This is a genomic window from Frankia nepalensis, from assembly GCF_016786325.1.
Taxonomy (GTDB): Bacteria; Actinomycetota; Actinomycetes; order Frankiales; family Frankiaceae; genus Pseudofrankia; species Pseudofrankia nepalensis.
Genome location: NZ_JADWYU010000146.1, coordinates 1 through 44601 on the forward strand (window position 1 = coordinate 1; position 44601 = coordinate 44601).

At 73.4% G+C, this 44601-nt stretch carries 38 protein-coding genes and 1 pseudogene; 19 read left to right on the forward strand and 20 right to left on the reverse strand.

The window, feature by feature from the left end; genetic code table 11:
* Nucleotides 1-227 precede the first annotated feature (227 nt).
* Complete coding sequence (locus tag I6A81_RS22690; RefSeq protein ID WP_203007672.1) at nucleotides 228-641, reverse strand: winged helix-turn-helix transcriptional regulator; 414 nt, start codon at nucleotides 639-641, stop codon at nucleotides 228-230.
* 249 nt (nucleotides 642-890) lie between these two features.
* Between I6A81_RS22690 and I6A81_RS22695 the strand changes: the two genes are divergently transcribed.
* Nucleotides 891-1832, forward strand: a complete 942-nt coding sequence (locus tag I6A81_RS22695; protein ID WP_203007673.1) for an NADP-dependent oxidoreductase — start codon at nucleotides 891-893, stop codon at nucleotides 1830-1832.
* A gap of 112 nt (nucleotides 1833-1944) precedes the next feature.
* On the opposite strand, the gene I6A81_RS22700 is transcribed toward I6A81_RS22695, so the two are convergent.
* The 5 genes from I6A81_RS22700 to I6A81_RS22720 are packed head-to-tail and all read right to left on the reverse strand — an operon-like array spanning nucleotide 1945 to nucleotide 7785.
* Nucleotides 1945-2862 (reverse strand): ABC transporter permease, encoded by a 918-nt coding sequence (locus tag I6A81_RS22700; protein ID WP_203007674.1) that lies wholly within the window; start codon nucleotides 2860-2862, stop codon nucleotides 1945-1947.
* Between the two features lie 30 nt (nucleotides 2863-2892).
* A complete protein-coding gene (locus I6A81_RS22705) occupies nucleotides 2893-3939 on the reverse strand; it encodes an ABC transporter permease (RefSeq protein WP_203007675.1) in 1047 nt (348 codons plus the stop codon).
* 41 nt (nucleotides 3940-3980) lie between these two features.
* Nucleotides 3981-5291 carry an acyl-CoA dehydrogenase family protein gene (locus tag I6A81_RS22710; RefSeq protein ID WP_238431045.1) on the reverse strand — a complete coding sequence of 437 codons (1311 nt, stop codon included), beginning with the start codon at nucleotides 5289-5291 and terminating at the stop codon, nucleotides 3981-3983.
* Nucleotides 5288-6757 carry an ATP-binding cassette domain-containing protein gene (locus I6A81_RS22715; RefSeq protein ID WP_203010293.1) on the reverse strand — a complete coding sequence of 490 codons (1470 nt, stop codon included), beginning with the start codon at nucleotides 6755-6757 and terminating at the stop codon, nucleotides 5288-5290. Before I6A81_RS22715 ends, I6A81_RS22710 begins: the two co-directional genes overlap by 4 nt.
* On the reverse strand, nucleotides 6754-7785 hold the full coding sequence (locus tag I6A81_RS22720) for a BMP family lipoprotein (RefSeq protein WP_203007471.1): 1032 nt from the start codon (nucleotides 7783-7785) through the stop codon (nucleotides 6754-6756). The genes I6A81_RS22715 and I6A81_RS22720 overlap by 4 nt, the downstream gene beginning before the upstream one ends.
* An 87-nt stretch (nucleotides 7786-7872) precedes the next feature.
* On the opposite strand from I6A81_RS22720, the gene I6A81_RS22725 reads away from it, so the two are divergent.
* Genes I6A81_RS22725 through I6A81_RS22735 form a run of 3 tightly spaced genes read left to right on the forward strand, consistent with a single transcriptional unit; the run spans nucleotide 7873 to nucleotide 11371 of the window.
* Nucleotides 7873-9039, forward strand: coding sequence for an LLM class flavin-dependent oxidoreductase (locus I6A81_RS22725; RefSeq protein WP_203007472.1), 1167 nt, complete (start codon nucleotides 7873-7875; stop codon nucleotides 9037-9039).
* A complete protein-coding gene (locus I6A81_RS22730) occupies nucleotides 9036-10142 on the forward strand; it encodes an LLM class flavin-dependent oxidoreductase (protein ID WP_203007473.1) in 1107 nt (368 codons plus the stop codon). Before I6A81_RS22725 ends, I6A81_RS22730 begins: the two co-directional genes overlap by 4 nt.
* Complete coding sequence (locus I6A81_RS22735; RefSeq protein WP_203007474.1) at nucleotides 10139-11371, forward strand: SfnB family sulfur acquisition oxidoreductase; 1233 nt, start codon at nucleotides 10139-10141, stop codon at nucleotides 11369-11371. The genes I6A81_RS22730 and I6A81_RS22735 overlap by 4 nt, the downstream gene beginning before the upstream one ends.
* 13 nt (nucleotides 11372-11384) lie before the next feature.
* Here I6A81_RS22735 and I6A81_RS22740 read toward each other — a convergent pair whose 3' ends face one another.
* Nucleotides 11385-12128 (reverse strand): TetR/AcrR family transcriptional regulator, encoded by a 744-nt coding sequence (locus I6A81_RS22740; RefSeq protein WP_203007475.1) that lies wholly within the window; start codon nucleotides 12126-12128, stop codon nucleotides 11385-11387.
* 190 nt (nucleotides 12129-12318) lie between these two features.
* Here I6A81_RS22740 and I6A81_RS22745 point away from each other — a divergent pair, with 190 nt between their 5' ends.
* Together I6A81_RS22745 and I6A81_RS22750 are read left to right on the forward strand one after the other, a co-directional pair.
* The gene (locus I6A81_RS22745) at nucleotides 12319-13836 is read left to right on the forward strand and encodes a DHA2 family efflux MFS transporter permease subunit (RefSeq protein ID WP_307874838.1); all 1518 of its coding nucleotides are present in this window, start codon (nucleotides 12319-12321) and stop codon (nucleotides 13834-13836) included.
* A gap of 177 nt (nucleotides 13837-14013) precedes the next feature.
* Nucleotides 14014-14556 carry a TetR/AcrR family transcriptional regulator gene (locus I6A81_RS22750; protein WP_307874839.1) on the forward strand — a complete coding sequence of 181 codons (543 nt, stop codon included), beginning with the start codon at nucleotides 14014-14016 and terminating at the stop codon, nucleotides 14554-14556.
* A 35-nt stretch (nucleotides 14557-14591) separates the two neighbouring features.
* Here I6A81_RS22750 and I6A81_RS22755 read toward each other — a convergent pair whose 3' ends face one another.
* From I6A81_RS22755 to I6A81_RS22785, 7 genes and pseudogenes are all read right to left on the reverse strand, one after another.
* On the reverse strand, nucleotides 14592-15023 hold the full coding sequence (locus I6A81_RS22755) for a RidA family protein (RefSeq protein WP_307874840.1): 432 nt from the start codon (nucleotides 15021-15023) through the stop codon (nucleotides 14592-14594).
* Nucleotides 15017-16225, reverse strand: a complete 1209-nt coding sequence (locus I6A81_RS22760; protein ID WP_203001765.1) for an alpha-hydroxy acid oxidase — start codon at nucleotides 16223-16225, stop codon at nucleotides 15017-15019. The genes I6A81_RS22755 and I6A81_RS22760 overlap by 7 nt, the downstream gene beginning before the upstream one ends.
* A 115-nt stretch (nucleotides 16226-16340) precedes the next feature.
* Nucleotides 16341-17132 (reverse strand): ABC transporter ATP-binding protein, encoded by a 792-nt coding sequence (locus I6A81_RS22765; protein WP_203001766.1) that lies wholly within the window; start codon nucleotides 17130-17132, stop codon nucleotides 16341-16343.
* A complete protein-coding gene (locus tag I6A81_RS22770) occupies nucleotides 17132-18076 on the reverse strand; it encodes an ABC transporter permease subunit (RefSeq protein WP_203001767.1) in 945 nt (314 codons plus the stop codon). The genes I6A81_RS22765 and I6A81_RS22770 overlap by 1 nt, the downstream gene beginning before the upstream one ends.
* Nucleotides 18077-18078: 2 nt before the next feature.
* Nucleotides 18079-19080: an ABC transporter substrate-binding protein gene (locus tag I6A81_RS22775; protein ID WP_203001768.1), complete on the reverse strand. Its 1002-nt coding sequence runs from the start codon at nucleotides 19078-19080 to the stop codon at nucleotides 18079-18081.
* 205 nt (nucleotides 19081-19285) lie between these two features.
* Nucleotides 19286-20626, reverse strand: a complete 1341-nt coding sequence (lysA, locus tag I6A81_RS22780; RefSeq protein ID WP_203001769.1) for a diaminopimelate decarboxylase — start codon at nucleotides 20624-20626, stop codon at nucleotides 19286-19288.
* A gap of 296 nt (nucleotides 20627-20922) precedes the next feature.
* Nucleotides 20923-21552: pseudogene (locus I6A81_RS22785) on the reverse strand (TetR/AcrR family transcriptional regulator); the annotation flags it as partial.
* A gap of 249 nt (nucleotides 21553-21801) precedes the next feature.
* Here I6A81_RS22785 and groL point away from each other — a divergent pair.
* Nucleotides 21802-23421, forward strand: coding sequence for a chaperonin GroEL (gene groL, locus I6A81_RS22790; RefSeq protein ID WP_203001770.1), 1620 nt, complete (start codon nucleotides 21802-21804; stop codon nucleotides 23419-23421).
* A 168-nt stretch (nucleotides 23422-23589) separates the two neighbouring features.
* On the opposite strand, the gene I6A81_RS22795 is transcribed toward groL, so the two are convergent.
* Entirely contained in the window at nucleotides 23590-24408 is an 819-nt protein-coding gene (locus tag I6A81_RS22795) for a mycofactocin-coupled SDR family oxidoreductase (protein WP_203001771.1), read from the reverse strand.
* Between the two features lie 80 nt (nucleotides 24409-24488).
* Nucleotides 24489-25682: a cytochrome P450 gene (locus I6A81_RS22800; protein ID WP_203001772.1), complete on the reverse strand. Its 1194-nt coding sequence runs from the start codon at nucleotides 25680-25682 to the stop codon at nucleotides 24489-24491.
* 366 nt (nucleotides 25683-26048) lie between these two features.
* Between I6A81_RS22800 and I6A81_RS22805 the strand changes: the two genes are divergently transcribed.
* Nucleotides 26049-26648, forward strand: coding sequence for a TetR/AcrR family transcriptional regulator (locus I6A81_RS22805; protein ID WP_203001773.1), 600 nt, complete (start codon nucleotides 26049-26051; stop codon nucleotides 26646-26648).
* Between the two features lie 113 nt (nucleotides 26649-26761).
* Here the strand turns inward: I6A81_RS22805 and I6A81_RS22810 are convergent, their stop codons facing one another.
* A complete protein-coding gene (locus I6A81_RS22810) occupies nucleotides 26762-27604 on the reverse strand; it encodes an SDR family oxidoreductase (RefSeq protein WP_203001803.1) in 843 nt (280 codons plus the stop codon).
* Nucleotides 27605-27825: 221 nt separating this feature from the next.
* On the opposite strand from I6A81_RS22810, the gene I6A81_RS22815 reads away from it, so the two are divergent.
* From I6A81_RS22815 to I6A81_RS22850, 8 genes are all read left to right on the forward strand, one after another.
* On the forward strand, nucleotides 27826-28791 hold the full coding sequence (locus I6A81_RS22815; protein ID WP_307874841.1) for an SDR family NAD(P)-dependent oxidoreductase: 966 nt from the start codon (nucleotides 27826-27828) through the stop codon (nucleotides 28789-28791).
* Nucleotides 28792-29010: 219 nt separating this feature from the next.
* On the forward strand, nucleotides 29011-30930 hold the full coding sequence (locus I6A81_RS22820) for an ABC transporter ATP-binding protein (RefSeq protein WP_203001774.1): 1920 nt from the start codon (nucleotides 29011-29013) through the stop codon (nucleotides 30928-30930).
* Nucleotides 30931-31149: 219 nt separating this feature from the next.
* Complete coding sequence (locus I6A81_RS22825; RefSeq protein ID WP_203001775.1) at nucleotides 31150-31614, forward strand: SRPBCC family protein; 465 nt, start codon at nucleotides 31150-31152, stop codon at nucleotides 31612-31614.
* Between the two features lie 278 nt (nucleotides 31615-31892).
* The gene (dnaK, locus tag I6A81_RS22830) at nucleotides 31893-33836 is read left to right on the forward strand and encodes a molecular chaperone DnaK (RefSeq protein WP_203001776.1); all 1944 of its coding nucleotides are present in this window, start codon (nucleotides 31893-31895) and stop codon (nucleotides 33834-33836) included.
* Nucleotides 33829-34464 (forward strand): nucleotide exchange factor GrpE, encoded by a 636-nt coding sequence (locus tag I6A81_RS22835; RefSeq protein ID WP_307874842.1) that lies wholly within the window; start codon nucleotides 33829-33831, stop codon nucleotides 34462-34464. The genes dnaK and I6A81_RS22835 overlap by 8 nt, the downstream gene beginning before the upstream one ends.
* 1 nt (nucleotide 34465) lies before the next feature.
* Nucleotides 34466-35419, forward strand: a complete 954-nt coding sequence (locus tag I6A81_RS22840) for a DnaJ C-terminal domain-containing protein (RefSeq protein ID WP_203001777.1) — start codon at nucleotides 34466-34468, stop codon at nucleotides 35417-35419.
* Complete coding sequence (locus I6A81_RS22845; protein ID WP_203001778.1) at nucleotides 35416-35739, forward strand: chaperone modulator CbpM; 324 nt, start codon at nucleotides 35416-35418, stop codon at nucleotides 35737-35739. The genes I6A81_RS22840 and I6A81_RS22845 overlap by 4 nt, the downstream gene beginning before the upstream one ends.
* Before the next feature lie 48 nt (nucleotides 35740-35787).
* Nucleotides 35788-36915 (forward strand): erythromycin esterase family protein, encoded by a 1128-nt coding sequence (locus tag I6A81_RS22850; RefSeq protein ID WP_203001779.1) that lies wholly within the window; start codon nucleotides 35788-35790, stop codon nucleotides 36913-36915.
* Between the two features lie 102 nt (nucleotides 36916-37017).
* Here the strand turns inward: I6A81_RS22850 and I6A81_RS22855 are convergent, their stop codons facing one another.
* Nucleotides 37018-37998: an aldo/keto reductase gene (locus I6A81_RS22855; protein ID WP_203001780.1), complete on the reverse strand. Its 981-nt coding sequence runs from the start codon at nucleotides 37996-37998 to the stop codon at nucleotides 37018-37020.
* A 257-nt stretch (nucleotides 37999-38255) separates the two neighbouring features.
* Here I6A81_RS22855 and I6A81_RS22860 point away from each other — a divergent pair, with 257 nt between their 5' ends.
* Nucleotides 38256-39161, forward strand: coding sequence for a helix-turn-helix domain-containing protein (locus tag I6A81_RS22860; protein WP_203001781.1), 906 nt, complete (start codon nucleotides 38256-38258; stop codon nucleotides 39159-39161).
* 398 nt (nucleotides 39162-39559) lie between these two features.
* Here the strand turns inward: I6A81_RS22860 and I6A81_RS22865 are convergent, their stop codons facing one another.
* Nucleotides 39560-40183, reverse strand: a complete 624-nt coding sequence (locus I6A81_RS22865) for a TetR/AcrR family transcriptional regulator (protein WP_203001782.1) — start codon at nucleotides 40181-40183, stop codon at nucleotides 39560-39562.
* A 132-nt stretch (nucleotides 40184-40315) separates the two neighbouring features.
* Between I6A81_RS22865 and I6A81_RS22870 the strand changes: the two genes are divergently transcribed.
* Together I6A81_RS22870 and I6A81_RS22875 are read left to right on the forward strand one after the other, a co-directional pair.
* Nucleotides 40316-42040, forward strand: coding sequence for an ABC transporter ATP-binding protein (locus tag I6A81_RS22870; RefSeq protein WP_203001783.1), 1725 nt, complete (start codon nucleotides 40316-40318; stop codon nucleotides 42038-42040).
* Complete coding sequence (locus tag I6A81_RS22875) at nucleotides 42040-43884, forward strand: ABC transporter ATP-binding protein (protein WP_203001784.1); 1845 nt, start codon at nucleotides 42040-42042, stop codon at nucleotides 43882-43884. The genes I6A81_RS22870 and I6A81_RS22875 overlap by 1 nt, the downstream gene beginning before the upstream one ends.
* A gap of 46 nt (nucleotides 43885-43930) precedes the next feature.
* On the opposite strand, the gene I6A81_RS22880 is transcribed toward I6A81_RS22875, so the two are convergent.
* Nucleotides 43931-44601: hypothetical protein (locus I6A81_RS22880; RefSeq protein ID WP_203010294.1), on the reverse strand; the 671-nt coding region annotated here is incomplete at its 5' end.

The window sequence follows — 44601 nt, forward strand, 5'->3', positions numbered from 1 at the left end:
GACGGCACCGGCTACGACGTCGTCCCCAACCCGGCCGGCACCGACGACGCCACCCGCAACCGCTGGTGCGGCCACCGGCTCGACCCGTAGGCCGCCGGCCGGGCCCGTCAGCGGACCGATGTCCCGCGGCGGCCGGCCGATCGGCCGATCCTCACGACGTGGCCGTCGCCTTCGAGAAGGCGACGGCCACGCCCGGCGTCCGGCCGCCAGATCGGCGCCGGATTCCCCTACCCGGTCGGTTCCGCCGCGTCGAAGTGGAGCCGGGATTTCGTGACGTAGTCGCGGTGCTCGTCGGCCCACTGGATGAGGGCGCGCACCGGGGCGCAGAGGGTCTCGCCGACCGCGGTGAGCGTGTAGTCGACCCGGGGCGGCGAGCTGGGCGTCACGGTGCGATGCACCAGGCCGTCACGCTCCAGGCTCCGCAGGGTCACCGTGAGCATCCGCTGCGAGATGCCGTCGATCGCCCGGTGCAGTTCGGAGTAACGCCTCGGCCCGGCGGCGAGCAGGTTCATGACGAGGACGCTCCACTTGTCGCCGACCCGGTCGAGGATGTCGCGCAGCTGGCACATGGGGTGCTCGTCGCCGACCGGCCCACGCACCTGGATGTGCGGTACGCAGCTCAAAGTGCCGTCTTCCGTCATGCCCGGATCTTCGAACAGACTGCCGGCACGCACAAGAAGTAACCAGCGCACAGAAAGTGTGGCCTCCCGCGGAGGCCCACCCGGGCGTGCCTGCGGGCGTGATCAGGATGATCAACGGCCCGCGCCGAGCCGGCCGGGGTGCTCGTCGCGGTCACCCCACCGGACCCGCGACGCCGTGCGGCCACATGGCCGGCCGTGCCGGCCACCTCGATGGCGCTGGTCAACACCGACCCGGTCAGGAGACCCACCATGCGTGCTGTGGCCTTTCCGCGCTTCGGCGCGGCGCCCGAGATCGTCGACCTGCCGGTTCCCGAGCCGGGCCCGGGCGAGGTGCTCGTCCGGGTGCGGGCCTCGTCGATCAACGGCTTCGACCTCGGCGTTCTCGGCGGCTTTCTCAAGGGCGTGTACGAGTACGAGTTCCCGGTGGTGCTCGGCAAGGACTTCGCCGGAGTGGTGGCCGCCGTCGGCGCCGGGGTGAGCGCCGTGGACGTGGGCGACGAGGTGTTCGGCGTGGTGATGCGGCCGACCCTCGGACAGGGCGGGCTCGCCGAGTACGTGGTCGTGGGCGAGCAGTACGGCCTGGCCCCGGTCCCCGAGGGCCTCGACAGCGTCCGGGCGGCCGCGCTCGCCCTGGCCGGCACCGCGGCGCTGGGCGCGATCGACGCGGTCGACCCGGGACCCGGGGACGTCATTCTTGTCTCGGGCGCGACCGGTGGCGTGGGCGCGTACGCGGTGCAGCTGGCCGCGGCGCGAGGAGCCAAGGTCATCGCCACGGCCAGGCCGGGACCCGAGGCCGCCTTCGTCGCCGCCCTGGGCGCGTCCTGGACCGTCGACTACGCCGATCTCGTGGCCGGGACGCGCGCGCTCGCGCCGCGGGGCGTGCGGGCCGCCCTGCACCTGGCCGGCGACGGTGCCAGCGTGGCGAGCCTGGTCGCTCCGGGTGGACGGTTCGCCTCCACGCTGCACTTCACGCCGGAGGATCACGCCGAGCGGGATCTCAAGGCGACCGTCGTGCTCGCGGATCCCGCCGCGCCCGCTCTCACGGGCCTCGCCGCGCAGGTCGTCGACGGACGGCTGCGGGTACCGGTCGCCAGGACCTACCCGCTCGCCGAGGCCATCAGCGCCATCACCGACTTCACGGCCGGGGCCGTCGGCAAGCTCGTCGTCGCGGTGGAGGAGTCTCCTGCCTGAACCGAGCGGCCGCTGCCGGTGGAGACCTGATGAGCCCGCCCAAGCTGTCGGGCGGGCTCATCAGGTCAGCGGCGGCTGGCACGTCGGGCCGGGGCCGGCCCGGCGGGCTCGTTCAGGCGTCGTCCGGCAGCGCCCGGCCGAGCGCTCGCGGGGCACGGCCGCCGCGCGCGACGACGATGAGCGCGGCGAGCGTCACCAGATAGGGGAGCGCGGTCAGCACCTCGACCGGCACGATCTCCGTGTCGCCGGACTGGATCGCGACCGAGTCGAACAGCGCGAACACGCCGGCGCCGGCGAGCGCCCCCCAGGGCGACCAGCGGCCGATGATGACCGCGGCCAGCGCGACGTAGCCGCGTCCCGCGGTGACGTTGACGTCGAACGAGCCGAGATAGCCGACGGTGATGACCGCGCCGCCCAGGGCCGCGAGCGCGCCGCCGAGCGCGAGCGCCGCCGTCCGCGTCGCGCGGACGCGGACGCCGCGCAGCGCCGCGCGGGCCGGGTCGTCGCCCGCGGCGCGCAGGGCGAGCCCCGCGCCGGTGCGCCGCAGCGTCCAGGCCAGCCCGACGGCCAGCGCGACCATCGCGTAGCTGAAGACCGACTGCTCGAAGAGCGCCGGTCCCACGAGGGGGATCTCCCGCAGGATCGGCACGTGGACGGTCGGCGCGAGCGGGATCTCGGGCGCGGCGGTGCCGGTGGGCCGCCACAGTTCGTACAGGTAGGTCGCCGCGCCGGTGGCGATCAGGGTGACGGACAGCCCGACGACCAGCTGGTTGGCGCGGCCCCAGAGGGTCGCCAGCGCCGTGACCAGGCCGAGGAACCCGCCGACCGCGACGGCGAGCGCGATGCCGGCGCCCCACCCCGCCTGGGAGGCTCCGTAGGCGCCGGCGAGCGCCCCGGCCAGCATCGTGCCCTCGATGCCGAGGTTGATCGTGCCGGATCGCTCGACGACCGCCTCCCCGAGCGCCGCCAGCGCGACCGGGGTCGCCAGCCGTACCGCGCCGGCCAGGATCAGCTCCACCTCCGTCACCACGCCACCTCCGTCACCGCGCCGCCTCCATCGCTATGCCGCCTTCCCGCGCCGACGGCGGGCCTCGAAGCCGATCGCCACGAAGAACAGCGACAGGCCCTGGAGCACCGTCGCCAGGGAGGCCGGTACGCCGGTGTCGATCTGCAGGCCGTCCGCGCCCGCGCCCAGCGCGCCGAAGACGAGCGCCGCGACGAGGATCCCCGCCGGCCGGAGCCCGCCGAGCAGCGCGACGAGCACGCCGTTGAACCCGAGGCCGCCGCTGACGCTCGGATAGAGGGTGCCGTCCACGCCGGCGACCTTGAGCCACCCGGCGAGCCCGGCGGCGGCGCCCGCGACCACCATCGCGCCGACGATCGCCCGGCCGTGGCGTACCCCGGCCCGCGCGGCGAGCGCCGGGTTGGCGCCGAGCACCTCGTAGGCCAGCCCGCGCGGGGTGCGCATCCACCACGCCAGCGCGGCGGCGGCCAGCGGCGCGGCCACGACACCCCAGTGCAGCCGGGTGCCCGTCAGCAGGTTGGGCAGCATCGCGGCGGCGGGCAGCGGGTCACTCTGCAGCGTCGCGTCACCCGTCGACGTGCCCAGCCAGGTCCGCAGCGAGTAGTTCACCAGCGCGAGCGCGACGTAGGTCAGCAGCAGCGTGGAGAGGATCTCGTTGACCTGGGCGCGCACGCGCAGCAGCGCCGGCAGGATCGCCCAGGCGCCGCCCGCGAGCGCGCCGGCCAGCGCGGCGGCCGGCAGGAGGACGACGGCGGGGGCGCCGTCACCGAGCCCGACCGCCGTCGCGGTGGCGGCCAGCGCGCCGACCGCGAGCTGGCCCTCCGCTCCGATGGTGAAGACGCCGGCCCGCAGCGCCGGTGCCACCCCGAGCGCGATGAGCGCGAGCGGAAGCGCGCGCACGAGCGTCTCGCCGAAGCCGTACCGGGAGCCGAACGCGCCGGTGACGAGCGCCTCGTAGCCGTCGACCGGGTTGCTGCCGGCCACGCTCAGCAGCACACCGCCGAGCAGGACGGCGGCCAGGAGCGCGGCGGCGACCGCGCCGGCCGAGCGCGGGGAACGCGCGCGCGTCGGCGCGGAAGCCACCGGCGCGGGTGTCACCGGCGCGGGCGTCACGGGCGCGGGTGTCACTGGTACAGCCCCGGTTCGGGCTCCCAGCCCTCGAGCACGTGGCGCCCGATCTCGACGTGCTTCCAGGCGACCGGGTCGTGCAGCGAGAGCGTGCGCGCGTTGCGCCAGAAGCGGTCGAAGCCGAGCTCGCGCCGGGCGGATCGCGTGCCCATCAGCGCGAAGATCTCCGAGGTCGCGCGCACCGCGGCGCGGCTGGCCGTGGCCTTGGCGGCGTAGATGGGCACCGCCAGCTGGGTGCGGTCGATCTGGCCCGCCTCGAACGCGTCGAGCAGGTCGCCCGTGGCGACGACGGCGGTGTAGGCGGCGACGAGGTCGGCGGTCAGCTCGCCGGCCAGCGCCCGCACGGTGGGGTCGCCCGACGCCCGCTCCGTCTCGGCCGACGGCCACGGCCGGCTGCGGTCGCGGACGAACGGCGCCGCCGCGCGCAGCGCGGCGATGCCGAGGCCGACCAGCTCGGCGGCGAAGCCGGCCTGGAAGCGCGGTCCCGAGTGGGGCATGAGCCCCGTGGCCAGCAGGCCGCCGAGCGCGGGCTCGACCTCCACGGCGGTGAAGGTGATGGTCCCGGACTCGGTGGCGCGCTGGCCGAGCGCGTCCCAGTCGTAGGCGATGCGCACCCCCGGCGCGTCCGGCGGCACCAGGAAGGTCTTGATGCCCGCCAGCGGGTCGGTCGCCCCGGCGACCGGGTCGAACGCGGCCACGGCGATCAGGTCCGAGCCGGCGGCGCCGGTCGTGTAGATCTTGGTCCCGTCGAGCACGTAGGACCCGTCGTCGCGGCGGTGCGCGAGTGTCGTCATCGGGCTGTCGACGCGCCGGCCGTTCTCCGCGGCGGCCAGCCCGATGACCTTGCGCTCGGTCGCGAGCAGCTCGCCCAGCCGGGTCCGCAGCCCCGGGTCCGCGGTGACGTGCAGCTCGCGCACGGAGTCCTCGTGGACGCGGAAGATCTGCGCGACCGAGCTGTCGGCGACGGCCATGCGCACCTGTGCCTCGAGCGTCAGCCGGTGCGAGGCGGCGATGCCGCCGAGGTCGCGCGGCAGCGAGGCGGACGTGATGCCCGTCGGCCGCAGCGCGGCGATGGACGACGTCGGGTACCGACCGCGCGCGTCGTGCTCGGCGGCGGCCGGCTCCACCTGCTCGTCGAGCACGACCTGCAGCCGGTCCAGGACGTCGTGCTCCTCGGCGCTCAGCCGGGGCGACGGGAACGCGCGGTCGAGCAGGCCGCGCGCCGCGGCCGCGGCCGGGGTGGCGACGGGCGTGGCAGAGGGCGTGGCAGAGGGCGGGGTGGGGGCGGGCGAGGGGGAGGCGGTCATGGGTCGGACTCCGCGAGGGGATGGCCGGCCATCGCGCGCCCGAGGCGGGCGGCGTCCGGCCGGTCGTCGGTGGTGAACGTGTCGGTGATCCGCCCGGCGCTGAGGACCAGCACGCGGTCGGCGATGGTCAGGACCTCGTCGAGGTCCGTCGACAGGACTATGACCGCGGCGCCGTCGGCGGCCGCGGCGCGCAGGTCGTCGCGGATCGCGGTCGCGGCGCGCAGGTCGAGCCCCTGCGTGGGACCGTGCGCGACGACCACGCTCGGCCCGGCGGCGAGCTCGCGCCCGACGAGCAGCTTCTGCTGGTTGCCGCCGGAGAGCGCCCCCGCGGGCAGGGCCGGGTCGCGCGGCCGCACGTCGAAGCGCTCGAACAGCGCCCGCGCCCGGGTCCGCTCGGCGCGCCGGTCGCGGAGGCCGGTCCAGCGGCGGCGCAGCGACCGGTCGCGCAGCGTCGCGAGCAGGATCGCGTTGTCGGTGCCCGGCAGCGCCGGGACGAGGCCGTCGGCCCGGCGCTCGGGGACGTAGGCGACGCCGGCGGCCACGGCGGCCCACGGGTCGCCGCCGATCGGCACGCCGTCGACGGCGACCGTCCCCCGCTCGGGCGCGCGCAGGCCCGCGAGGACCTGGGCGAGGAAGTGCTGGCCGCTGCCGGCGACGCCCGCGACGCCGACGATCTCGCCGGCCCGCGCGGCGAGGCGGATGCCGGCGAGCGGGCCGGCGTCCACGCCGTCGACGACGAGCCGTTCCCGCCCCGGCTCGGGACGGGTGACCGTGGCGGCGGACGGGACCTCGCCCACCATGTGGACGGCGAGCGTGTCGGCGTCCAGCTCGTCGACGCGGCCGTGGTGCACGCGGCGCCCGCCGCGCAGGACCGTCACCCGGTCGGCGGCGCCGAGCGCCTCGCCCACCCGGTGGGTGACGAGGACGACCGCGCCGCCGCCGGCCGCGATCCCGCGCAGCGCGCCGACGAGCCGCTCCACCTCGGCGGGCCCGAGGCTGGAGGTCGGCTCGTCGACGATCAGCACGCGCGCGCCGAGGGCGAGCGCGAGGCCGAGCTCGCCGAGCTGCTGCTCGGGCAGGCTCAGCCGGTCGGTCGGGACGTCGGCGGGCGGCGCGACGCCGAGGCGCGCCGCGGCGTCGGCGAGCCGCGCCCGCGCCTCGCCCGCCGAGAAGCGGCCGAGCCCTCGGCCGAGCGCGACGTGCTCCACCAGCGAGAGCGCCCCGACCAGGGACAGGGTCTGCGGCACCAGGGCGACCGACGCGGCGCGGCGCACCTCGCCGGCGTCGGGCGCCGTGGCGCCGGCGAGGATCCGGGCCAGCGTCGACTTGCCGGCGCCGTTCTCGCCGACGACGGCGTGCACCTCGCTGGCGAGCACGGCGAAGTCGACGCCGTCGAGCGCCACGGTCGACCCGTAGCGCCTGACCACGGCGTCGGCCGCGAGCAGGACCTCGCCGGCGGCGGTCACGAGAAGTCGGGGAGCTTCAGCTCGCCCGACGCGAGCTGCGCGGAGAGCTCGTCGACCTTCGCCTGCAGGTCGGCGGGGACGCCGGGGGCGGCCGCCGCGTTCACCGGGTCGATGCCGATCTCCTTGTTGGCCAGGGTGCCGACCTCGAACCGCTTGCCGAACGTCCCGGCGGCCAGCCGGTCGAGGTAGCCGGTGTAGACCGGGGTGAAGTTGAGGTTCGCCGAGGTGATGTTGACCTCCTTGGCGGCGGCGCTGCCCGCGACGGCGGTGCCGACCGTCGGGACGCCGGCCTGCTGGGCCGCCGGCGCGACGCCGTTGCCCTCGGCCGTGTTGGCGAAGACGAGCTGCGCGCCGCCCGCGACCAGGCCGCGCACGGCCTCCTGCTCCTTCTGCGCCGAGTAGAACTCGCCGGTGAAGACCGACTCGGTCGTCGCGGACGGGTTGGTCGCCTTCAGCCCTTCGAGGAAGCCCTTCAGCGCGGTCTGCACGAACGGGATGTCGGGCCCGCTGACGATCCCGACCTTGGTGACGTCCTTGACGGAGCCGGCGACGACGCCGCCCACGTAGCCGAACTGGCCGAAGTCGTAGGTCCAGCCCTCGACGTTGGGCAGCAGCTTCTGCTCCAGCGTGTTGTCCCCGGTGGTGGCGAAGTGGACGTCGGGGAACTGGGCGGCGACCTTGAGCACCGACGCCGACAGGTCGATGCCGTGGCCGATGATCAGGTCGAAGTCGCGGCTGGCGAACTGGCGCAGGACCGGCTCGGCGGCGTTGGGGTCGCTGAGCTGCTGGCGGACCTGCAGCGTGATCCGGCCCTCGGACTCCAGCTTCTGCAGGGCCTGGGCGGCCCACTGGTTGAAGCCGCCGTCGTTGGTGAGGCCGCTGGTGAGCAACGCGACATTCAGCGGCGCGGCGTCGCCGGAGGCGGCGGGCGCGGATCCGTCCTCGTCGCTCGATCCGCACGCCGCCATGGCGATCATGGCTACGGGCAGGAGGATTGCGGCCAGCAGGCCGCGCAGGGATCTGGGCACCGGGGTTCGTCCTCTGGTCGTGGGTACGGCGTTCGGGTCGAGCGGGGAGAAACCTACCTTAACCAGCGGTTTTGTAGAGTTTCCCGCGTGACTTCGCCCGGAACCCGATCCTCTACCGCGTCCGGTACCGCGTCCGGCGTCGAGGTGCTCTGGTACCTCACCGCTCCGGACGGCCGTGCGCCGTGGTCACCCGGCGGCGTGCGCGACGTGGACTACGCCTATCTCAGGCAGCTCGCGGGCGCGATCGACGGCCTGGGCTTCGACGGCGCCCTGCTGGCCACCGGCCCGCACGACGTCCACGTCCTGGCCGCGGCCCTCGCCTCGCACACCGAGCGCATGCGCTTCCTGCTCGCCGTCCACCCGCCGCTGCTGTCGCCGATGCTGGCCGCCAAGATGGCCGTCACGCTCGACCAGTTCACCCGCGGGCGCGTCCTGCTCAACATCGTCAACGGCGACGCCGCGACGCTCGCCTCGATGGGTTCGGCGCTTGCCCACGACGACCGCTACCGCTACACGGCCGAGTGGATTCCCGCGTGGCGCGCCGCGGTGGCCGGCGACGTCGTCGACGTCGAGGGCGACTTCATCACCGTCCGCAACGGGAAGCTGGCGCTGCCGTCCGTGCAGAAACCGACGCCGCCGCTGTGGTTCGGCGGCGCGTCGCCGGCCGCCGTCGAGGTCGCGGCGCGCCACATCGACACCTACCTCGTCTACGGCGACACGCCGGGCAACACGGCCGAGCGGATCGGCCGGGTGGCGGGCCGCGCCGCCGAGCTCGGGCGGACGCTGCGCTACGGGATCCGGCTCTACGTGATCGTCCGCGACACCGACGACGAGGCGTGGGCCGAGGCCGGCCGGATCCTGCGGACCATGGACCCGGGGGTCGTCGCCTCGATCCAGCGGGCGTTCGCGGGCACCGACTCGCAGGTCCAGCAGCACCAGCTGGCGCTGCACGGCGGCCGGATCCCGGACGATCCGCGCGCGCTCGAGTTCGACGAGGCGCTCTGGTCGGGCTTCGGCCTCGTGCGCCCCGGCGCCGCGACGGCGATCGTCGGGTCGCCCGAGACCGTCCTGCGCCGGCTGCGTGACTTTCAGGCCGTGGGCATCTCCACGTTCATCCTGTCCGGGGTCCCGCTGCTGGAGGAGGCCTACCGGTTCGCCGAGCTGGTCCTGCCGGCGCTCTCGGAGACCGAGGGCGCGCCGAGCGGCGACGCCGCGCTCGGCTACGGCACGCTCGTGGGGGAGGGACGGCGATGAGCGGCGCGACGCACCCGCCGCGCTTCGGCGTCTGGGCGCTGATCGGCGGCACCTGGGCATCCCTGCACCACCCCGACGACCCGGTCGACGCCAGCTGGCGGCGCAACCGGAGCCAGATCCTCGAGGCCGAGGCGCTCGGCTACGACACGACGCTGGTCGCCCAGCACACGATCAACCCGTGGGGCGACGAGCTGGATGGCCTCGAGGCGTGGACCGCGTCGGCCGCGCTGGCCGAGGCGACGGAACGCATCGAGATCATCACGGCGATCAAGCCGTTCCTCTACCACCCGGTGGTGCTGGCCAAGCAGGCGCTGCAGATCGAGGAGATCAGCCAGGGCCGGTTCGCCATCAACCTGGTCAACGCCTGGTACAAACCCGAGATCGAGCAGGCCGGGCTGCCGTTCCTGGAGCACGACGAGCGCTACGCCTACGGCCGGGAGTGGCTGACGGTCGCGCGCTCGCTCCTCGAGGGCCGCCGGACGACCTTCCACGGGCGCCACTTCGACGTCGACGGGTACCTGCTGCGCCCGGAGGACCGCTTCCGGGAGCGCCCGCGCATCTACCTGGGTGGCGAGTCCGAGCCGGCGCGCGCGCTGGGCGCCGACCTCGCGGACCTGTTCTTCATCAACGGCCAGCCGATCGAGCGGGTGCGCGCCATCATCGCCGACGTCGCGCGGCGCGGGCGCGGGGGGCAGCCACCGCTGCGCTTCGGGCTGTCCGCGTTCGTGATCGCGCGCGAGACCGAGGCGCAGGCTCGGGAGGCGCTCGCGTTCGCCTGGGAGATCTCGGCCCACGACGAGCCGAAGGTGGCGGAGATGCTCAAGCACATCGACACCAAGGCGGTGATGTTCCAGACGCACGCCCAGTTCCCCGCGATCGGCACCAACGGCGGGACCGCGGCCGGCCTCGTCGGCACCTACGACCAGGTCGCCGAGCGGATCCGTGACTTCCACGCCGAGGGGATCGAGACCTTCATGCTGCAGTTCCAGCCGTTCGAGCCGGAGATGCGGCGGTTCGCCGAACAGGTCATCCCGCGGGTCCGCCGCCTGGTCCCACCCACCGGCGGCACGCGGGCGGCGGCTCAGGAAGGTGTGGCCTCATGAGCCAGACCGCGAACGGCCGCGCCGGCGGCGCGGTCGGCGTGGCGCGCGTCATCGCCTCCGAGGCGGAGGCGCTCCAGGTCGCCGACGCGCTCGCCGCGACGCTGCGCGACGGCGCGGCCGAGCGCGACCGCGCGGCGCGGGTGCCGGTCGACGAGCTCGCGGCGCTGGGCCGCAGCGGGCTGCTCGGGCTGACGGTGCCGGCGCGCTTCGGCGGCGCCGACGTGTCGACGGTGACCCTCGTCGAGGTGTTCCGGCGGCTCGCGGCGGCCGACCCGTCGGTGGCGCAGGTGCCGCAGAACCACTACGTGTTCGTCTCGGTCCTGCGCCATGACGGCACCGAGGAGCAGCAGCGACGGCTGCTGGGCGAGGTGCTGGCGGGCGCGCGGTTCGGCAACGCCCTGTCGGAGCGTGGCACCAGGCACGTCATGGATATGCGGACCCGGCTGCTGCCGGCGGCCGACGGGACGCTGCGCCTCAACGGCACCAAGTACTACTGCACGGGCGCGCTGACGGCGCGCTGGATCCCCGTCTTCGCGCTCGACGAGCGGGACCGGCTCGTGGTGGCGTACGTCCCGCGCGACGCGGCCGGCGTGGAGGTGCTGCAGGACTGGACCGCCTTCGGGCAGCGGGCGACGATGAGCGGCACGACGCGGCTGGTGGACGTGGCCGTCGCGCCGGAGAACGTCGTGGCGCACTGGCACACCTATGAGCGGCCGCAGGTGGCCGGCGCGTTCGGCCAGATCCTGCACGCGGCCATCGACGTCGGCATCGCGGGCGCCGCGCTCGCCGACGGGGCGCGGTTCGTGCGCGACAAGGCCCGGCCGTGGTTCGAGGCCGCGGAGGAACGCGCCGCCGACGAGCCGCACGTGCTCCTGCGCTTCGGTCAGCTCGGCGCCAGGGTGCACGCCGCGGAGGCGCTCCTGCGGCGCGCCGCCGAGGCACTCGACGCGGCGGGGGCCGAGGGGCCGCCGCCGAGCGCCGAGGCCGCGGGCGCGGCTTCCCTGGCGGTCGCGGAGGCGAAGGCATTCGGTGGTGACGTCGCGGTCGAGGTCGCCAGCGAGATCTTCGGCCTGATGGGCGCCTCGGCGGCCGACGCCGCGCACGACCTGGACCGCCACTGGCGCAACGCCCGCACGCACACCCTGCACGACCCCGCGCGCTGGAAGTACGTGCACAACGGCAACCACATCATCAACGGCGTGCTGCCGCCGAACCACGGCCTGATCTAGCCGGACACCGGCTTCAGGCGTCCGTGGGCGACGGCGCGCCGAAGGCGTGCAGGAAGGTGTCGACGGCCGCCCGCGCCACGGCCCGTTTCTCGTCGTCGGGGACCGCCCGGGTGCCGAACCGGGCTCTGGCCTCCAGTGAGCCGGTCAGCAGGGCGGCGAGCTGTTCGGCCGCCGCGGCCGGGTCGGTCAGCCGTAGGCGGCCGGCCAGGGCGAGCCGGGCCAGCCGGTCGGCCAGCGCCTCGGTCACCGGGCTCGCCGCCCGTCCCTGGATGATGTCGAGCAGGTCGGGGAACTGGTTGATCTCCGCGTACAGGAGCCGGCGCAACGCCCAGCCCCGCTCGTCGCAGAAACAGCCGATGAGGCGGTAGCCGACGTCCTCCAGCAGGACGCGGACATCGCCGTCGAGGTCGCGCAGCCCGTCGACGGCGGCGAGGTTCTTCGCCAGCGCCTTGTCGGACTCGGCGGCGATCGCGGCCCGCAGCAGGGCCTGCTTGTCGCCGAAGTGGTTGTAGATCGTGTGCTTCGCGACCCGGGCCTCGGCCGCGATCATGTCCAGGGTCGCCTGGGCGTATCCCTCGCGGGCGAACACCATGAACGCCGTGCCGAGGATGGCCTCTCGTCTGTCGGCGCGCCGGCGGGTTCCCGCCCGGCCGGGCGCCGTGGCCGCGGACGAGTCGAGTGTGGCCCCGGGTCCGGCCGGTCCGGCCGGTCCGGCCGGTCCGACCGCGCCGGCCGTCTCGGCCAGGACGGAGGTCATCCGTGTTCCGCCAGGTGTCACCGGGCGGGTCAGTCGTTCACCGCTCGCCGGCCCGCTCATGGCCTCACGGTATCGCCATCCCCTCCTCCAGCCTCGGGACAGCGATCAGACGAGGGCGATGTGGGAACGCTTACGGGCGCTATAGTGCACTGGTCAGTGCAGAACTGTGCACCAACCTGGAGGTGGCCTGGTGGCTGGATCCTTGGACGCGGATCGGCTTGATCCCTCCCTTCGGCGACTGATCGCCGTGGTCCTGCTCGGCGGGATCATGGGAATCCTCGACGGGTCGGTGGTCGCCGTCGGGGTCGACACCCTCGCCACCCAGCTGGACGCCTCGCTCGGCACGATCGGATGGGTCTCCACCGGCTACCTGCTGGCGCTCACCATCGCCATTCCGGTCACCACCTGGGCCGTCGACCGGTTCGGCGCGCGACGGCTGTGGCTGGCCGCGCTGCTCGCCTTCCTCGCCGCGTCCGTCGCCTCCGGGCTCGCCTGGAACGCCGCCAGCCTGATCGCCTTCCGGGTGCTCCAGGGGCTCGCCGCGGGGGTCCTCGACCCGCTGGTGCTCGTCCTGCTGGCCCGCGCCGCCGGTCCGCGCCGGGCGGGCCGGGTCATGGGCCTGATGGGGATGGTGCTGTCGGCCGGTCCCGTGCTCGGCCTGATCATCGGCGGGCTCATCCTGGAGCACGCCTCCTGGCGCTGGATGTTCCTGATCAACCTGCCCATCGGGGTGGTCGCGCTGCTCGGCGCGGTACGGGTGGTACCCCGGGACGCGGCGCGCGTCGAGGAGACCCCCACCCGCCTCGACGTCGTCGGGGTCGCCCTGCTCGGCCCGGGGTTCGCCGCGATCGTGCTGGCCCTCACCCAGGCGGCCGAGCGCGGGGCGGTCCTGGCTGGGCAGGTGCTCGTCCCCCTGGTCATCGCCGTGGCACTGCTCGCCGGCTACGGGCTGCACGCCTCGCGACTCACGACCCGGCGGCGCACCCGGCCCCTGATCGACCCACGGCTGTTCACGAACTCCGGGTTCTCCGCGAGCGTGGCCATCATGACCCTGGTCGGCCTCGCGACGTTCGCGACGATCTTCGTGTTGCCGCTGTACTACCAGCAGCAGCAGGGCCGGGGCACGCTCGCGGCGGGGCTGCTGGTAGCCCCGTTCGCCCTGGCCGCGGTCATCGCCATGCCGCTGTCCGGCCGGCTCTCGGACCGGTTCGGTGCCCGCGTCCTCGTCCGCGGCGGCGCCGTCGTCGCCGCGCTCGCCGAACTCGGGTTCACCCGGATCGGCCCGCAGACGAGCGAGGTATGGCCAGCGCTCGCCGCGTTCGTCCTCGGTGCCGGGCTCAGCTTCGTGGGCGCGCCCACGATGGGGTCGCTGTACCGAACGCTGCCGGCGGCGGCCGTGCCCCAGGGCAGCTCGGTCCTGTACATCCTCAACCAGCTCGGCGCGGCGATCGGCGTCGCCGTCGTCACCCTCATCCTCGCGACCGTCGGGAACGGCGGCTCCGACCCGATGGCGGGCTTCCACGGGGTGTACTGGTTCGCCATGGGCACCCTCGTGGTCATCCTGGCCGCCAGCGTCCTGCTTCCCGGGGGCGAGGCGGGTCCGACCGTCGCGCCCCCGGCCGCGGGGGAGGACTCGTCCGCCGGGGCGGCGGTGCCCACCCAGCAGATCACCGAGCCCGTGGCGGTGACGAAGCGGGCCGAAATGTAAACGTTTGATGACGGCGTGTTACAATGTCGGGATACCTTCGCCTTCCTCCGGCGGGGCCCGAGCGATGGAAGGGTGGTTCCCACGCCCACGGCGAGCGGCTCGGTCCGCGACGAGGAACCACGCAGCCGTCGGATCCGGCGGGATTTCCTGGCCAGTCGGCGGGATCTGTTGGACGCCGTGGAACGACTGCTCGCGAAGCAGGGCGGCCGGTTCAGCCTGATCGAGCTGGCGGCCGAGGCCGGGGTGTCCACGGCCACCGCCTACCGGCATTTCCCGGATGTCCCCGCCGCCCTGGACGCCTACTACACGCAGCTCGTCGAGCGCCTGGTCACCCACATGGAGGCGGTGCCGGCCGGGCCGGACGCGCTGCGCCGGTTCGCCGCGGTGTGCGAACTGTGGGTCCGCGAGGCCGTGGGCTGGGGCCCGGCCGTCGTGCACGTCCGGTCCTCCCGCGGCTTCCTGCAGCGGCTGCGCGCGGACGACCCGATGATCGGGCGGCTGTTCGGCGCGCTCGCGCCGATGCTGGCCGCGCTGGCCGACGCCGGCTTCATCCCGGCCACCTCCGCCGAGTACGGGGTGCTCCTGTGGGTCACCGTGTTCGACGAGCGGGTGGTCGTCGACCTGCACGACAGCCTCGGCTGGCCGGCCGCGCGGATCGCGTCCGAGCTGACCGGCAGCGTCCTGCGCGCGCTGGGCCGGCCCGCCGGGGCCGCCGGCTAGCCGGGACCCCACCCGACTCGCGGCGGCGTCGGCGCTCAGCCGAGCACGGCGGTCGCCTCGATCTCGACGAGCAGGCCCGGCCGGACCAGTGCGCAGACCACGGTCGTGCGGGCCGGTGGGTCGGTGGGGAAGGCCTCCCGGAACACCACGTCCAGCTCAGGCGCGGCGGCGGCGTCGGTCAGGTAGCACACGCAGCGCGCGACGTCGGTCAGCCGCCCGCCCGCGGCGCCCAGGACCTCGGCGATCTGGCGGAAGACGTCGCGGGCCTGGCTGTCCACCGTGCCGCCGCGCGGCCGGCCGGTCGCCGGGTCGAGGGCGACGCAGCCGGAGAGCACGAGCAGGCGGCCGACCCGGACAGCGGCGCTGATCGGGGCGAGGCCGGCCAGCCCGGCCGGCAGCGGCATGGCCTCTCGGGCGGGAACGGGTCGGTCGACGGCCCCGCCCTCGGCCGCCGCGCCGCCTACCACCCGGGCACCGCCCGCCCCGCCGCCGGCCTGATCATCTCGCCGGTCAGCTCGTCGACGCCCGCCGCGCCGAGCAGCTTGACCGTCGTCGAGATCTCCTCGCGGAACAGCTCCAGCAGTCGGCTGACGCCCTCCTCGCCGCCGGCGGCCAGTGCCATGGCCGCCGCCCGGCCGAGCACGACCACGTCCGCGCCGAGCGCCAGCGCCTTGACGACGTCCCCGCCCCGGCGGATCCCGGAGTCCAGCGCGACCGGCACCTGCCCGCCGAGCGCCGCGACGATCTGCGGTAGCTGGTCGAGCGCCGCGGGCACCGCGTCGAGCTGGCGCCCGCCGTGGTTGCTGACCAGCACGGCGGCGGCGCCCGCCCGCGCCGCCGCCACGGCGTCGGCGCCGGTCAGGACGCCCTTGGCCAGCCAGGGCAGCGGCGAGTCCGCCATCCGCTCGGCCAGCTCGTCCCAGGTCCAGATCGGCTCCCGGCGGACGAACAGCTGCCCGAGGGTGCCGGCCAGGTCGGCCGGGCCGGCGTGCGGGTAGTTGCCGCTGACCACGTCGACGTCGACGTCGAACCGGTTGCGCATGTTGCGCTCCCGCCAGCCGGCGGTCGGGCAGTCCAGGGTGAGGCAGACGGCGGAGAACCCGATGTCGGCGGCCCGCCGCAGCATCGCGGCGAAGTTCGCCGGGTTGCCCATCGGGTGCAGCTGGGCGATCCGGGCGGCGCCGGGGGCAGCCGTCGCGACCTCCTCCCAGGAGTACGAGCCCGCCTCCGGGACGATCGAGGCCACGCCGGCCTTGGCGTTCGCCCGGGCGACCGCGAGCTGGCCGTCCCGGTGCAGCAGCCGGTCGGCGCCGAACGGGCTGGTGAGCACGGGCATGGACAGCTCGATGCCGAGGAAGGTCCTGGTGAGGTCCGGCTCGCCCGCCCCGGTCATCAGCCGGGGCAGCACCGACCAGCGCTCGAAGGACGACAGGTTCGCCCGCAGCGTCTGCTCGCCGCCGGAGCCGCCGTCGAGGAAGTCCCAGACCGGCGGGGGCAGCGCGCGGCGGGCAGCCTCGAAGATCTCCCCGACCGTGGCGAACCGGTCGGAGGAGGTGAAGGAGACGAACGGGTCGGCGCCCTTGTCGGCCGGGGCGGCCGCGGCCGGCGCGGCCGGCGGGGCGCCGGGTCGCGTGGCCCCGTCCGGGGCCGAGACGTCAGCGGCTGTCACGGGTCACTCCACTCCTTTCTGTGATCAGTCAGCGGGCCCGTTCCGGCGCGGCCCTGGCGCGGTCGGGCGCCCGGGCCTCCCCGGCACCCGGGGCCACGGCGCCGGCGAGTCGGGATCAGCCGGCGAGCAGTTGCCGGTCCGACGGGGCGTCTCCGAGCCCGGCGATGATGTCGACCAGCCCGGCCGGCGTCAGCGCCGCCTTCTCCGGCCCGGCGACGTCGTAGACGACCCGGCCGCGGGCCATCACCAGCAGCCGGTCGCCGACCTCGATCGCGTGCCGCATGCTGTGCGTGATCATCAGCGACGCGCAGCCCAGCCGCTCGTGCGTCCGCAGGGTGAGGTCGAGCACCCGGTCGCGGGTTCGGGGGTCCAGCGCCGCCAGGTGCTCGTCGAGCAGCAGCAGCCTGGGCCGGCGCAGGCCGGCCATCAGCATCGTCACGCTCTGGCGCTGGCCAGCGGACAGCAGCGCGACCGGGTCGGCGAGGCGGTGCTCGAGGCCCAGCCCGAGCATGGCGAGGTCGGCGCGCATCCCCGCCTGCCGGCCGCGGGTGACCGCGGGCAGCAGCCGGCGCCGCCGGCCGCGCGCCCCGGCCAGCGCGAGGTTGTCGGCCAGGGAGAGGCCGGGCGCGGTGCCGGCGAGCGGGTCGTCGAAGACCCTCGCCACCGCCGCCGCGCGGGCGTGGTCGGGCAGCCGGGTCACGTCCCGGCCGTCGAGCAGCACCCGGCCCCGGCTCGGCCGGTGCGTTCCGGCGACCACGCCCACCAGGCTGCTCTTGCCCGCGCCGTTGCTGCCGACGACGGTGACGAACTGGCCGGCCGGGATCTCCAGGTCGACGTGGTCGAGCGCGACGACCTCGGTCGGGGTGCCGGCGTTGTGCACCAGGCGGACGCCGTCCAGCCGCAGCATCAGCCCACCTCCTTCACCGTCGCCGCCGCGCCGCGGGGGCGACGGGCTGGGCTGCCCCGGCGCAGCGACCGGCCGAGCTCGGGCAGGTAGCGGTTGAGCGCGACCGCGGCGACCAGGGTGAGGGCGGTGATGCCGGCCAGGTCGGTCGCCTGCAGCCCGGCGCGCAGCGCGCCGACCAGGACCAGCCGGTACACCAGCGTGCCGGCGAGCACGGCGACGATCACCCGGCCGACCCGTGACGCCCCGCCCGGCCGGGTGATGAGCTCGCCCAGCATCACCGCGCCCACGCCGGCCAGCAGCGTGCCGGTTCCGGTCCCGGAGTCCGCGAAGCCCTGCGACTGCACGATCAACGCGCCCGACAGGCCGGCACTGGCGTTGGCCAGCGCCAGGCACAGCGCGAGCGAGCGGCGGTCGTCGACCCCCTGAGCCCGGGCCATCCGGGCGTTGACCCCGGTGGCCCGCAGCGCGAGGCCGATCTCGGTCAGCAGCAGGTAGCCGACGGCGGCCAGGAACACACCGGCGAACGCGGCCAGAATCGCGACGGTCAGCCAGTCCCGGACGTCTGGAGCGAGGCCGGCCAGCCCGCTGAACAGGGTGCCGCCGTCGCCCAGGCTGATCGACGGCCGCCCCAGGAGCCGCAGGTTCAGCGTCGTCATCCCGATGCTCATGACGAGGCCGGCCAGGATGACCGGAATGCGGAACATCAGGTGCAGCCCGGTGGTCACCAGCCCGGCCGCGGCGGCCCCGGCGACGGCGACGAGCATCGCCAGCGGCACGCCCGCGCCGTGGTTGAGCAGCACCGCGGCGAGCGCGCCACCAAGGGTGAGGCTGCCGTCGACGGTGAGGTCGAAGTCCTGCCGGATGCGGATCACCAGGTAGATGCCCATGACGACCGGCACCAGCGGGAGGCCGGCGATCAGGGTGTCCGTGAGGAGATATCGCATGGCTACCCCGTCGCCGCGGCCGGCAGGGTCACCCCGAGCGCGCTCAACGTGTCGCGGTTGACGCCCCATTCGAGCGCGCCCGGCCGGCCGAACGGAGTGTCGGCCGGGATCGCGCCCTCGATGATCTTCGCGGCGACGCCGGCGGACGCGACGCCGAGGTCGGCGTAGCTCGGGCCGAGGGTGGCCAGCACCCCGGTCGTCGCCGCGTCGCCCGAGGTCAGGTACAACGGGATCTTGTTCGACAGGGCGACCGCGCCGACCGCCGCCACTCCCGACGCGACGGCCGCGTCGGGGCCGACGAGGATCGTGTCGGTCCGGCCGACCAGGGAGCGGGCGGCGCTCTGGACGTCGCCGGCGCCGGCGACCGTCGCCTCGGCCAGCGACATCCCGGGGCGCCCCTCGACCGCCGCCCTGAGCTGGGCCACCCACACCTGGCTGTTCTCGTTCGACGGGTCGTAGATCGTCCCGATCCGCCGGGGCGCCGGGGTGACCTCGGCCAGCTCGTCGAGCAACTGGGCCGGATCGATGAAGTCGATCGTGCCGGTGACGTTGCGTCCCGGGTGGTCGAGGCTGTCGGCCACCTTGCCGCCCACCGGGTCGCCCATCGCCAGCGCGATGATCGGATGGGTCTTGTCCTGCTGGGCCATGGCGATGACGGCCGGGGTCCCGATGACCGCGATCAGCGAGGCGTCGGAGCGGGCCAGGTCGCGGGCGATGCTCTGGATCAGCGACGGGTCGCCGTTCGCGTTGCGGACGCTGAAGCTGACCGTCCGCCCGGCCAGCTTCGCCGTGAGCTCCTCCTTGAACGCCGTCTCCAGGGTGGTGACGACGTCGGCCTGCGCGACCTCGAAGATGCTGACCTTGACCGGGTCCGAGCCCGTGGCCGACGGGCCCGCCGATCCGGACGAGCCCGCGCAACCCGCGGCGGCGAGCACGCCCACCAGGCCGATGACGCCAAGGAGCGCCCCTGCCGCCCGGCGGCGCCGTGTTGCCCTGATCTTCATCTCACCTCCAGATCTGAGAAGTTCTTCTCAAGTCAGGATTGGAGCGGTATGTTTCCCGAGAATGAAGATCTAGAGCGGTTTGAGTTACTAAATGCTCACATGGTGCATCGATAGATCAGATCATTTATCTGAGGGCGACTTTGGGTTGTCGCATGGGAACTTTAGGTGTCGGAAAGCCTGGCGCCTGGTCGGTTGGCCGGCGCCGTCAGAGGCCGGTGTCGCGGGCGAGGAGGTCCTCGTCGGTCTCCCGCCGGACCAGGAGCCGGGCCTCGCCGTCGGCGACGGCGACCAGCGGAGGGCGGCCCACCAGGTTGTAGGTGGAGGCGAGGCTGTGGTGGTAGGCGCCGGTGCAGGCGACCGCGAGCAGGTCGCCGGCCTGGACGTCGCCGGGTAGCGGCACGTCGCGCGCGAGGACGTCGCCGGCCTCGCAGTGCCGGCCGACGACGGTGACCGGCCGGGCGGCGGCGAGGCGCGGCCGGCCGATGAGGTCGATGGTGTAGCGGGCGCCGTAGAGCGCCGGGCGGGGGTTGTCGCTCATGCCACCGTCGACGGCCACGAAGGTGCGCACCCCGGGGACGTGCTTGACGGTGACGACCCGGTAGAGGGTGAGGCCGGCCCGGGCGACCAGGGCACGGCCGGGCTCGATGGTCAGCCGGGGCACCGGAAGCCGGTGCCGCTCGCACTCGTAGGCCAGCGCGCCCGACAGGCGGTGGGCGAAGCCGGCGAGGTCGAAGCCGTCGTCGCCCGGCAGGTAGCGAACCGCGTGCCCGCCGCCGACGTTGAGCTGGGACAGCGTGACCCCGTGCCGGTCGCGGACCGCGGCGAGCAGGCCGATCATGCGGCGGGTCGCCTCCTCGAGCAGCCCGACCCGGGTGATCTGCGAACCGACGTGGCAGTGCAGGCCGACGAGCCGCAGGCCAGGCTGGGCCAGGATCTGGCCCACCGCGTCCGCCGCGGCACCGCTCGCCAGCGAGAAGCCGAACTTCTGGTCCTCCACGCCGGTGTTGATCGCCTGGTGGGTGTGGCCGTCGACGCCCGGGGTCACCCGCAGCAGCACCCGCTGGTCGTGGGCCAGCAGGCCGAGCCGTCTGATCTCGTCGGCCGAGTCGACCACGATCCGGCCGACCGGGTAGTCGAGCGCCGCCTTGAGGTCCTCCGTCGTCTTGGCGTTGCCGTGCAGGACGAGACGGTCGGCGGGGAAGTCGACGGACCGGGCCACGGCGAGCTCGCCGGCGGAGCAGACGTCCAGCGACAGCCCCTCCTGCGCCACCCAGGCGGCGACCGCCCTCGTCAGCAGGGCCTTGCCGGCGTAGCACACCTCGACGCCGGGCAGCGCCGCCCGGTACTCCCGGCATTTTCGCCGGAACCCCTCCTCGTCGAGCACGTAGGCCGGCGTGCCGAACCTCGCGGCCACGGTCGTCATCGGCACACCCGCGACGCGCATCTCGCCATCGGTGCCCAGCACCGCGCTGTCCGGCCACACGCCGGAGGCCAGCTTCGACCGCAGCGAGGTCCGTAGGCTCGGGATGAGCTCACCCAGCGTCATCGTCCGCTCCGGGATCCGGGGCGCTGGCCCGTCGCCGGCGCCGTCGGCTCCAGTTCATGCCCGGGGCGGCGCCGCCGGGAAGGGACGCTGACGCCGCCGTGACGGCGCCGGGGCGAATTTCTACGGTTCGTTTAGACCGTGGAAGGCGCGGTTCGTCCGTCGGCGCTGGCGCGGCCGTCGGCCGGGCCGCGGCCCGGGTCGCTGGCGGGGTCACGGCCCGGGTCGCTGGCGGGGTCACGGCCCGGGTCGCTGGCGGGGCGTCGGACCGCCGCGCCGGGGCCCGTTCCCCCGGCGCGGTCGGCGGCCCGCAGGGCCGGCGCCACGTGGGCGAGCGCCTCGCGCAGGATGTCGGCCAGCGGCCGGTCACCGGTGACGACGACGAAGCCCTCAGCGGCCGCCCCCGCGTCACCGCTGTCGCGCACCCAGTGCGCCAGCGCGACGCGGGCGGCGGCGGAGACCGCCGCGGCGAGCACGGCGGGCGCGAGGGGGCCGTCGTCGCGGAGCCGGTCCGCGATCGCCGACGCGAGCGGCTGGCGGATCGTGGCCACCGCGTCGAGGAATTCCGCGCGCAGTCGCGGCGTCGACGCGATCAGCGTGAGCGCGTCGTTCGCGGGCTCGGTCGCGTACTGCTCGACGACCGCCTCGACGACCGCCTCGTCGAGTGGTTCGGACGCCGGCCGGGCGCGCAGCGCCGCCGCGACCCGCAGCGCCCGCTCGGCGGTGATCGCCGCGACGATCGCCTGCTCCCGGCTGGAGAAGTAGTTGTTGTAGGTCCGGGGGGACACCCCCGCGGCCTCGGCGATGTCGTCGACCCGCACGTTCTCCGGGCCGTGCTCCAGCGCCAGCCGCAGCGCCGCCGCGCTGAGGGCGGCTCGGGTGGCGACCTTCTTGCGCTCGCGCAGCCCGCCACTCTCGTCCACCGCCATGCCCGCGAGCGTATCAGCAAGATGCGGACACGCATTTTTGCGCGAAGGCATTTTTGCGTGCGCGCATCTTTGGGTACGCTGTGCTGGCACTCGGCGCCCTGGAGTGCGAACGAGGTGGCCGGGACCGGCGGGATCTGCCGATCCAGCCGTCGCGGGCGCCGGCGCCGGCCACCTCGCCACAGCCCAGGCCCGACAGCCCAGGGCTCGACAGTCCTGACTCGACCCAGTCCAGGGAGAGGACCAACCGACATGGCCAAACTGATCGCCTTCGACGAGGACGCGCGCCGCGGGCTCGAGCGCGGCATGAACACCCTGGCTGACGCGGTGAAGGTGACGCTCGGCCCGAGGGGCCGCAACGTCGTGCTGGAGAAGAAGTGGGGCGCTCCGACCATCACCAACGACGGGGTCTCGATCGCCAGGGAGATCGAGCTTTCGGACCCGTGGGAGAAGATCGGGGCCGAGCTCGTCAAGGAGGTGGCGAAGAAGACCGACGACGTCGCGGGTGACGGCACCACCACCGCCACCGTGCTGGCGCAGGCGCTGGTCCGCCACGGCCTGCGCAACGTGGCCGCGGGCGCCGACCCGCTGGCTCTGAAGCGGGGCATCGAGAAGGCCGTCGATGCCGTCGTCGAGCAGTTGCGCACGATGGCCCAGGAGATCGAGACCAGGGAGCAGATCGCCGCGACCGCGTCGATCTCCGCCGCGGACACCACCATCGGCGAGCTGATCGCCGAGGCGATGGACAAGGTCGGCCGGGAGGGCGTGATAACGGTCGAGGAGTCCAACACCATGGGCCTCGAGCTGGAGTTCACCGAGGGCATGCGCTTTGACAAGGGCTACGTGGCGCCGCACTTCATCACCGACCCGGACCGGATGGAGACGGTGCTCGACGAGCCGTACCTGCTGTTCACCACCTCGAAGATCGCGTCAGTCCAGGAGCTGCTCCCGCTGCTGGAGAAGGTGATCCAGGCGGGCAGGCCGCTCGCGGTCATCGCCGAGGACGTCGAGGGCGAGGCGCTGGCCACGCTGATCGTGAACAAGCTGAAGGGCACGTTCAAGTCGGTCGCGGTCAAGGCGCCCGGCTTCGGGGAGCGCCGCCGGGCGATGCTGCAGGACATGGCGGTCCTCACCGGCGGCCAGGTGATCAGCGAGGACGTCGGGCTCAGGCTGGACAGCGCGGACCTCCCGCTGCTGGGCAGGGCCCGCAAGGTCGTGGTGACCAAGGACGAGACGACGATCGTCGAGGGCGCCGGGGACGCCGAGCAGATCCGCGGCCGGGTCAACCAGCTCCGCCTGGAGATCGAGAAGTCGGATTCGGACTACGACCGGGAGAAGCTCCAGGAGCGGCTCGCCAAGCTCGCCGGTGGAGTGGCCGTGATCAGGGCGGGCGCGGCCACCGAGGTCGAGCTGAAGGAGCGCAAGCACCGCATCGAGGACGCGGTCCGCAACGCCAAGGCCGCGGTCGAGGAGGGCATCGTCGCCGGCGGCGGCGTAGCCCTGCTGCAGGCCGCCGCCGCGGCGTTGGCCGGGCTGCGCCTGTCGGGCGACGAGGCGACGGGAGCGAACATCGTCAAGGTGGCCGCCGAGGCGCCGCTCAAGCAGATCGCGGTCAACGCCGGCCACGAGGGCGGTGTCGTGGCGGCGAAGGTCAGGACGCTCGAGCCGGGCATGGGCCTCGACGCCGCCACCGGCGAGTACCGCGACCTGGTGGCCGCCGGCATCATCGACCCGGCCAAGGTGACCCGCTCGGCGCTGCAGAACGCCGCGTCGATCGCCGCCCTGTTCCTGACGACCGAGGCCGTCGTGGCCGACAAGCCGGAGCGGGAGCAGGCCGCGGCGGGCCCGGACGCGGGTGGCATGGATTTCTGACCCTGTTCCCCGGGAGTGGTCTGTCCCGCCGTTCGGACAGACCACTCCCGAGGCCGCGCTGGGGTCGGGCCCGCGCGCGAAACCACCGGCGTCTGTGCGCCGGGCGGGCGGCGCGCTTCTCGACCACCCGCCCGCGGCCAGGCGCAGTGGGCGCCGGCCGGCGGCGCGTTACCGCTTGTTCAGCTGGCCCGCGTCGACGGGCACGACGGTGCCGGTCACGTAGCGCGCCTCGTCCGAGACCAGCCACGCGATGGCGTTGGAGATGTCCACCGGCTCCACCAGGTCGACCGGCATCGCGTTGGACAGCGCGTGCGCGAGCGCCGGCGACCTTTCCATGATGGCGGCCAGGTTCCCGTCGCCGGCCATCGGCGTGCGCACGGCGGTGGGGGCGACGCTGTTCACCCGGATGCTGAACGGCGCCAGGAAGTTGGCCCACGAGCGCATCAGCCCGATGACGCCGTGCTTGGCGGCGGTGTAGCCCAGGAAGCCCGCCACCGGGATGCCCACGCCGATCAGGCCGCCCGTGGAGCTGGTCAGGACGATCGACCCGCCCTGGTTGCGCTCGATCATCGGCTGGATCGCGACGCGGCCGGTGTTCCAGACGCCGGTGAGGTTGACGCCGATGACGTCCTCCCACTCCTGCTCCTCCGAGGCGCTGCCGCCACCCGCCCCGATGCCGGCGTTCGCCAGCACGATGTCGACGGCTCCCAGCTCGGCCACGCCCTCGTCGTAGGCCTGCCGCAGCGCGGAGACGTCGCGGACGTCGGCCTGCCGGGCGACGATGCGCCGGCCGGTCGCCTCGACCTCCTTCACGGTCTGCGCGAGCTCGTCGGCCGTGCCCATCGGGTACTGCACCGACGGGATCTGGGCGCAGATGTCCACCGCGATGATGTCCGCGCCCTCCTGCGCCAGCCGGACCGCGTGGCTGCGGCCCTGGCCGCGCGCGGCGCCGGTGATGAACGCGACCTTGCCGTCCAGCTTTCCCATCTACCTGTCCTTAGCTTGGAATACGGGGGACGTGGGCCAGGCATGTCACGAGGACATGCGGGCGCCTGGGTTGAGGTGCCCTAGCCGACGGTGATCGGCAGGGTTTCCCAGCCGCGCATCGTCGACGTGGAGGACAGCGCGGCGTTGTCCCGGTCGACATTCCACCGGGGGAAACGGTTCAGGAACTCCTCCAGCGCGACCTTGGCCTCGAGCCGGGCCAATGCGGCGCCCAGGCAGTAATGAGGGCCGAAGCCGAAGGTCCGGAGGTAGCTGATCTTGCGGTGGACGTCGAACCGGTCGGGCTCCGACCAGCAGCGTTCGTCCCGGTTGGCCGACGCGACGAGGAGCATCATCACGCTGCCGGCGGGCACCGCGGCGCCGTGCAGCTCGACGTCGGTCGTGACGTACCGGGCCAGCGCGTGGCCGGTCGGCTCGAACCGCAGCGTCTCCTCGATCGCGTTCGGGATCAGCCGTGGGTTCTCGACCAGCTCGGCGCGCTGGTCGGGGTACTCGGCGAGCAGCGTGGCGAGCCAGCCGATCAGCCGCGCCGTGGTCTCGTTGCCCGCGCCGGCGAGGACGGTGACGTAGGTCAGGATCTCCTCGCGGGTCAGCGTGCGGGTGACGCCGTGCATGTCGGTGAACTCGGCCCGCAGCAGCTCCGTCATCAGGTCGTCGGACGGGTGGCCGGCGCGCCAGTCGATGTAGTCGGCGAACAGGTCCGTGTCCATGAGCGCCTTCTTGGACACCTTCATCTGCTGCCCCGGCTCGGTGCGCAGTTTCGCGTCGGCGCGCTCGCGGACCGCGAGCTGGTCCGATTCCGGGATGCCGAGCAGCATCCCGATCACCCGCATCGGGACCTCGTTCGCGAACTCCGTCATGAGGTCGAAGCCGCCGGCGCCGGCGAGCCGGTCGAGAGAGCGTGTGCAGTAGTCCCGGATCTGCGGCTCGAGCGAAGCGACCCGCCGCGGCGTGAACACGCGCGCGAGCAGCTTCCGATGGATGTCGTGGGCCGGCGGGTCCTCCATCAGCAGGGTGCCCGGCGGGATCTCGATGTTGGCCTTGATGACCTCCAGGATCGGGCCCCGGGCCGACGAGAACGTCCGCCAGTCGATTAGCCCACGGTCGATGTCCTCGTAGCGGCTGAGGGCGTAGAAGTCGTGCCTGTCGTTGTAGTAGAGCGGTGTTTCCGTGCGTAACCGCTGGTAGACGGTGTAGGGGTCCCTGGCGATCTCGCGGTCGAAGGGATCCCAGTAGACCGGGTCGTTGCGACTCACCTGGCGAGCCTCCTTCGAGGGCTGGCGCGCCGTGGCCGGCGGCGCCCGCCCGGACTCACGGAAGTTTTAGCGGTCGTTCTAACTTGGTGGGCGACCGCTGTCAACAGAACGGCGCGCGGCGTGGGCGCCCACCGGCGGCTTGCGCGGAGGGTAAATGCGGCGTGACTATCCGGAGTCGCGGTCCGGGGTGTCGGACGGCCTTCCCATGGCGCGTCGAGTGTCGCGCTCGATGCTGCTGCGCGAAAGACGTTCGGGGCCGGCACCCAGGCCGCGCCAGGCGTCCCGCCGGCCTCGGATGGAAGCGTCCGCCATGATGGGGGACCGGCCGTGTCCGTGGCCGGAGCGCCGCGTCGGGAAGGAAGGCGAATGGCCGAGCCTCGTCGGCGCCGAGCGGCGACCGCGGAGAAGCTCACTCGCCTCCTCGACGCGACCGAGGAGATCATCCTGCGCCAGGGCTACGCGGCGGTGAGCTCCCGGGCCGTCGCGGCGAGGGTCGCCATCAACGCCCCGCTCGTGCACTACTACTTCCCGACGATCGACGACCTGTTCGTGGCCGTGCTGAAACGGCGCGCGGAGCAGACCCTGGAGCGGATGGCGGCGGCGCTGGCGTCCGCCCAGCCGTTGCGCGGGTGGTGGGAGCTCGTCTCGGACCCACGCGGGACGGCGCTGACCGTGGAGCTGATAGCGGCGGCGAACCACCGGCCGGCGCTGCGGGGAGAGGTCGGCAAGGTGGCCTACGAGGTCAGGCGGATGCAGGTCGAGACACTGTCCTCGATCCTCGGCGAGTACGGGCTCGACGCGGACGAGTTCCCGCCCGTGCTCATCGCCGCCACGATGCAGGGTCTCGCGTTCGCGGTGGTGGCGGACAGCGTGGCCGGCTATGACACCGCTCCCGAGGAGGCCGCGGCCGCTATGTCACGCCTGGTGGCTCGCCTCGAGGAACGGCGAGCAAGCCGCCGCGCCTGACCCGAGACCGGACGCCCGGCGGCTAATCGGAGGGCTGCGAGCAGGGGCGGCTGCCTGGCGCTGCCCTGGCCAGGGCGGCGCGGACGGACTCCCCGATGATCCCGGCCGCGGCGTCAGGTGCTTCGGGCCATCGCGATCATTCCCTTGAGCCCGAGCCCGGCCCTCGTGCCGCCGTCACACAGGATGTCAGTGCCGGTGAGATAGCCCGGCCGGCCGCTGACGCAGAACGCGAGCAGTTCGGCGATCTCCTCGGGCGCGCCGAAGCGCTTGAGGGCCGCGTAGTCGAGCAGCTTGCCCGCGCCGCTCTGCTCCTCGAGCCGGCCCATCGCTGTGTCGAACGAGCCCGGGGAGACCGAGAGGATGCGCGCGCCCTTGGCGCCGAACGACGCCGCCTGCCGCTGGGAGTACCAGATGACGAAGTTCTTGCTGATGGAATAGGCCGAACCCGGGCGCATCGACGCGGGGCCACGGCTGGCGGCGGCGGTCAGCTTCCTAGTGAACGTCGCGTGGTCTGTCAGGGCCAGTCGGTAGGCGCGCTTCGGGACGATGAAGCCGGGGACCATGTGCCCGGCGATCGAGGCGACGTTGACGAGGGCGAAGCCGGCATCCGCGATGGCTAGCGCGGCCTCGGTGACGTGCACGGTGCCGAGCGCGTTGATCCGCACGATGGTTTCGGCCGAGCCCATCTGCGGGCTGACGCCGGCCGTGTGCACCACGGCCGCGACCTCTCCCGCCTCGCCCGCGCGGGCGAACAGGGCGTCGACCGACTGCCGGTCGGTGATGTCGCAGCGCACGCCGTCGGCGTCGACGTCCAGCGTCTTGAGCTCCGTGACGGCCTCGTCCAGCCGTTCCTGGTTCACATCGCTGATGATCACTCGATGGTCGCGGCCCAGGATCTTGGCGGTCGCGAGCCCCATTCCACCCGCGCCTCCTGTGATGACAGCGGTCTTCACCATCGTTGTCATCTGCCTCCTTTGGCGTGGTTATCGCAGGCTACGACATTCGTCCGGTGTCGGCGGCCAACGGCCGAGAGGGCGGAGTTCTGGGCTGTTTCCCAGGACAGGAGACGACCCGTTCCCAGGACAGGTGACGACGCGGGCCGGTCAGGTTCCTGGCGAGACGGTGGAACCGGGGCGCGGGCGGTGGTGGCCGCCGCGGCTGGGTGGAGACTGCGAGCGTGAGCGGCGTCCGTGGGCTGAGCCCGGCCGGCTCGCCGGCCGGCGTCGGTGAGCCGGCCGGCATGGCGGGCGAGGCCGTGGGCCGTGGGCCGGGCGTCGGCGCCAGGCCGCTGGGCGGGCGGACGGTCGTGGTCACCGGCGCGAGCGCGGGCATCGGCGCCGCGGCGGCGCGGCGCCTCGCCGAGTTGGGCGCCGGGGTCGTGGTGGTCGGGCGCTGCCGGGAGCGGACCGCGGCGGTCGCCGGCGCCATTGGCGCCGTGCCGGTGTTCGCCGACTTCGCCCGGCTCGACGACGTTCGGCGGGCGGCCGACGAGATCTTGGGGCTATGCCCGCGGATCGACGTGCTGGCGAACAACGCCGGGGCGATGTTTCCAGATCGGCGGATGACCGTTGACGGGCACGAGATGACGTTCCAGGTCAACCATCTCGCCGGGTTTCTCCTCACCGGGCTATTGCTGCCTCGGCTGACCACGACGCCAAATTCCCGGGTGATCATGACCAGTAGTGTGATCAACGTGCTCGGATGTCTCGATCTCGACGACCTGGACCGGTTTCGCCGTCCCTACCGGCAGTTCTCGGCCTATGCCGACAGCAAGCTGGCAAACGTCCTGTTCGTGCGCGAACTCACCCGCCGGGCCGCGGCGGCCGGCGGCCCGGCCGCCGGTGGGCCGACGGCGACCGCCTTCCACCCCGGCTTCATCGCCAGCAACATCGGCCGGGACACCCGGCACATAACCAGGCTCAAAGGCCGCTGGTGGAGCCAGTACGTCACGCACACCCCTGGCTATGGCGCGCAGCCGCTGGTCGCGCTCGCCGTCCGCGTCGATCCACGCGCCGTCGACGGGGCCTACCTGCACCGCTTCCGGCGGCACGAGCACCTGCTGGTCTCCCGCGCGGCGCGCGACCCGGAGCTCGCCCGCCGGCTCTGGGACCGCTGCTCCGCCCTCGTCGGCCTGTCCGCCTGACCGCCGCGCCTGGCCCAGCCAGACGGGCGGGGACGGCCCGTACCGACACCGGCGCCTTGACCTCAAGGGAACTTGAGCTTTTAGCGTCGGCTCCATCGGCGGAGGACCGCCACCGCGCCCGCCGGATCGGCACCGGAGGATCACCAGAACTGTCTGACCCCGGTGTTTGTATCCGCTCATGGGGCGTGGACGGACGCGGAAGATGGGTGGTTGGGGCCGATGAGCATGGAGATGGTCGCGTGGTCGTCCCTGTATGGGGCGATGCACACGCAGGATGACCGGCGGTCGTTCTCCTGGGGGACGGTCCGGCGGATCGCGGCGTTCGCCCGGCCGCACCGCCGCCAGCTTGCCTGGTTCCTGCTGCTCAGCGTGGTGGTCGCCGCGCTGGCGGTCGCCACCCCGCTGCTGGCGGGCCGGGTCGTGACCGCGATCGTGGAGGGCTCCGAGACCCACGTCGTGGTCTGGCTGGCCGCGGTCATCGCGGCCATCGCCGTGGCCGAGGCGGCGCTCGGCCTGGTCAGCCGGTGGCTGTCGGCCAGCATCGGCGAGGGCCTGATCCTCGACCTGCGTACCGCCGTGTTCGACCACGTCCAGCGGATGCCGGTCGCCTTCTTCACCCGTACCCACACGGGCGCGCTGGTCAGCCGGCTGAACAACGACGTGATCGGCGCCCAGCGGGCCTTTTCCGACACGCTCTCCGGCATCGTCGGGAACCTCGTCGCGCTGCTGCTCACCGGGATCGTGATGTTCCGGCTGTCCTGGCAGATCACCCTGCTCGCGCTGGTGCTGCTGCCGATCTTCGTGCTGCCGGCGCGGCGGATGGGCGCCCGGCTGGCCCGGCTGGAGCGGGAGGCGGCGAACCACAACGCCGTGATGAGCACCCGGATGACCGAGCGGTTCTCGGCTCCCGGCGCGACCCTGGTGAAGCTGTTCGGCCGGCCCGGCGACGAGTCCGCCGAGTTCGCCCAGCGGGCGCGGCGGGTGCGCGACATCGGCCTGCGCACGGCGATGACGCAGATGGTGTTCGTCACCGCGCTCACGCTCGTCTCGACGCTCGCGCTGGCCCTCGTCTACGGACTCGGCGGCTTCATGGCGCTGCGCGGTGAGCTGGAGCCGGGCACCGTCGTCGCCCTTGCGCTGTTGCTGACCAGGCTTTACGCCCCGCTGACCGCGCTGGCGAGCGCGCGCGTGGAGGTCATGAGCGCGCTGGTGAGCTTCGAGCGGGTGTTCGAGGTGCTCGACCTGACGCCGCTGGTCGCCGAGCGCCCGCACGCCCGGCCGGTGCCCGACGGGCCGGTGCGCGTCGAGCTGGACCAGGTGAGCTTCACCTACCCGGCGGCCGACGCCGTCTCGCTCGCCTCCCTGGAGGAGGTCGCCGTGCTCGACGGCCGAGGCGGCGAGCAGGTGCTGCGAGGAGTGTCGCTGCGCGCGGAGCCCGGGCAGATGGTGGCGCTGGTCGGCTCCTCCGGCGCGGGCAAGTCGACGATCGCCCAGCTCGTCCCGCGGCTGTACGACGTCGACGAGGGCGCGGTGCGGCTTTCCGGGGTGGACGTGCGCGACCTGTCGTTCGAGTCGCTGCGGCGGACCATCGGGATGGTGACCCAGGACGGGCACCTGTTCCACGACACCGTCCGGGCGAACCTGCTGCTGGCGAACCCGGCGGCGGGCGAGGAGGAGCTCTGGGACGCGCTGCGCGGCGCCCGGCTCGCGGGTCTCGTCGCCGACCTGCCGGACGGGCTGGACACGGTGGTGGGCGAGCGGGGATACCGGCTGTCGGGTGGCGAGCGTCAACGGCTCACGATCGCCCGGCTGCTGCTGGCCCAGCCCCGGGTCGTCATCCTCGACGAGGCCACGGCGCACCTGGACTCCACCTCGGAGGCGGCGGTACAGGAGGCGTTGCGGGAGGCGCTCGCCGGCCGGACGGCGATCGTGATCGCCCACCGGCTCTCCACCATCCGTGACGCCGATCTCATTGCTGTAGTCGAGGGCGGCCGGATCATTGAGCAGGGCACCCATACCGAACTGCTCGTCGCCGAAGGCCGGTATGCCGAGCTCTACCGGACCCAGTTCGCCCAGGAGCGCTCGGCCACGGTGCCCGCGCAGGCCTCGGCCGGCGCGGTCCACGAATCGGTGGCCTGATCCCCTCAGCCGGCCGACCACGGAGATCATCGGAGCTGTGGCGGCACCCCGAGACACCCTTTGACCTGGGCCGGCTCGTCGCGATCGGGCATTCGTCAGACGGGTCGTGAGCTCTGGCGTACCGCCGGGGCACGCGACGGTCCGATGTTCCGATGTGTTGTCGGGGGAGGGACGGGGATGGTCGATGTGCCCCTGCACGATGACCGGCGAGGAGTGACAATGACGACCACAGTCGCCGAATCGATCGACGTCGAGGTGCCGATCCGCACCGCGTACAACCAGTGGACCCAGTTCGAGTCCTTCCCGAACTTCATGAGCGGCGTCGAGTCCGTGCAACAGATTGACGCCACCCACACCCACTGGCGGATCAGCGTCGGTGGGACGGAGCGCGAGTTCGACGCGGCCATCACCGAACAGCGGCCCGACGAGCGTGTCGCGTGGAAGAGCACTGGGGGGACGCAGCACGCCGGCGTGGTGACCTTCCACCGGCTCGCCGACGACAAGACCCGGGTGACCGTGCAGCTCGACTGGCAGCCGGACACGGTGGTCGAGAAGGTCGGGGCGGTCGTCGGTGTCGACGACCGCCGGGTGAAGGGCGACCTGAAGAGGTTCAAGTCGTTCATCGAGGAGCGCGGCACGGAAAATCCGACCGGCTCGTGGCGCGGCGAGGTCCCGCGCCCGTGACCGCGGCCGCTTCCTAGATCAGCTGCCTGGGACGCCGGCCCGGACACGGGCCGGCGTCCCGCTGTTTCCAGGACGGCCGGCCGCTGCCGGGCCAGCCGGACGCGTGGTTCCGATTCCGCCCGCCAACCGTGCCCGGCTCAGATGCGCCGGGCACGGTTGGAGCCTCCGGGGCGGGGCAGCCTGTGCGACGGCGGCGCATTCCGGAGATGAACCGCGGCGAACTTCGAGAAACGCCCGGTCACCGCCACCACCCTCAGGACGCCGTCGGGAGGGTCATTGTGGGCAAGGCAGCTGGAATCGATCTGGGCACGACGAACTCCGTCATCGCGGTGGTCGAGGGCGGCCAGCCGACGGTTGTCGCGAACGCGGAGGGATTCCGCACGACACCCTCCGTCGTGGCGTTCACCGACAGCGGGGAGCGGCTGGTCGGAGAACTGGCCCGCCGGCAGGCGATCCTGAACCCGAAGGGGACGATCACCTCGGTCAAGCGTTTCATCGGCCGCCGGTACGGCGAGGTGGCCAGTGAACGCGGGACGGTCACCTACGACCTGGCGCAGGGCCCGGACGGCGCGGCGCGCATCCTCGCCCGGGGGCGGCAGTACGCCCCCGAGGAGATCTCGGCGATGGTGCTGCGCAAGCTGGCCGACGACGCCGGGCGCTTCCTCGGCGAGAAGATCACCGAAGCGGTGATCACGGTGCCGGCGTACTTCAACGACGCCCAGCGGCAGGCGACCAAGGACGCCGGCCGGGTCGCCGGCCTCGAGGTGCTGCGCATCATCAACGAGCCGACGGCGGCGGCGCTCGCCTACGGCATGGACAAGCGGTCCCACGAGACGGTGCTGGTGTTCGACCTGGGCGGGGGAACGTTCGACGTGTCGATCCTGGACGTCGGCGACGGTGTCGTCGAGGTGCGCGCGACCGCCGGTGACACCCACCTCGGGGGCAACGACTGGGACCGGCGGCTCGTCGACTTCCTCGCCGACGAGTTCCGCGACCAGAACGGCATCGACCTGCGCGACGACCCGCAGGCGCTGCAGCGGCTCTTCGAGGCGGCGGAGCGGGCCAAGGTCGAGCTCTCGTCGGTCACGCAGACCCAGGTCAACCTGCCGTTCGTCACCGCGGACGCGAACGGCCCGAAGCACCTGAACACGACGGTGACGCGCTCGCAGTTCGAGAAGATCACCGAGAACCTGCTCGAGCGCTGCATGCCGCCGCTGCGCCGCGCGATGGCCGACGCGAAGATCTCCGAGAACGACGTCGACGAGGTCATCCTCGTCGGTGGCGCGACCAGGATGCCCGCCGTGCAGGCGCTGGTGCGCCGCCTCACCGGCGGGCGCGACCCGAACATGACGGTGAACCCGGACGAGGTCGTCGCCGTGGGCGCCGCCATCCAGGCGGCGGTCATCCGGGGCGAGGTGTCCGACGTGCTGCTGCTCGACGTCACGCCGCTGTCCCTGGGCGTCGAGACGCTCGGCGGCGTCAGCACGAAGGTCATCGACCGCAACACGACCATCCCGGCCCGGCGCACCGAGACGTTCTCCACCGCCGAGGACAACCAGTCGGCGGTGGACATCGTGGTGCTGCAGGGTGAGCGCGAGATGGCGGCGGACAACCGGGCGCTCGGCCGGTTCCGGCTGGAGGGCATCCGGCCCGCGCCCCGCGGGCAGGCACAGGTCGACGTCACCTACGACATCGACGCCAACGGCATCCTGAACGTGACCGCCCGGGACAAGGACACAGGCGCCGAGCAGCGCGTCACCATCTCGGACAACACCAACCTGCCGGCCGACGAGATCGAGCGCATGGTGGCCGAAGCCGAGAGCAACCGCGCCGAGGACACGCGCCTACGGGAGGACGCCGACGCCCGCAACCAGCTCGACACCATCGCCTACCAGGTCGAACGGCGCATCGGGGAGCTCGGCGACCGGGTGCCGGCGCACGAGCGGGCGCGCGCCGAACAGCTCGTCACCGACGCCCGGCAGGCGCTGCGGGAGCAGGGTGACGCGGCCCGGGTCCGCCCGGTCACCAACGAGCTGCAGCAGGTGCTCTACGGCCTCGCGGCCGGGCAGCGCGAGACCGCCGGCACCAGGACAGGCGCGGCGGGCGCCGCCGGTGGCGCGGCGGGCGGCGGGCAGGCGCCGCGCGGGGGCGGGGGCGGGGACGACGAGGTGATCGACGCCGAGTTCACCACCGGCGACGACACCCCCGGGGACCGTGACTGAGCGGCGCGCGGACGCCGGGCGGCCGGGCCCGGCGTCCGACTCGATGCCCGCCGACCCGATGCCCGCCGACCCCACGCCCGCCGACCCCCGCTGCCCCGACGAGGCCGTCGGCTCCGCCGGCGCCAGCGGGGTCGACGACCGGGTCGCGCAGCTGTCGACGGAGCTCGAGAGCTGCCAGCAGCGGCACCTGCGGACGCTCGCGGACTTCGACAACTACCGCCGCAGGACCGCGCGGGAGCTCGGGGCGGCGCGCGGCGCGGAACGCGACCGGGTGGTCCTCGCCTGGCTGCCGGTGCTCGACCACCTCGAGCTGGCCCTGGCCCACGCCGGAGCCGACCCAGGCGCGCTCGTGGACGGCCTGCACGGCGTGCGCCGCCTCGCGCTGGACGCCGTGGCGGCCTGCGGCGTGCGCCGCCTCGACGAGGAGACCGGCATGTACGACCCGGCCAGGCACGAGGTCGGCGCGGTGGTCAACGGCTCCTCCTCGGACCGGCCGGCTCCGGCGGGGGCCGTCGTCGAGGTGCTGCGCCCGGGCTACGAGGCGGACGGACGGGTGCTGCGGCCGGCGTCGGTCGCGGTGAGCACGGGCGGCTCGCCGGCCGCCGGTCCCAGGCCGGGGGCGCCCTGAGATGACTTCGGGCGCGCACCGGGCGAGCCGGGACTTCTACGACATCCTCGGCGTGGCGCGCGATGCCGACGCGGCCGAGATCCAGCGGGCCTACCGGACGCTCGCCCGGCGTTACCACCCGGACATCAACTCCGACCCCGGCGCGGAGGAGCGGTTCAAGGAGCTGTCGGAGGCCTACGACGTGCTGTCCGACCCGGACAGCCGGGCGCGCTACGACCGCTTCGGCCATGACTTCCGCCGGGTGTCCGAGGAGGCCGCGCGCCGGCCGCCGCCCGGCGCGGGGACGGGCGGGGCCCGCCCGCGCGCCGGGGCGGCTGGCTTCGGAGCAGGCGGCTTCGAGGAGTTCGACATCGGGGATCTCTTCGGCGCCGGCAGCGGGTTCTTCCGCCGCTACGGCGGGGCCGGGCCACTGGGCGGCGCGGACCAGGAAGCCGAGATCGAGGTGTCGCTCGCGGAGGCATACCGCGGCGGCCGGCGCCGCGTCAGCCTGGCGGGACCGGGGGGAAGCCGAGACCTCGACGTCACGGTCCCGGCTGGGGTGACCGGCGGCCAGCGGCTGCGGCTGGCCGGCCAGGGCGGCCGGGGCCGGGACGGCGGGCAGCCCGGCGACCTGTACCTGGTCGTGCGGCTGCTGCCCAGCGCGGGGTTCCGGCTCGACGGGCGCGACGTGCACACCGACCTGCGGCTGGCCCCGTGGGAGGGCGCGCTGGGCGCAAAGGTTCCCCTCGTGCTCCCGACGGGCGAGCGGGCGACGGTCACGGTCCCGCCCGGGACGTCCAGCGGGCGCGCGCTGCGCCTGGCCGGTCGCGGTCTGCCCGGCGGAGGGCGCGGGGCCGGTGGCGACCTGTTCGCGCACGCGCGGATCGTGGTTCCGCCCAGACTCGGCCCCCGGGAGGCGGAGCTGTTCCGCGAGCTGGCCCGGGAGTCCTCGTTCGACCCGAGGGGGCGGTCATGACCAGTCTGCTCGCGCCGCGGCGGATGCACGGCGCCGATCTGGATCTGGCCTCGTTCTGCGAGGTCGTCCACCTGCACCCGGACCTGGTCCGGCGGCTGGTGGCGCTGGGCCTGATCGAGGCGCGCGTCGACGCCGACGGCCACTGGTGGATGACGGCGACCGCGGTCGCCCGCGCGGGCCGGATCGAGCGCCTTCGGCGTGATCTCGGCATCACCTACACGGCGACGGGAGTCGTGCTCGACCTCCTCGACCGGATCGACGAGCTCGAGCGGCTCCTGCGCACCCGACCGGCGCGAGGCGAGGCGCACCGCTGGACCTGAACCCGTCTCCTTGACCTCCAGTACGGTTGAGTTCCTATCGTCGCGATCATGGTCGATTCTGAGATCGCCCGTTGGCTCGGCGCGGGGGGCCAACCGTCGCCCCACCTCGTTGCCCCGACGCCCGGCGAGACGTCGGTGCCTGACCTGGACTGGCTGCGCGCGGCCGTCGGCCCGGCGCGCGTCGTCGGCATCGGCGTTCCGACCCACGGCGCCCGGGAGCTGTTCACCCTCGCGCACCGGATCATCGGGTACCTGGCCGACGAGCTGGACTTCCGCGCGGTGGCGATGGACGAACCGGACCGTCCGGGCGCCGCGCTGGACGCCTATGCGCGGCACGGCGACGGCGACCCTGAAGCGATTGTCCGGGAGTTGCACCCGCACCACCGCACCGTCGAGATGCTTCGTCTCGTCGGGTGGATGCGGGACCGGGCGACTCGGACACCGAATGCTCCGCTCCACTTCGTCGGCCTGCTGCCCACGGCGCCGGCCCCAGCCGCCGGCGTCGCCGAGAACGCCGCGGTCGGCGGCCCGCGCGCGAAGGGAGCCGGCCGGAACGACTCACCTGAAGGCGGTTCCGGGAAAGGCGACGATGACGGTGCCGGTACGCAAGGTGATGGCGACGGCCGCGGCGACGAGGTAGCGAACGGCAGAGCGGCCTGGATCGGCTTCGTCGAGCAGTGGCTGGCACAGGCTGTGCTGCGCTGGCACGCACAGACAGCGGCGAAGATCATCGTTCTGAGCGGGATCAGCCACACGGCCGTCGGTCATCGCCGAACCGTGACCACAGGAGCCGCGCCGCCGGTCACGCACCGCAACGCGGGCAGCTATCTGCGGGAGGGCCTGGGGCCCGGCGGTTACGCCTCCCTCGGCCTGACGTTCCACCACGGCGTGGTCGACCTCGGCGAGGGGCCGCACCCGATTCCGCCTCCGCCGGCGGGCACCGTGGAGTCGCTGCTGGGGGCGCCACCGAGGCCGATCGTGCTCGACACCCGCGCCGCGGCGGACACGCCCCTCGAGCGCTGGCTGGCCAGGCCGGCGACCGTGCGCCTGGTTGGCCCGGCGTTCGATCCCGCCGATCCGTCGAAGGCTGCGATGTCCGGCGGATCACTGGCCGAATGGTTCGACGCGGTAGCGCACGTCGGACGGGTCTCTCCAGTTCATCCGCTGGGGTCTTGATCTGAACCGCATTGACGCGGGTCGTCCCTGGACAGTTTCTCGCTGGTACGGCAGACGGCTGACGGCTCTTTGCGGTCGGGCTGGGCTTGCCGTTGGACGGTGTCAGCGGTCGACCGCGGCCATGTTCGCCTCGTCGTGACGCTCGCCGGCGGCCGGAGTGAGGTTGTTCAGCCGGTCGAGTTGGTCGGTGCTGAGTTCGATGCGGTCGGCGGCGGTGTTCTCCTCGACGCGGGCGACTCGTCGGGTTCCAGGGATCGGGGCGATGTCGTCGCCTCGGGCGAGCAGCCAGGCCAGGGCGATCTGTGCCGGTGTGGCGCCGGCTTCGGCGGCGACGGCCGCGACCTCGCCGACGATGCGCAGATTGCGCTGGAAGTTCTCGCCGGTGAAGCGGGGGTTGGTCTTGCGCCAGTCGTCGGCGGGAATGTCGTCGACGGTGCGGATCTGGCCGGTGAGGAAGCCGTGGCCGAGCGGGGAGTAGGGAACGAAGCCGATGCCGAGTTGGCGGAGCAGGGGCAGTAGCTCGGCCTCGGGGTCGCGGGTCCAGAGGGAGTATTCGGTCTGGAGCGCGGCGACCGGGTGCACGGCGTGGGCCCGGCGGATCGTGCTGGGACTGGCCTCGGACAGACCGATGTAGCGGATCTTGCCCTCGGTGACCAGTTCGGCCAGGGCTCCGGCGGTGTCCTCAATGGCGGTGTTCCGGTCGACCCGGTGCTGGTAGTAGAGGTCGATGCGGTCGGTGCCCAGCCGCGTCAGCGAGCCCTCGACCGCGGCGCGGATGTTGGCGGGACTGCTGTCGGCGACGCCAGGGCCGCCACCGGAGTGGGAGACCAGGCCGAACTTCGTGGCCACTACCACCTGGTCGCGGCGACCCTTGATGGCCTGGCCGACCAGTTCCTCGCTGTGGAACGGGCCGTAGATCTCGGCGGTGTCGATGTGGGTGACGCCCAGGTCCAGCGCCCGGTGGATCGCGCGGATCGACTCGGCGTCGTCGAGGCCGCCGCCACTGGTGTAGATCCCGGCCATGGTCATCGCGCCCAGGCCGATCCGGGATACGTCGAGCCCTCCTAGAGACACGTGCTTCATCAGCTAGCTCCTGTTCGCAGTTCTCGCATTCCGGGTTAAGACGGTCATCCGGCTTGCTTTGCCTCGATGCCAGGTGTTCCCCGTGGTGTCGGGCCGGTACGGACCGGGTTCCGCCCGCATGGCCTGCCGGGGTCTGCCGCGGCCGGTCCAGGCGGCGACGCTGATGCAACCAAGTCGCGAGCGCGCGAAGAAGTCACTGCTGGCAGGTGTACTGACAGCCCACTCCTCGTCGCCGGGTTCGTGTCTAGCCTGGATTCGTGGGCAACCGTGACGAGGTCAAGGCGTTTCTCACGTCCCGTCGCGCGAAGATCACGCCCGAGAGGGCCGGGCTGACCACCTACGGCCGCCGTAGACGGGTCCCGGGACTTCGGCGTGGCGAGGTCGCGGACCTGGCCGGTGTCAGCGTCGAGTACTACGCCCAGCTCGAACGGGGCAACCTCGCGGGCGTCTCCGACGTCGTCCTGGACGCCGTGGCCCGGGCACTGCAACTGGACGAAGCCGAGCGCGCTCACCTGCTCGACCTCGCCCGCGCCGCCGGCCCCGCTGCCCGGACGCGCCGCAAGCCCTCGACCCAACAGGTGCGACCCAGTATCCAACGGCTCCTGGATCTCATGACCGAGATTCCAGCGATCGTGAACAACGCCCGCCTGGACGCCGTGGCCGCCAATCCCTTCGGCCGGGCGCTGTTCGCACCTGTCTACGCCACCCCCGGCCGCTCGGCCCATCGGCCGGTCAACCACGCCCGGTTCACCTTCCTCGACCCCCGCGCCCACGACTTCTGGCTCGACTGGGAACGTGCCGCCGACGACAGCGTGAGCACCCTGCGCACCGAAGCCGGCCGTGACCCCCACGACAGGGGACTCATCGACCTGGTCGGGGAACTCTGCACCCGCAGCGATGCCTTCCGTGTCCGCTGGGCCGCCCACGACGTCCGCCTGCACCGCACCGGACGCAAACGCATCCACCACCCCGCCGTCGGCGACCTGCACCTGAACTTCGAGGTCATGGAACTGCCTGCCGACCCCGGCCTGTGCCTGATCGCCTTTCACGCCGACACGGGCTCGGCCGACGCCGACGCCCTGCGCCTCCTCGCGAGCTGGGCGGCAACGCAAGATCCGGCCGGCACCCCTGGGGCCCTGGAAAGGCCGCCGGCGAGTCGCTGAGCCTCGGCGGAGGAGCGGCCCGAAGCGGCCTGGAAACGGGCTGAAACGACGGGGCAGGCCGCGCTAGCGCCGTAAGGCGAACGCATAGCTGCGCAACATGACGGGCTGCAATCGGACCCGGCCAGCTCCTCCAGGTACGACGACGCCGCGGAATGCTCTCCTTCGGGCATCACCACTCGCCACGGCAACCCTGCCGGGAACGCCCGCACCGCGCCAACCGGCTGTCTCACTCGACCTCGAATTCGCCGGACGCCCTGCTGGCGTCACCGAGGTCCAGGTCACCTGGTCTGGTCGTTTGGGCGTTCCCACAGGCATGCGCGGCGCCGCGCAGCCGTCCGCTCTTTCGCGTGAGCCGAGCCGGGGCGTGGACACTCCCTGCCGGTCAGGGCGCGTGCTGGTCAGGGCGCGGAGTCGAACCCGGCCACTCGGCGGAGCAAGGTCCGGGTGGCGGCGAGGAGCCGGTCGTCGGACGGCGGGGCGTGCCCGAAGCTGCCCGGGTCGAAGGCGTGCATGGTCACGTAGAAGAGGACCGCCGTGGTGGCGGGGTCGACCACGGCGTAGGCGCCCGCCGCGGTGCCGGCCTCGAGCAGCGACTGGATCACCTCGACCAGCCGCAGGTGGGGAGCTGGCAGGTCGGGGCGGGGGCGCGGGCCGCCGTGCCGGAACAGGACCTCGTGGAGGTCGTAGTTCTCCCGGAACGCGTCGAAGCTGGCCTGCACACACGCGTCGAGCTTGTCTCCCCAGCCGGGTGACGCGTCGATAGCGGCGGCGATCCGGTCGGCGAACAGGTCCGAGAAGCGTTCCTGGAGCGCGTGGACGACCTCGTCCTTGGACTTGAAGTGCAGGTAGAAGGTGCCCTTGGCCACGCCGGCCGCCCGCGTCAGGTCGTCGATGGTGACCGTGGCGATGCCCTTGCGCATGATCAGCTGTTCGGCCGCGTCCAGCAGGTCGGCGCGGCGTTGCTCGGCTGGTTTGGTGCGCGGCCTCGTCGGCTCGTTCGCGGCCCGGCTCGCTGGTGGCACGGCGTCCACGCTACAGCCGAAGCCCTTGGCGGCGGCATTGACTGACTGTCAGTCAGTCACCTAAGGTCAGCCTAACCATCGGGTTCTGCGCTGGAGGTGCGGAATGGGCGGGCCGGCAACAGGCAGCGGTCTATGAGGGGTTTTCGGAAGGTCATGTCGCTGGCGTCCGGGGTGGCGGGCTATGTGGCCACCGCGAGCGCGATTCGGCTGGCGGTGGTGGCCACCGCGATCGCCCAGGGTTTCCTGCTGGCCGCGGTTCTCGAACATGTGCTGGCCGGCGAGGGAATCGGAGCCCAGCGGGACCGGGTGGTCGCCATCGGCGCCCTGATCGTGGCCCGGTTCGCCCTGACATGGGCCGGTGAACCGGTAACCGAGGCGACCGGCGCCGCGACCAAGGAACTGCTGCGCGGCCGGGCCTTCGCCAAGGTGGCCGCTCTCGGCCCCGGCCACGTCGCCGGCGCGCGGACGGGCGAGCTGCGGGCGACCCTGGTCGAGGGGATCGAGTCGCTGGAGAACTACTACGGCAGGTTCCTGCCATCCCTGGTGGCCGCGGTGGCGGCGCCGCTGGCGGTGGTGGCCGTCCTGGCGCCCCGGGACGCCTGGCTGGCGCTGCTGATCGCCGGATTCGCGGTCGCGGCGGTGGTCCTGCCGCCGCTGTGGGCGGGGCCGCTGGAGGAGCGCAGCGAACAGCGCATGTCGGCCTACATAGGTCTGGGCGCGCAGTTCCTCGACACGTTGCAGGGGCTGGTCACCCTGAAGGCGTTCGGCGCGGCCGACCGTCGCCGGGACGACCTGCGGCGCGGCTCGGACCAGTTGATCACCCGGTGGATCCGGGAGATGGCGGCGGCGCTGGTGCCGTTGGCCATCTACCACCTGGCGATCGTCGGCGGCGTGGCGACGGTGGCCGCCGTCGCGGCGGCGCGAGCGGCGAATGGCGGGCTGGCCGCCGGCCCGATGTTCCTGGCGCTCTTCCTGTCGGTGCAGGCGCTGCGGCCGATCAACGTGCTCGCGGCCGCCTACCACACCACCTACGAGGCCGGCACCGCCGCCGACCGCCTCCACGCCCTGTTCGCCACCGTCTCACCCGCTCCGGTCCGCTCGACCGCCACCCCGGCGGCGGGGCTGGCGCCATCGATCACCTTCGACCGCGTCACGTTCGCGTATGACACCCGCGAGCGCCCGGTGCTGTCGGACTTCTCGCTCCAGGTGGACCCGGGCCGGACCGTCGCCGTCGTCGGGCCGTCAGGAGCGGGCAAGACCAGCGTGGTGTCCCTGCTGCTCCGGTTCTTCGACCCGCGACAGGGGGTAGTGCGCATCGGCGGCCGTGACGTGCGCGATCTGCCGTCGGACCAGCTCCGTTCGATGATCGCTCTGGTCGCGCAGGACACGTACCTCTTCGGGGGCACGGTGGCCGAGAACGTGGCCATGGCCCGGCCCGGCGCCAGCCGCGCCGACGTCGAGACGGCGGCCCGGGTCGCGGGCGCCCACGAGTTCATCGCCGCGCTGCCCGACGGCTACGACAGCCCCGTCGGCGAGCGAGGCCTGCGGCTCTCGGGTGGGCAGCGCCAACGGCTGGCAATCGCCCGCGCCGTGCTGGCCGACGCCCCGATCCTCGTGCTCGACGAGGCGACCGCCAGCGTCGACGCCGCCGCGGAGGCCTCGATCCAGTCCGCCCTGGACCAGCTCACGGCCCAGCGAACCACCCTGATCATCGCGCACCGCCTGTCGACGGTGCGAAACGCCGACCAGATCGTCGTCCTCGACGACGGCCGAGTGGTCGAGACCGGCCGCCACGACGAGCTCGTCACGCACGCGGGCGCCTACGCGCGGCTGATCTCGGCACAGGAGGTCCACTGATGCCCACCGACACCGAGCCGACCCACACCGAGCCCACTGACGCGAAGCCGATCGGCACCGGGCCCACCGGCATCGGGCCGCTCGGCGCGCGACCCACCGGCTCGGACCCGAGCGCGGCCACCCACCGCTGGCCGCTGATGGATGTGATGTGGCGGCCGGGCGCGGGGCGGCTCGCCCTGCTCCTGACGGTGCTGGGAGCGCTCGCCCAGCACGGCTTCGCGGTCGTGGCTGGCGCCATCGGCGGCTGGCTGATCGGCGCCGCGGCCAGCGGGCGGCCCGCCGCCGACCTCACCGGGTGGATCGTCGCGCTGGCGGTGGCGGTGGTGGTTTCCGTCGTCGGCACCTGGGCCAACGGCCAGTTCGGCCATGCCTTCGCCTTCCGCCACCAGGCCGCCCTGCGGCTGCGCGTGTTCGACGGCCTGGAGCGCGGCGCGCCCCGTGAGCCGCAAGGAAAACGGACCGGCGACCTCGCCGCCGTCGCGATGGGCGACGTCGAGGCCCTCGAGGGGTTCCTCGCTCATCTGGCCCCCACCGTCGCGGTCGCGGTCACGGTCGGGACTGGCTCACTGATCGCGTTGGGCCTCATCCACCCGGCGCTGGCGGGCATCGCCGCGGCCGGCATGGTCGCCACCGCCGTGCTGCCCGTCTTCCTGGCCCGACGCGGCCAAAGCGGCGCGGACGGGCTGCGCGGCGAGCTCGGCGCGCTCAACGCCGACGTGGTCGACGGGGTGCAGGGCCTGCGCGAGCTGGTCGTGTTTCGCCAGGTCGACGCGTGGTGGGACCGGCTGCGTCGCCGCACCCAGACCTACAAGCGTCACCAGCTCGCCCACAGCCGCGCGGTCGGTCTCCAGGCGGCGGCCACCGACAGCCTGGTGTCCGTCACCACGGTCGCGGTGCTGATCACGGTGGTGGGACTCGCCGCGGACCACACGATCTCGCTGGCCGCCGCCACGGCGGCGGTGACCCTGGAGGTCGCCGCCCTCGCCGTGGTGGTGGAGACGGTGGCCATGGCCGGCATGCTGGCCCCGCTGCGGGCCAGCGCGTCCAGGGTGCTCGCCATCATCGACCAGCCCGCCCAGATCGCCGACACGGCCACCACGACGCCGACTGTCACCAGCGCCCGGATCCGATTCGACGACGTCACCTTCGGCTATGAACCCGGGCGGCAGGTGCTCAGTCGGGCCTCGTTCGAGGTCGCGCCGGGCGAAATGGTCGCGCTCGTGGGCCGCTCGGGCGCAGGCAAGTCGACATGTGTGAATCTCCTGCTGAGGTTCTGGGATCCCGCCGCGGGCAGGATCACCATCGACGAGCACGACCTGCGCGACTTTCCTTTGGCCGAGCTGCGTCGCCTCATCGCCGTCATTCCTCAGGACGTGTACCTGTTCGACGGGACCGTCGCCGACAACCTCCGCCTGGCCCGGCCCGCCGCCAGCGCCGACGAACTCGAGCGGGCGGCCCGAGCGGCCAACGCCCACGACTTCATCGCCGCCCTGCCCGGCGGCTACGACACCCCCGTCGGCGAGCGCGGCGCACTGCTGTCCGGTGGGCAGCGGCAACGCCTGGCCATCGCCCGGGCGCTGCTGCGGGACAGCCCCATCCTGGTGATGGACGAAGCCGCGTCCAATCTCGACACCGAGAACGAGCGCGCGATCCAGAACGCCGTCCGCGCCGCCCGCCAAGGACGGACCACAGTGGTCATCGCCCACCGGCTCTCCACAATCCGCGGCGCCGACCGGGTAGTCGTGCTCGAGGACGGCCAAGCCGCCGAAGTCGGAACCCACGACCATCTGCTGGCCCAAGGCGGCCGATACGCGGCCATCATCGCCAGCCAACTCGAGGCCTAGGCGCAGACCTCCGAGGGCCGCCCGCCCGCTGGCGCGGAGGAGTGCCTCAGCCCGCCAGGGCATCGCGGGTGGCGATGCCGGTGAGGTTGACGGTGCTCAGGCCCTGGTGCATGCCCGGCGCCACCGAGACCATGAAGTAGCCACGCAGGTAGTAGGAGCCCTGGTTGTAGGCGAAGGACGGGTCGCCGGCCGGGCCGAGGTCGAGGCGGTAGACGGTGCCGGTGCACGGGCTGCCCGGCGGGAAGCCGGGCGACTGACCGGCCGCCAGTTCCTCGCATTCGAACAGGACGAAGTTCGGCCGGTCGTCGCCGCCGTAGTCGGGACCGGGGGAGAAGAATTCCTCATTGCCGTCGGCTGTTGCCTCGACGTCCAGGAAGACCAGTTGGGTGTCGTGTTCGGCAATGAAGGCGCCGAACGCGGTTGCCTGCTCGAGATGGCCGATCCGGTCCGTGTAGCGGGGGATGCCGGAGCCGGGCTGGCCGCCGTCCTGGTCCGGAACGGACGGGGTGCCCTCGGGCGACACCTGCTCGGCGCCCGCCGTCGCCGGCGCCGTGCCCCGGCCCTCCCCGGACGCCCCGGGCTCGCCGGCGGCGGTGGTCACCACGGCTTCGCCGGCGCGGTCCGGGCCGCGGTCACCGTCGTCGCGCTGCGCGGCGGCCACCGCGGCGGCGGTCAGCGTCACGACCAGCAGCCCGGCCCCGACGCCGGTCACGGCCC

Excerpts from the sequence above, each read along its gene's own strand:
- I6A81_RS22775 (WP_203001768.1), bottom strand. The coding sequence starts at position 19,080 with ATGAAGATCAGGGCAACACGGCGCCGCCGGGCGGCAGGGGCGCTCCTT.
- I6A81_RS22690 (WP_203007672.1), bottom strand. The coding sequence starts at position 641 with ATGACGGAAGACGGCACTTTGAGCTGCGTACCGCACATCCAGGTGCGT.
- I6A81_RS22740 (WP_203007475.1), bottom strand. The coding sequence starts at position 12,128 with ATGACCTCCGTCCTGGCCGAGACGGCCGGCGCGGTCGGACCGGCCGGA.
- I6A81_RS22870 (WP_203001783.1), top strand. The coding sequence starts at position 40,316 with ATGAGGGGTTTTCGGAAGGTCATGTCGCTGGCGTCCGGGGTGGCGGGC.
- lysA (WP_203001769.1), bottom strand. The coding sequence starts at position 20,626 with ATGACGCTGGGTGAGCTCATCCCGAGCCTACGGACCTCGCTGCGGTCG.
- I6A81_RS22840 (WP_203001777.1), top strand. The coding sequence starts at position 34,466 with ATGACTTCGGGCGCGCACCGGGCGAGCCGGGACTTCTACGACATCCTC.
- I6A81_RS22795 (WP_203001771.1), bottom strand. The coding sequence starts at position 24,408 with ATGGGAAAGCTGGACGGCAAGGTCGCGTTCATCACCGGCGCCGCGCGC.
- I6A81_RS22805 (WP_203001773.1), top strand. The coding sequence starts at position 26,049 with ATGGCCGAGCCTCGTCGGCGCCGAGCGGCGACCGCGGAGAAGCTCACT.
- I6A81_RS22875 (WP_203001784.1), top strand. The coding sequence starts at position 42,040 with ATGCCCACCGACACCGAGCCGACCCACACCGAGCCCACTGACGCGAAG.
- I6A81_RS22710 (WP_238431045.1), bottom strand. The coding sequence starts at position 5,291 with ATGACCGCCTCCCCCTCGCCCGCCCCCACCCCGCCCTCTGCCACGCCC.
- I6A81_RS22855 (WP_203001780.1), bottom strand. The coding sequence starts at position 37,998 with ATGAAGCACGTGTCTCTAGGAGGGCTCGACGTATCCCGGATCGGCCTG.
- I6A81_RS22730 (WP_203007473.1), top strand. The coding sequence starts at position 9,036 with ATGAGCGGCGCGACGCACCCGCCGCGCTTCGGCGTCTGGGCGCTGATC.
- I6A81_RS22810 (WP_203001803.1), bottom strand. The coding sequence starts at position 27,604 with ATGGTGAAGACCGCTGTCATCACAGGAGGCGCGGGTGGAATGGGGCTC.
- I6A81_RS22765 (WP_203001766.1), bottom strand. The coding sequence starts at position 17,132 with ATGCTGCGGCTGGACGGCGTCCGCCTGGTGCACAACGCCGGCACCCCG.
- I6A81_RS22850 (WP_203001779.1), top strand. The coding sequence starts at position 35,788 with ATGGTCGATTCTGAGATCGCCCGTTGGCTCGGCGCGGGGGGCCAACCG.
- I6A81_RS22770 (WP_203001767.1), bottom strand. The coding sequence starts at position 18,076 with ATGCGATATCTCCTCACGGACACCCTGATCGCCGGCCTCCCGCTGGTG.
- groL (WP_203001770.1), top strand. The coding sequence starts at position 21,802 with ATGGCCAAACTGATCGCCTTCGACGAGGACGCGCGCCGCGGGCTCGAG.
- I6A81_RS22695 (WP_203007673.1), top strand. The coding sequence starts at position 891 with ATGCGTGCTGTGGCCTTTCCGCGCTTCGGCGCGGCGCCCGAGATCGTC.
- I6A81_RS22735 (WP_203007474.1), top strand. The coding sequence starts at position 10,139 with ATGAGCCAGACCGCGAACGGCCGCGCCGGCGGCGCGGTCGGCGTGGCG.
- I6A81_RS22845 (WP_203001778.1), top strand. The coding sequence starts at position 35,416 with ATGACCAGTCTGCTCGCGCCGCGGCGGATGCACGGCGCCGATCTGGAT.
- I6A81_RS22825 (WP_203001775.1), top strand. The coding sequence starts at position 31,150 with ATGACGACCACAGTCGCCGAATCGATCGACGTCGAGGTGCCGATCCGC.
- I6A81_RS22820 (WP_203001774.1), top strand. The coding sequence starts at position 29,011 with ATGAGCATGGAGATGGTCGCGTGGTCGTCCCTGTATGGGGCGATGCAC.